53 protein-coding genes and 4 tRNA genes (1 of these 57 cut by a window edge) are annotated in these 56896 nt (G+C 69.6%); 44 read left to right on the forward strand and 13 right to left on the reverse strand.

Features of this window, described 5'->3' with window-relative positions; translation table 11 throughout:
* Positions 1-451: 451 nt before the first annotated feature.
* From NQO67_RS27365 to NQO67_RS27385, 4 genes are all read left to right on the forward strand, one after another.
* Positions 452-955, forward strand: a complete 504-nt coding sequence (locus tag NQO67_RS27365) for a hypothetical protein (protein WP_255952957.1) — start codon at positions 452-454, stop codon at positions 953-955.
* A 386-nt stretch (positions 956-1341) separates the two neighbouring features.
* The gene (locus NQO67_RS27370) at positions 1342-2058 is read left to right on the forward strand and encodes a M24 family metallopeptidase (protein WP_255952958.1); all 717 of its coding nucleotides are present in this window, start codon (positions 1342-1344) and stop codon (positions 2056-2058) included.
* Positions 2059-2278: 220 nt separating this feature from the next.
* Positions 2279-3880, forward strand: a complete 1602-nt coding sequence (locus NQO67_RS43925; protein WP_308295703.1) for an Nramp family divalent metal transporter — start codon at positions 2279-2281, stop codon at positions 3878-3880.
* A gap of 183 nt (positions 3881-4063) precedes the next feature.
* Complete coding sequence (locus NQO67_RS27385; RefSeq protein WP_255952959.1) at positions 4064-4756, forward strand: YczE/YyaS/YitT family protein; 693 nt, start codon at positions 4064-4066, stop codon at positions 4754-4756.
* 335 nt (positions 4757-5091) lie between these two features.
* Here NQO67_RS27385 and NQO67_RS27390 read toward each other — a convergent pair whose 3' ends face one another.
* Positions 5092-5580: a YajQ family cyclic di-GMP-binding protein gene (locus tag NQO67_RS27390; protein WP_255952960.1), complete on the reverse strand. Its 489-nt coding sequence runs from the start codon at positions 5578-5580 to the stop codon at positions 5092-5094.
* 235 nt (positions 5581-5815) lie between these two features.
* On the opposite strand from NQO67_RS27390, the gene NQO67_RS27395 reads away from it, so the two are divergent.
* Positions 5816-5897, forward strand: a tRNA-Tyr gene (locus tag NQO67_RS27395).
* 276 nt (positions 5898-6173) lie between these two features.
* Here the strand turns inward: NQO67_RS27395 and NQO67_RS27400 are convergent.
* Positions 6174-6620 carry an ArsI/CadI family heavy metal resistance metalloenzyme gene (locus NQO67_RS27400; protein WP_255952961.1) on the reverse strand — a complete coding sequence of 149 codons (447 nt, stop codon included), beginning with the start codon at positions 6618-6620 and terminating at the stop codon, positions 6174-6176.
* A gap of 79 nt (positions 6621-6699) precedes the next feature.
* Here NQO67_RS27400 and NQO67_RS27405 point away from each other — a divergent pair, with 79 nt between their 5' ends.
* The 13 genes from NQO67_RS27405 to NQO67_RS27465 all read left to right on the forward strand — a co-directional run bounded on the left by NQO67_RS27405 (position 6700) and on the right by NQO67_RS27465 (position 16292).
* On the forward strand, positions 6700-7107 hold the full coding sequence (locus NQO67_RS27405) for an ArsR/SmtB family transcription factor (protein WP_255952962.1): 408 nt from the start codon (positions 6700-6702) through the stop codon (positions 7105-7107).
* Positions 7104-8189 (forward strand): ACR3 family arsenite efflux transporter, encoded by a 1086-nt coding sequence (gene arsB / locus NQO67_RS27410; protein WP_255952963.1) that lies wholly within the window; start codon positions 7104-7106, stop codon positions 8187-8189. Before NQO67_RS27405 ends, arsB begins: the two co-directional genes overlap by 4 nt.
* On the forward strand, positions 8182-8613 hold the full coding sequence (locus tag NQO67_RS27415; RefSeq protein ID WP_255952964.1) for an arsenate reductase ArsC: 432 nt from the start codon (positions 8182-8184) through the stop codon (positions 8611-8613). The genes arsB and NQO67_RS27415 overlap by 8 nt, the downstream gene beginning before the upstream one ends.
* Before the next feature lie 73 nt (positions 8614-8686).
* Positions 8687-9268 (forward strand): VOC family protein, encoded by a 582-nt coding sequence (locus tag NQO67_RS27420; protein WP_255952965.1) that lies wholly within the window; start codon positions 8687-8689, stop codon positions 9266-9268.
* The gene (locus tag NQO67_RS27425) at positions 9261-10064 is read left to right on the forward strand and encodes a MerR family transcriptional regulator (RefSeq protein ID WP_255953156.1); all 804 of its coding nucleotides are present in this window, start codon (positions 9261-9263) and stop codon (positions 10062-10064) included. Before NQO67_RS27420 ends, NQO67_RS27425 begins: the two co-directional genes overlap by 8 nt.
* A gap of 69 nt (positions 10065-10133) precedes the next feature.
* A complete protein-coding gene (locus NQO67_RS27430) occupies positions 10134-10568 on the forward strand; it encodes a VOC family protein (RefSeq protein WP_255952966.1) in 435 nt (144 codons plus the stop codon).
* Between the two features lie 219 nt (positions 10569-10787).
* A complete protein-coding gene (locus NQO67_RS27435; RefSeq protein ID WP_255952967.1) occupies positions 10788-11396 on the forward strand; it encodes a hypothetical protein in 609 nt (202 codons plus the stop codon).
* A 30-nt stretch (positions 11397-11426) separates the two neighbouring features.
* Entirely contained in the window at positions 11427-11915 is a 489-nt protein-coding gene (locus tag NQO67_RS27440; protein ID WP_255952968.1) for a hypothetical protein, read from the forward strand.
* 149 nt (positions 11916-12064) lie between these two features.
* Entirely contained in the window at positions 12065-12898 is an 834-nt protein-coding gene (locus NQO67_RS27445) for a multinuclear nonheme iron-dependent oxidase (RefSeq protein WP_255952969.1), read from the forward strand.
* Positions 12899-13080: 182 nt separating this feature from the next.
* Positions 13081-13551: an NUDIX hydrolase gene (locus NQO67_RS27450; RefSeq protein WP_255952970.1), complete on the forward strand. Its 471-nt coding sequence runs from the start codon at positions 13081-13083 to the stop codon at positions 13549-13551.
* Positions 13552-13820: 269 nt separating this feature from the next.
* A complete protein-coding gene (locus NQO67_RS27455; RefSeq protein ID WP_255952971.1) occupies positions 13821-14411 on the forward strand; it encodes an RNA polymerase sigma factor in 591 nt (196 codons plus the stop codon).
* Complete coding sequence (locus NQO67_RS27460) at positions 14408-15088, forward strand: hypothetical protein (protein ID WP_255952972.1); 681 nt, start codon at positions 14408-14410, stop codon at positions 15086-15088. The genes NQO67_RS27455 and NQO67_RS27460 overlap by 4 nt, the downstream gene beginning before the upstream one ends.
* Positions 15089-15242: 154 nt before the next feature.
* Positions 15243-16292, forward strand: coding sequence for an exonuclease/endonuclease/phosphatase family protein (locus NQO67_RS27465; RefSeq protein ID WP_255952973.1), 1050 nt, complete (start codon positions 15243-15245; stop codon positions 16290-16292).
* A 104-nt stretch (positions 16293-16396) separates the two neighbouring features.
* Here NQO67_RS27465 and NQO67_RS27470 read toward each other — a convergent pair whose 3' ends face one another.
* From NQO67_RS27470 to NQO67_RS27485, 4 genes are all read right to left on the reverse strand, one after another.
* Positions 16397-17218, reverse strand: coding sequence for an FHA domain-containing protein (locus NQO67_RS27470; protein ID WP_255952974.1), 822 nt, complete (start codon positions 17216-17218; stop codon positions 16397-16399).
* Positions 17219-17367: 149 nt separating this feature from the next.
* Positions 17368-19224 (reverse strand): serine/threonine-protein kinase, encoded by a 1857-nt coding sequence (locus tag NQO67_RS27475; protein ID WP_255952975.1) that lies wholly within the window; start codon positions 19222-19224, stop codon positions 17368-17370.
* Positions 19225-19448: 224 nt separating this feature from the next.
* Positions 19449-20897, reverse strand: a complete 1449-nt coding sequence (locus tag NQO67_RS27480) for a sulfatase family protein (protein WP_255952976.1) — start codon at positions 20895-20897, stop codon at positions 19449-19451.
* A 180-nt stretch (positions 20898-21077) separates the two neighbouring features.
* On the reverse strand, positions 21078-22097 hold the full coding sequence (locus NQO67_RS27485) for a LacI family DNA-binding transcriptional regulator (RefSeq protein WP_255952977.1): 1020 nt from the start codon (positions 22095-22097) through the stop codon (positions 21078-21080).
* Between the two features lie 239 nt (positions 22098-22336).
* On the opposite strand from NQO67_RS27485, the gene NQO67_RS27490 reads away from it, so the two are divergent.
* The 4 genes from NQO67_RS27490 to NQO67_RS27505 are packed head-to-tail and all read left to right on the forward strand — an operon-like array spanning position 22337 to position 28123.
* Positions 22337-23995, forward strand: a complete 1659-nt coding sequence (locus NQO67_RS27490; protein ID WP_255952978.1) for an ABC transporter substrate-binding protein — start codon at positions 22337-22339, stop codon at positions 23993-23995.
* A 5-nt stretch (positions 23996-24000) separates the two neighbouring features.
* Positions 24001-24948: an ABC transporter permease gene (locus NQO67_RS27495; protein WP_255952979.1), complete on the forward strand. Its 948-nt coding sequence runs from the start codon at positions 24001-24003 to the stop codon at positions 24946-24948.
* Positions 24945-25871 carry an ABC transporter permease gene (locus NQO67_RS27500; RefSeq protein ID WP_255952980.1) on the forward strand — a complete coding sequence of 309 codons (927 nt, stop codon included), beginning with the start codon at positions 24945-24947 and terminating at the stop codon, positions 25869-25871. The genes NQO67_RS27495 and NQO67_RS27500 overlap by 4 nt, the downstream gene beginning before the upstream one ends.
* Positions 25872-25903: 32 nt before the next feature.
* Positions 25904-28123: a dipeptide ABC transporter ATP-binding protein gene (locus tag NQO67_RS27505; protein WP_255952981.1), complete on the forward strand. Its 2220-nt coding sequence runs from the start codon at positions 25904-25906 to the stop codon at positions 28121-28123.
* An 18-nt stretch (positions 28124-28141) separates the two neighbouring features.
* Here the strand turns inward: NQO67_RS27505 and NQO67_RS27510 are convergent, their stop codons facing one another.
* Together NQO67_RS27510 and NQO67_RS27515 are read right to left on the reverse strand one after the other, a co-directional pair.
* Positions 28142-28798 carry an SDR family oxidoreductase gene (locus NQO67_RS27510; protein ID WP_255952982.1) on the reverse strand — a complete coding sequence of 219 codons (657 nt, stop codon included), beginning with the start codon at positions 28796-28798 and terminating at the stop codon, positions 28142-28144.
* Between the two features lie 87 nt (positions 28799-28885).
* Positions 28886-30277 (reverse strand): amidohydrolase family protein, encoded by a 1392-nt coding sequence (locus NQO67_RS27515; protein WP_255952983.1) that lies wholly within the window; start codon positions 30275-30277, stop codon positions 28886-28888.
* Between the two features lie 500 nt (positions 30278-30777).
* Between NQO67_RS27515 and NQO67_RS27520 the strand changes: the two genes are divergently transcribed.
* The 8 genes from NQO67_RS27520 to NQO67_RS27555 all read left to right on the forward strand — a co-directional run bounded on the left by NQO67_RS27520 (position 30778) and on the right by NQO67_RS27555 (position 35958).
* Positions 30778-30850 (forward strand) — tRNA-Thr (locus tag NQO67_RS27520).
* Between the two features lie 74 nt (positions 30851-30924).
* Positions 30925-30997 (forward strand) — tRNA-Met (locus tag NQO67_RS27525).
* A 104-nt stretch (positions 30998-31101) separates the two neighbouring features.
* On the forward strand, positions 31102-31266 hold the full coding sequence (gene rpmG / locus NQO67_RS27530; RefSeq protein WP_255952984.1) for a 50S ribosomal protein L33: 165 nt from the start codon (positions 31102-31104) through the stop codon (positions 31264-31266).
* Between the two features lie 240 nt (positions 31267-31506).
* Positions 31507-31959, forward strand: a complete 453-nt coding sequence (locus NQO67_RS27535; protein ID WP_255952985.1) for a MaoC family dehydratase N-terminal domain-containing protein — start codon at positions 31507-31509, stop codon at positions 31957-31959.
* A 5-nt stretch (positions 31960-31964) separates the two neighbouring features.
* Complete coding sequence (locus NQO67_RS27540; protein WP_255952986.1) at positions 31965-32405, forward strand: MaoC family dehydratase; 441 nt, start codon at positions 31965-31967, stop codon at positions 32403-32405.
* A 180-nt stretch (positions 32406-32585) separates the two neighbouring features.
* Positions 32586-33182: a TetR/AcrR family transcriptional regulator gene (locus tag NQO67_RS27545; protein ID WP_255952987.1), complete on the forward strand. Its 597-nt coding sequence runs from the start codon at positions 32586-32588 to the stop codon at positions 33180-33182.
* A gap of 133 nt (positions 33183-33315) precedes the next feature.
* Positions 33316-34809, forward strand: a complete 1494-nt coding sequence (locus NQO67_RS27550) for a DHA2 family efflux MFS transporter permease subunit (protein ID WP_255952988.1) — start codon at positions 33316-33318, stop codon at positions 34807-34809.
* Positions 34810-34896: 87 nt separating this feature from the next.
* On the forward strand, positions 34897-35958 hold the full coding sequence (locus tag NQO67_RS27555; protein ID WP_255952989.1) for a UDP-N-acetylmuramate dehydrogenase: 1062 nt from the start codon (positions 34897-34899) through the stop codon (positions 35956-35958).
* Positions 35959-36033: 75 nt separating this feature from the next.
* On the opposite strand, the gene NQO67_RS27560 is transcribed toward NQO67_RS27555, so the two are convergent.
* A complete protein-coding gene (locus tag NQO67_RS27560) occupies positions 36034-36696 on the reverse strand; it encodes an NAD(P)-dependent oxidoreductase (protein ID WP_255952990.1) in 663 nt (220 codons plus the stop codon).
* 161 nt (positions 36697-36857) lie between these two features.
* On the opposite strand from NQO67_RS27560, the gene NQO67_RS27565 reads away from it, so the two are divergent.
* The gene (locus NQO67_RS27565) at positions 36858-37460 is read left to right on the forward strand and encodes a TetR/AcrR family transcriptional regulator (protein ID WP_255952991.1); all 603 of its coding nucleotides are present in this window, start codon (positions 36858-36860) and stop codon (positions 37458-37460) included.
* Between the two features lie 93 nt (positions 37461-37553).
* On the opposite strand, the gene NQO67_RS27570 is transcribed toward NQO67_RS27565, so the two are convergent.
* On the reverse strand, positions 37554-38582 hold the full coding sequence (locus NQO67_RS27570; protein ID WP_255952992.1) for an adenosine deaminase: 1029 nt from the start codon (positions 38580-38582) through the stop codon (positions 37554-37556).
* A 147-nt stretch (positions 38583-38729) separates the two neighbouring features.
* Positions 38730-39965, reverse strand: a complete 1236-nt coding sequence (locus tag NQO67_RS27575; RefSeq protein WP_255952993.1) for a pyridoxal phosphate-dependent aminotransferase — start codon at positions 39963-39965, stop codon at positions 38730-38732.
* 243 nt (positions 39966-40208) lie between these two features.
* On the opposite strand from NQO67_RS27575, the gene NQO67_RS27580 reads away from it, so the two are divergent.
* From NQO67_RS27580 to nusG, 3 genes are all read left to right on the forward strand, one after another.
* Positions 40209-40281, forward strand: a tRNA-Trp gene (locus NQO67_RS27580).
* A 111-nt stretch (positions 40282-40392) separates the two neighbouring features.
* The gene (gene secE / locus NQO67_RS27585; RefSeq protein ID WP_255952994.1) at positions 40393-40680 is read left to right on the forward strand and encodes a preprotein translocase subunit SecE; all 288 of its coding nucleotides are present in this window, start codon (positions 40393-40395) and stop codon (positions 40678-40680) included.
* Between the two features lie 86 nt (positions 40681-40766).
* Positions 40767-41660: a transcription termination/antitermination protein NusG gene (nusG, locus tag NQO67_RS27590; protein ID WP_255952995.1), complete on the forward strand. Its 894-nt coding sequence runs from the start codon at positions 40767-40769 to the stop codon at positions 41658-41660.
* Positions 41661-41808: 148 nt separating this feature from the next.
* Here the strand turns inward: nusG and NQO67_RS27595 are convergent, their stop codons facing one another.
* Together NQO67_RS27595 and NQO67_RS27600 are read right to left on the reverse strand one after the other, a co-directional pair.
* The gene (locus tag NQO67_RS27595; RefSeq protein ID WP_255952996.1) at positions 41809-42996 is read right to left on the reverse strand and encodes an FAD-dependent monooxygenase; all 1188 of its coding nucleotides are present in this window, start codon (positions 42994-42996) and stop codon (positions 41809-41811) included.
* A gap of 76 nt (positions 42997-43072) precedes the next feature.
* Complete coding sequence (locus NQO67_RS27600) at positions 43073-44335, reverse strand: serine hydrolase domain-containing protein (RefSeq protein ID WP_255952997.1); 1263 nt, start codon at positions 44333-44335, stop codon at positions 43073-43075.
* Positions 44336-44422: 87 nt separating this feature from the next.
* Between NQO67_RS27600 and NQO67_RS27605 the strand changes: the two genes are divergently transcribed.
* The 10 genes from NQO67_RS27605 to NQO67_RS27650 form a co-directional block, all read left to right on the forward strand.
* Positions 44423-45112, forward strand: coding sequence for a helix-turn-helix domain-containing protein (locus tag NQO67_RS27605; RefSeq protein WP_255952998.1), 690 nt, complete (start codon positions 44423-44425; stop codon positions 45110-45112).
* 184 nt (positions 45113-45296) lie between these two features.
* On the forward strand, positions 45297-45821 hold the full coding sequence (locus tag NQO67_RS27610; RefSeq protein WP_255952999.1) for a hypothetical protein: 525 nt from the start codon (positions 45297-45299) through the stop codon (positions 45819-45821).
* Between the two features lie 276 nt (positions 45822-46097).
* On the forward strand, positions 46098-46622 hold the full coding sequence (locus NQO67_RS27615) for a hypothetical protein (protein WP_255953000.1): 525 nt from the start codon (positions 46098-46100) through the stop codon (positions 46620-46622).
* 276 nt (positions 46623-46898) lie between these two features.
* Positions 46899-47333 carry a 50S ribosomal protein L11 gene (gene rplK / locus NQO67_RS27620; protein ID WP_255953001.1) on the forward strand — a complete coding sequence of 145 codons (435 nt, stop codon included), beginning with the start codon at positions 46899-46901 and terminating at the stop codon, positions 47331-47333.
* Positions 47334-47447: 114 nt separating this feature from the next.
* On the forward strand, positions 47448-48173 hold the full coding sequence (gene rplA / locus NQO67_RS27625; protein ID WP_255953002.1) for a 50S ribosomal protein L1: 726 nt from the start codon (positions 47448-47450) through the stop codon (positions 48171-48173).
* Between the two features lie 429 nt (positions 48174-48602).
* The gene (locus NQO67_RS27630) at positions 48603-49478 is read left to right on the forward strand and encodes an SCO4651 family lipoprotein (RefSeq protein WP_255953003.1); all 876 of its coding nucleotides are present in this window, start codon (positions 48603-48605) and stop codon (positions 49476-49478) included.
* 399 nt (positions 49479-49877) lie between these two features.
* Positions 49878-50408 (forward strand): 50S ribosomal protein L10, encoded by a 531-nt coding sequence (gene rplJ, locus NQO67_RS27635; protein WP_255953004.1) that lies wholly within the window; start codon positions 49878-49880, stop codon positions 50406-50408.
* A 157-nt stretch (positions 50409-50565) separates the two neighbouring features.
* Entirely contained in the window at positions 50566-50952 is a 387-nt protein-coding gene (rplL, locus tag NQO67_RS27640) for a 50S ribosomal protein L7/L12 (RefSeq protein WP_255953005.1), read from the forward strand.
* Positions 50953-51549: 597 nt separating this feature from the next.
* A complete protein-coding gene (gene rpoB, locus NQO67_RS27645; RefSeq protein WP_255953006.1) occupies positions 51550-55035 on the forward strand; it encodes a DNA-directed RNA polymerase subunit beta in 3486 nt (1161 codons plus the stop codon).
* A 118-nt stretch (positions 55036-55153) separates the two neighbouring features.
* A protein-coding gene (locus NQO67_RS27650; RefSeq protein ID WP_255953007.1) for a DNA-directed RNA polymerase subunit beta' crosses the window boundary here: on the forward strand, positions 55154-56896 show its 5' end (the start). The gene runs 2178 nt beyond the window's last position; 1743 of the gene's 3921 nt are visible here — the first part of the coding sequence; its start codon is at positions 55154-55156; its stop codon lies beyond the right edge, outside the window.

Below are 56896 nucleotides of genomic sequence, written 5' to 3' on the forward strand. Positions count from 1 at the left end.
AATCATTTTTTTTTTTTTTTAAAGCCTACAGCCCCCCCCAAGTCCACACCCGGTCCCTCCCTCATTCCCCACCACGCCCCTCCCCCGATTTTAAAACCCCCCCGCCGGATCCTTTGCCGTTCCCTTCCTTCGCCTTCCTTCGCCTTCCTTCTCTCTCCCTCACCCTCTGCCGCCTGCACCGCCACACCTTGGCGTTCCCCGTCTCCGCCTTCGCTGTCTCCACCTTCTCCTTCTCGGCCCTCTCCTTCTCGGCCTTCTTCGTCTTCGCCGGTCCCGCCTTTCCCGTCCCCACCCATTCCCTGCCGCCGCCTTCTCGTCTTCACGTCCCCCGGATTCCGCGTTACGCTTTTCCGACCGGGTCGCGAAGGCGTTGAATTCCGATGGAGCTCCATTGGGATTCTATTGACAGGGTCACCGCGGCTCTGGTGTTCTGTCAGGTATGCGAATCTTTGTGGCCAAGCGGCTGTGCGTGAGTGTGGAAGGTATCGATTTCCTCAATCCGAACCGTCTGCAGGACGGCAGAGAGTGCGGGGCGCGCCTGGAGCTGCGGATCGCGGAAGAGGACACCCTGCCCGGGTCGATCTACGCATCACGTGGTCTTGCGATCACCCGCGGAGTCTGCCGGTTCGACCTCCTGGAGTCCGCTCCAGGGGCGAGCGACCGGATGCACTGGCACCCGGTGATGCCCAACGGCGAGGGGCGCAAGCGCCTGTACGACGACGAGTTGAGCACCGACCCGTTGTGGTGGCTGGGCCGCCGGCTGCGCGACGCTGTGGATCTGCTCAAGGAAGGCGGAGTGGAGGACCCCGATCGCTTCGCCGAAGATGCCAAGGTCCTGGCCGGGATGGCGGACGACATCGTGGCCGACGCGGCGACGACGCTCGACCGGTTCCGCCGGGAGCCCTGGCCCCCGGTCGAGGCGCGGGACGAGCGCGGCATGGCCCTGACCGGCTGACGTTCGGCTCCGGGCGGCTGGATGGACCCGCGTCACCCAACTGCGGTGCGCACGGGGACACTTGTCGAGGAGGCGGTTCCCTGCGCACCGCCACCAGCCGTCCGGCCGCCGATGTGATGGAGGCGGACTCCGGACACCGTCATCCGACCGGGACCGACCGCCGCGCCTCTCGCCCTGCCCGGCAGGGCGATCGGCAGGGCAACCGGTGGAGGCGCCGACAGCCTCGGTGACCCGGCCCGCAGGGCCGGCGCCCGGGGATGTCGACGTTCCACCGTCCGGCCGGCCTGCTCCGCTCCCGGCGTCGACCACCGTCGTCGGGCCGGATCGGGCCGGATCGGGCAGGTCCTGGTCTCACCTTTGTTCCATGTCTCGGAGGTTCAGCAATCTTGAGTAAGACCACAAACGGTACGGACATCGACGAGGAAGCCAGAGCGCACAACCTCATCGAGGCCGAGCGCAAAGCGGTGGTCCTGTTCGACGAGATCACCGCGCGCGGGCTGGTCAAGGCGGGCAAGACGGAGATCCAGGTCAGCAATGAGGTACGGGACCTGGCAGCCGACATGTTCGACACCAGCCGGCACTGGCACAAGCGTATTGTGCGCGCCGGCCTGAACACCCTCCAGCCGTACCGGGAGAACCCTCCGGACCGGGAGATCGAGGAGGGCGACATCGTCTTCCTGGACTTCGGCCCGGTGTTCGCCGAGTGGGAGGCCGACTTCGGTCGTACGTACGTGCTCGGCGACGACCCGGAGAAACTGCGCCTGCGGGACGACCTGCCCGGAGTGTGGCAGGCGGGCCGCGACTACTACGACAGCCACCCCGACGTCACCGGGGCGGAGCTGTACGCGCACATGTGCAAGCTCGCCGAAGCCGCCGGGTGGGAGTTCGGCGGTCCGCACAGCGGCCACCTGGTCGGTGAGTTCCCTCACGAGCTCATCGAAGCGGACCTGGTCAACAGCTACATCGCGCCGTCCAACCCCAATCGCCTGCGCGGTCTGGACGACGCCGGCCGCCAGGCCCACTGGATCCTCGAGGTCCACCTGGTGAACAAGGAGCGGACGTGGGGCGGGTTCTACGAGCAGCTGCTCTCGTTGAGCCGCTGAACACCACACTCCCGTACTCCCGCACCGCTGCACCACCGAACGCCGGCCGCTCAGCCGTGAGCTGCTGAGCCGCTGAGCACAGCCATTGAGGTCAGGCCCCCCGGGGGCGGTTCACGTCGAGCCGCCCTCGGGCGGGCACGGCTGCCCGCGCGCGTCGGGTCGCCGAGGAAGGCGCACGTCAAGTCGCTGGAATCGAGTCGCTGGATACGGAGGGCAGCCGGTGAATTCCCGTACCGCCACCAGAGTGCTGCACGATGCGCAGCCCCGATCCCGCAAGCGCTCCCGCGGGCCACGCAGCGCACTCGTCAGACGCGCACAGGGCCTGGTCATGGTGGGCCCCGCGTTCGCCGCCGCGATCGCCTACGTCGACCCCGGCAACTTCGCCACGAACTTCGCAGCCGGCTCCCACTTCGGCTACCGCCTGCTCTGGGTCGTGGTGGCCGCGAACCTGGTGGGCATGCTCGTCCAGACCCTCTCGGCCAAGCTGGGCCTGGCGACCGGGCGCAACCTGGCGGAGGTGTGCCGGGAGCGCTACCCCCGGCCGGTGGTGTGGGCCATGTGGGTCCAGGCGGAACTCGTCGCCATGGCCACGGACCTGGCCGAGGTGATCGGCGGCGCCGTCGCACTGTCCCTGATCTTCGGCCTGCCACTGGCGGCGGGCGGCGTCCTGGTCACCGCCCTCTCCTTCGTCCTCCTCGCCGTCGACGCCCGCGGCAGAAGGAAGTTCGAAGCGGTCGTCGCCGGCGCCCTGGCCTGCATCCTCGTCAGCTTCGGATGGAACCTGATGCAGGCGGGCGTCCCGTTCGGCGACGTGGCGTCCGGAATGCTCCCCGGCCTGCCGAACATCGACAGCGTCCTCCTCGCCGGCGGTCTCGTCGGGGCGACGGTGATGCCGCACGTCGTCTACGTCCACTCCGACCTGACGAGCAGCCATGTGACGGGTGCGGCACCGGGAGCACGCGAGCCGCAGCTACGCCGAGAAGAGACGTTTCTTCCGGGGCGGGGCAAGGAACGGACGTCTGAACTGGGACGGCGGCGGGGGGTGGGTCGGGAACAACTGCGGGAGGTGGGTCGAGAACACCTGCGGGAGGTGGACGAGACGCAACCGCGGGCGATGGGTCAGGAGCAGCGCCGGGAGGGGGAGCAGGAACAGTCGCGAGCGACGGGTCAGGAGCAGCGGAGGGAGGGGGACCAGGAGCAGCCGCGGGCGATGGATCAGGAGCAGCGGCGGGCGATGGATCAGGAGCAGCGGAGGGCGATGGATCAGGAGCAGCGGAGGCGGCTTGCGTGGCAGGTTCGGCTGGACGTGTTCGTCGCCTTGGCCATCGCCGGCCTTGCCAACGCGGTGATGTTGATCGTGGCGGCCAGGCTGTTCCACTCCGGCCCGTTCGCGCCTGACACGCTCGAGGGCATCCACGCGGGCCTCGGCGCCCTGCTCGGCGGCGGGGCGGCCCTGGCCTTCGCCCTCGCACTGCTCGCCTCCGGACTTGCCTCGGCCTCGGTCGGCACCTATGCGGGCCAGGTCGTCATGGCCGGCTTCATCCGCAGGTCCCTCCCCACGGTGCTACGCCGGCTGCTCACCGTGCTCCCCGCACTCGCCGTGCTGGTCGCCGGCGTCGACCCGACGCAGGCCCTGATCTGGTCGCAGCTCACGCTCTCTTTCGGCATCCCGTTCGTGCTCATCCCGCTCATCGGCTTCACCCGTGACCGGAAGCTGATGGGCCCGTTGGTGAACTCCCGCGTCACCACGGCCGTCGCCGGCTCCGTCGCCGGCATCGTCGTCGCGCTCAACGTGGTGCTTGCGGCGACGGTCGTGTCCTGACAGCGATTGACAGCTGCCCGCCCCGACTGCTCGGTTCTTGACGGCTCACTCCTGACCGCTTTGTTCGCATATGCCTAGCTCTTGGCTGCCCGTCGGCAACGCCTCGTTTTCAACTGCCTGTTCTCGACCAGCTCGTTCGCTCACCTGCTTGATTCTCGACTGCTTGGCTCAACGGAGGCTCTCGTGTCCCAAGAGATCGACCCGCGTGCACTGTGGTCACGCGGACGTGTCCTGTGGTCCGGCTTATCTGCCGGACGCATCGCCACCTACCTGACCGGTTGTGTGGTCTTCTCGCTCGGTGCCTACTTCTTCATCTTCTCCGACCTCGGCACCGACCCCCTGGACGTCTTCTCCCTGGGCCTGCTCAAGCACGCTCCACTGACCGTGGGCATCGCGCAGGCCGGCATCGCGGCGCTGTGCATCCTCATCTGGGCGGCCTGGTACCGCCGCCGCCCGGTGATCATGCCCTTCGTCACCTTCTTCTTCTGCGGCAGCCTCATCGACCTGCTGATGCTGTGGGATCCCGGGCGGTACATCCCCCTGCCGGACTACGGGATCATGCTGCTCGCCACGGTGCTGTGCGCCTACGCCTCGTCGCTGATCATCATGAGCGGCCTCGGCATCCGGGCCATGGACCTCGTGGCCATCGCCATGGTGGACAAGTGGGGCTGGCAGTTCTGGATCGCCAAGATGTCCCTCGAGGGCATGCTGCTCCTCTCCGGCTACCTGATGGGCGGCCCCGTCGGAGTCGGCACGCTGTGCTTCCTCGCCATCGTGGACACCCTCATCCAGCCCTTCATGTACGCGAACACCCGTGTGCTGGGGATGCGGAATCTCGGCATGCCGATGTTGGAGAAGGTGCCGGATGTGGGGTGACCTGGGTGAGCTGACCCCCGGATGGGGACTTCCGGGGTGAGCTGACCTGGGCGGTATGAGCTGGCCTGGCCCGACCAGGGGTGGTGGCCAGGCCAGGCCCCGGGCGGTCGGTGGGGCTGGCCCGGTGGTCCGGGGTGGGGGCAGAGTGGCCTTGGGGAGGCCACTCTGCCTCGCGGATCGGTTACCGGTTACCAGATCCAACGGGCCGGACCGGACCGGCCGCGAACGTTCCGGAACCGAAGGAACGCCGAACGGTGCCAGCGACGGCGCGGGTAATGCCGGTGCACTGCACGGACACTGCAACGGGCTACTCGGAACGAACAGGCTACTCGGAACTACCGATAGTTAACGAACTGAAGTGCGAAGTCGAAGTCCTGGCCCTTCAGCAGGGAGATGACCGCCTGGAGGTCGTCCCGACTCTTCGAGCTGACCCGCAGTTCCTCGCCCTGCACCTGCGCCTTCACTCCCTTGGGCCCCTCGTCACGAATGATCTTCGCGACCTTCTTCGCGTTCTCCTGGGAGATGCCCTCCTGGATCGACGCGAAGATCTTGTACTCCTTGCCGGAGAGCTGCGGGTCACCCGCATCCAGCGCCTTCAGGGAGATGCCCCGCTTGACCAGCTTGGACTGGAAGACGTCCAGGATCGCCTTCGCCCGCTCCTCGGAGTTGGCCTGCATCAGGATCTTCTCGCCGGACCAGGCGATCGAGGCGCCGACGTTCTTGAAGTCGTAGCGCTGCGAGATCTCCTTCGCGGCCTGGTTGAGGGCGTTGTCGACCTCCTGCCGCTCGACCTTCGAGACGATGTCGAAACTGGAGTCGGCCATGTCCTGTGGCTCCTTGTATCCGGGTGCAGGTCTAGGTACAGACGGCACGGCCGACCGTCCCGCCGACCGCACCGGCCCAGCCTAGTCACCCCGGGTACGCCGAGCGGCGATCATGCCCTCCGACCAGTCGATCACGCCCGCCGATCAATCGGGTGGCGAAGCACCCCGACCCATCGGGTATCGTTTACGTCGTTGCCACGGGGCACCGCTCACGCGGGATCCAGGCAGCATCCCAGGCGGTGTGCCCGAGCGGCCAAAGGGAGCAGACTGTAAATCTGCCGGCTCAGCCTTCCTAGGTTCGAATCCTAGCGCCGCCACGCTGAGGGAAACGGCCCCTGATCTGCGGGAACGCGGTCGGGGGTCGTTTTGTGTTTGGTCTGTGGGTGGCCGCTGTTGGCCGTGGTTGACCGACCTGTCTGGCGCGGGAGTGGCATGCAACCCCAAGCGCCGTGGGGCTGCATGGAGGCCGCTCGGGATGTCGATAGCGATCCTGTAACGGCTGCCCCGTCGGTCCGAACGGGAAGGCTCCAAAGGCTCCAAGCCGTGGACCGCTTCGCGAGCCGCCGTCCACCCGCTGGTCTGAACTGGGCTCTCTACCGCGCGGGGGTGCAGCAGGTGCTCTCCGTGCTACAGCACCCCTCTGAAGCGGTGGTGGCGCTCTTGCCGAGGGTGTCGGCGTCGGCCTTGACGACATAGACCTCCCACGGCTCCTGGCCGGGGCCATGGACCCAGACCTTGTCCTGGAGGGCGTAGCAGCACGAGGTGTCGTTCTCCTCGGAGGTGGCCAGGTCGGCCTTCCTCAGTCGGTCGGTGGCTGCGTCGACCTGGGCGGTGGAGTCGACCTCGACACCAAGGTGGTCCAGGCGGGTTTCCTGTCCGGGCTCGCCTTCGATGAGCACGAGCTTGAGTGGGGGCTCCGCGATGGCGAAATTGGCGTAGCCCTCGCGCCGCTTGGCCGGTTCGGTGTCGAAGAGCTTCGAGTAGAAGGTGATCGACGCCTCAAGGTCGCTGACGCGCAGGGCAAGCTGGGCGCGGGACATGGCACGGCTCCTATCGGGTTGGATTGACATCCTTCTATTCAAGATTGCGCGCTGAATCGAAGGATGTCAATATAGAACCATGTCGAATCAAGAGCTGGTAATGCTGGGGCAGAGTGAGGGGGTCGCCGCCTGTTGCCCGGGGCTTCTGACCGCGCCCCTGGACGAGCGCCAGGCCGCGGAGCTGGCCACGGTCTTCAAGGCGCTCGGAGATCCGGTGCGGCTGCGCCTGCTGTCGATGATCGCATCGCGGGCGGGCGGCGAGGTGTGCGTCTGTGAACTGACTCCGGCCTTCGACCTGTCGCAGCCGACCATCTCGCACCACCTCAAGTTGCTGAAGAAGGCCGGCCTCATCGACAGCGAACGGCGCGGCACCTGGGTCCACTACCGGCTCGTCTCGGAGATGACAGATCGGCTCGCCGGCATGCTCACCCGTCCTGCGGGCGAGCCCCTGCCCGAAAGCACGACCCCGGCGGGTGTCGAGTCGTGAGCGCGCCTGCCGCTGGCGGGAGCGTGGCGGGGCGGCTGTCGTTCCTCGATCGCTACCTGGCCGCCTGGATCCTGGCCGCCATGGTTGTCGGCCTGGGCCTGGGCCGTGTGGTGCCGGGGCTGGGGGACACCCTGGCCAAGGTCACCGTTGCAGGGGTGTCCCTGCCGATCGCGCTGGGCCTGCTGGTGATGATGTACCCGGTGTTGGCCAAGGTCCGTTACGACCGCCTCGACACCGTCACTCGGGACCGGCGCCTGCTGCTGCCGTCCCTGCTGCTCAACTGGATCATCGGCCCGGCCCTCATGTTCGCCCTGGCCTGGCTGTTCCTGCCGGACCTGCCCGCCTACCGCACCGGGTTGATCATCGTCGGTCTGGCCCGCTGCATCGCCATGGTCATCATCTGGAACGACCTGGCATGCGGAAGCCGCGAAGCCGCCGCCGTCCTGGTCGCCCTGAACTCCGCCTTCCAGGTGATCGCTTTCTCCCTGCTGGGCTGGTTCTACCTCTCCGCCCTGCCGGGCTGGCTCGGTCTGCCACAAACCGACCTCGACGTCTCGGTGTGGTCGATCGCCCGCAGCGTGCTGATCTTCCTGGGCATCCCGCTCGTGGCCGGCTACCTCACCCGCCGCATCGGTGAGAAGACCAGGGGCCGGGCCTGGTACGAGGCCGCCTTCATCCCGCGCATCGGCCCCTTCGCCCTGTACGGGCTGCTGTTCACCGTCGTCATCCTCTTCGCGCTCCAAGGCCGTGCCATCACCTCCCAGCCCCTCGACGTAGCCCGCATCGCCCTGCCGCTGCTGGCGTACTTCGCGCTGATGTGGGCCGGATCCATGGCCCTGGGCCGGGGCGTCGGACTCGACTACTCGCGCGCCACCACACTGGCCTTCACCGCTGCCGGCAACAACTTCGAGCTGGCCATCGCGGTCGCCATCGCCACCTTCGGCGCCTCATCCGGACAGGCTCTCGCCGGCGTCGTCGGGCCCCTCATCGAGGTTCCCGCCCTCATCGGGCTGGTCTACGTCGCCCTCCACACCCGCCGCCACTTCACCGCCACGCCCCAAGAAGACCCCGCCCATGTCTGAACACGTCAGGCCCTCGGTCCTGTTCGTCTGCGTGCACAACGCCGGACGCTCCCAGATGGCTGCCGCCTTCCTCACCCACCTCGCAGGTGACCGCATTGAGGTGCGCTCGGCCGGCTCCACACCCGTCGACGCTGTGAATCCGGTCGTGGTTGAGGCCATGCAGGAGAAGGGCATCGACATCTCCACCGAGGTCCCCAAGGCCCTCACCACCGACGCGGTCCAGTCCTCCGACGTCGTGATCACCATGGGCTGCGGCGACACCTGCCCCGTCTTCCCCGCCAAGCGCTACCTCGACTGGGACCTCCCCGACCCGGCCGGGCAGAGCGTGGAAGCGATCCGGCCGATCCGCGACGAGATCGAGCGACGCGTCCGCGGCCTTCTCGAAGGTCTCGACGGTGGGTTCGACGTAGCGGCCTGCGAGTGAGCGCCACTGCGACCGCCGCGGGCCATTTGCTCGCCTTGACCCTCACGCAACGTGAGGCTGGAGGGTAGGGCGCATGAGCGACGACTATTACGACGCGTTTGAGATGAGTCCCGTGCCTGCTCCCGGGCCGGATGCCGTTCCGCCGGAGCCGTTTCGTGGCATCTACGGGATGCCCGCGTTCGTGACGATCGCCACGAGCGATCTCGCGGCGTCGGTGGACTTCTGGACGCGTGGGCTCGGGTTCTTCGAGTTGTTCAGGATTCCCGGGCAGGTTGTGCATCTGCGTCGGTGGGCGTTCCAGGACGTACTTCTCGTCCCGGCGGCGAGCGTTCCGGAGCAGGCACCGGTGCCGGCGATCAGCTTCAGTTTTGCGTGCGTGCTCAGCCAGGTCGACTCTCTTGTAGAGGCCTGTCGTGCGGTGCGCCCGAATTCCGTCGAGGGGCCACGGGACACTCCCTGGAACACGCGCGACGTGACGGTGACCACTCCCGAGAAGGCACGGATCGTCTTCACCGCGGCGAAGCCCTTTGATCCGGCGAGTGAGGAGGCGCGGAACCTTGCCGCCGTCGGGATCACCGCACCGGGCGTCGGCCGCGGCGGCAATGACGACCATGGCGGCAATGACGACCACGGCGACAATGGCGGGCATGCATGATGCCACTGACGCTGATGGCCTGACCGTCGGTCAGGTCTCGGCGCGGCTGGGCGTGACCGTCCGCGCGTTGCACCACTGGGATGAGATCGGGCTGGCGCGGCCGTCGCTGCGCACGGCTGGCGGATACCGGCTCTACACCGCCAGCGATCTGGAACGGCTGCATCGCATCGTCGTCTACCGTGAGATCGACCTCGGGCTGGACAGGGTTCGGGCCATCCTGGATGACTCGACCGCAGACGCGGTCGGTGCCTTGCGCGCGCAGCGCGCCCAGGTCGCCGAGCGGATCGAGCGCCTCCAGCAGCTCAGCGCCGGACTGGACCGGATGATCGACGCCCACGAGCGTGGCCTGCTGCTGACCGTCGAGCAGCAGGCCACGATCTTCGGCCCCGAGTGGAACCCGGACTGGCCCGCCCAAGCCCGTCAGCGTTACGGAGACACGACGCAATGGCGGCAGTACGCCGAACGCTCGGCCTCCCGCGGTCCGGAGGAATGGCAGGCCATCGCCGACGCCGTCGCCGGCCTCGAACGCGCCCTCGGGGATGCGATGGACGCCGGCGTCACACCCGGTGGTCCAGAGGCGAATCAACTCGTCGAGAAACACCGCGAAGTCTTTGCCTCGTACTTTCCCCTCACCCGGCAGATGCAGGTCTGTCTCGGCCGCATGTACGAGGCGGATCCTGGATTTGCCGCCCACTACGACGGCGTCCGCGCCGGCCTTGCCACGTGGTTCCGTCGCATCATCGACGCCAGCGCGCGCGCCCACGGCATCGACCCCGACACCGCGACGTGGCAGTAGGGGGCGGGCGGGTCGGAAGCCTGCTCCCGTGGGGCAATTGAGCAGGCCAGCCCCTGCTATGGTGCGCCGATGTCATCGATCAGACAGGTCCAAATCACCTTCGACTGCGCAGAACCTGAGCGCGTCGCCCGTTTCTGGTGCGAGGTGTTGGGGTACGTCGTACCGCCGCCACCGGACGGGTTCGCCACCTGGGACGATTACGACCGCTCCTTGCCGCCCGAGCGGCAGGGAGCAGCGTTCGCCTGCTGTGATCCCTCGGGCGTGGGCCCGCGGCTGTTCTTTCAGCGCGTTCCCGAAGGCAAGGTCGTCAAGAATCGGGTGCACCTCGACGTGCGGGTCGGCACCGGACTCGTGGGTGAAGAGCGCCTCGCCGCGCTCGAAGCCGAGTGCGCGCGACTGATCGCGCTCGGTGCGGTACGCGAGCGCGTGCTGCTTGCCGATGAGTACAACGAGTCGTGCATCGGGATGAAGGACATCGAGGGCAACGAGTTCTGTCTCGACTGAGCGTCCTTCGGGACGGCGAGGCCCGTCGCGTTCGGCGCGGTCACAAGCCTTGGAAACTCCCCTTGAATTCGGTGGCTTCACTCCTCTTGCGAAGGTATTCGTAACCTCCCTCGCAGCCTTTGGAGCCGGAAAGTTCCGGTGCTACGTTCTGGGCGCCGGGATTTCCCGGGTTCGTTCCCGGGCCATCAATTGCCCTTTGCCCGGCAGATCGGAGTTCCCATGACCGTGCCACGTCGACGGGGCCTTGTGGCTGCTGCCGTCGGGCTGGCGGTACTGAGCATGGCCGCGTCGGGCTGTAGCTCCTCGTCGAAGCCTGACTCGGCGCCGACGGCGGATGCCCACTCGACGGCGGACGCGCACTCGACGGCGCGGGATTCCGGCAAGGCACCAAGCACGCCCGCCGACAAGGGGATCACCTGTACCGCCGAGCCGTCGTCGGCGGCCGGGCCGGACCAGGTGGCGCAGTGTTTCTACGCCGCGTCGTTGAAGGGGAACTTCAAGCGAGCCAACCTGTACGCGTTCGACCCCGAAGTGTCGGACAACTACCCGGCGCTGGCCGCACTACAGACCGCACCCCCCTCCTCCCGGCAAGCCCGCTTCGCCGGCTGCACACCGGTGAGCAAGGTTCCCGGCCTGGTCACGACCGCGGACAGCGCCCCGCACCGGTGCGACTTCCCCTACCCCGGCAAGACCGGCCATGATCGGGTCGACGTCTACACCTTCAGACGCCTCGGTGGCGGGAACCTGGTGTGCGCGACCGGCTTCGACGGCAAGCCCGTGCCCGGCCGGGAGACGCTGCCCGACGTGGACAACGACCAGACCGGATGAGCTACCGGACCGGATGAGCTACCGGACCGGATGAGATACCAGGACCGCGTCCGCGCACATGTCGCCGAACTCCGTTCCACGCCTGAGGTCGTCATGCCCACCTGCGAGGTCGGATCGGGCCCGCCCAAGGGGCTCTCGGCCGACGACGCCGTGCTGATCGGCTCTGCCTGGGGGAGTGACGCCGTCGAAGGTGTCCGGGACTACCTGCTCGGCACCGAGCGCATTCACGTCGCATGGCACAGCGATGACCATTATCTCTACGGGGAGTTCGCGCTCAACGATCTTCGGAAGTGTATATCCGACTTCGGTCTGCCTTATGCAGATGAACGGCTGTCCGCAGCGAAACAGGAGATTATGGAGTGGGAGTTGAAGACGTTGGAGGAGGCACCCGGATCCGGGCGTCTCACCGCGTTGCGCGTGCCTTTCGGTGCGCAGCGGAGCGACCTGCAAGAACGTTATGAGGCTCGCTGTTCCGGGTTCCCGGGGTTTCGTCGCCATAAGGGTCCGTGGTCGGTATAAGGGTCCGTGGTCGGTTCGGTCGTAGCCGCGAAGGGGTTGCCGTACGTGATGTCATCGTCGCGTCACGTTGATCCGGCAGGTCCGGACGTCCGAGTTGCGGTGTTCGACGGACCGTGCGTCCATGGGCGGAGGGAGACGGAAGGGCGGCCATGGTGTCCGGTGCTGCACTGCCGAAACTCGGTTCCGGGTTCGGCTACCGACCGCAGTGGGCACCCGAGCTTCGCCGTCGGCCCGAAGCGAGCGACTGGGTCGAGTGGATCATCGAGAGCTGTCTCGACATCCCCGACGACCTGCTGCGCGATGTCCGGTCCCTGCGACGCGGCGTCCAGGTGGTTCCGCACAGCGTGGAACCACCCATCGCCGAGCCGGGGAGCGTGGACCGCACCCAGTTGCGGGCCTGCGCGGGGTTGGTGTCCGACATGGCGGCGCCCTGGTTGAGCGGCCATCTGCACTTCACCGACGACGCCAGGGCGGCCGCCGCTGACCCGGAGCGGATGCGGAGCCTCGCCTGCGGCCTGGGACGGCGGGCGGCCCAGGTCCAGCGCGCGGTCGGGGTGCCCTTCCTTCTCGAGAATCTCACCTACGCGGTCGGGGCCGTGCCGCAGTTCGTCACCGAGGTGCTGGAGCACTGCGACTGCGGCCTGATGGTGAACCTCGGCCTGCTGTCGCGCGCCGCGGACGAGAGCGGATTCGAGCCGATGGAGTTCCTCGCCGCCGTTCCCCTGGAGCGGATGGCCGAGGTGCATCTGAGTGCGGGCGTGGCGCAGCCCGGTACCGCGATCCACCGTCACCCGGGGTCCGTCACCGATCATGTGTGGGAGCTGCTCGAAGAGCTGACGTCGCTGGTCAGCCTGCCCGCGACGGTGGTGGAACGTGACCCCCACCGGCCCGGCGATCTGTCCGAGGCACTGTCCGACGTCTCCCGTGCCCGCCGCGTGCTGGCAGCTGCGGGTGACGATCGCGAAAGTCGCATGAGGGCGTGATGAGTGCGCGACGGCGTGATGAGTGCATGAGTGCATGAGTGCATGAGGGCGTGATGAGCGCGCGACGGCGTGATGAGTGCATGAGTGCATGAGTGCATGAGGGCGTGATGAGCGCGCGACGGCGTGATGAGTGCATGAGGGGGCATGAACTGGGCGGGTTAGGGTCTGCCGGGAGGTGGGGGATGAGTTTTCGCCTGGCGGCCTACGCCGTGTGCATCGAGGACGGGCGGGTGCTGCTCGCCCGTCACGTGTCACCGCAGTCCGTGTCCACCTGGACTCTTCCGGGTGGCAAGGTCGAGCATGCGGAGGATCCGTTCGACGCGGTGATCCGGGAGGTCGCCGAGGAGACCGGCTGCGATGCGCAGGTCGAACGCCTGCTGGGCGTGGATTCGAGGCTGATCCCTGCGGCGGACCGGCTGCCCGGCCTGCCCGACCACCAGAACGTCGGCATCTTCTACCGGGTCCGCATCACCGGCGGCCGACTCCGGCCCGAGCCGAACGGCGAGACCGCCGAGTCGGTCTGGACCCCGATCCCCGAGGTCACCTGCGTGCGCCGGTCGTCCCTGGTCGACATCGGGCTCGCCCTGGCGCAGACCGTTCCACCGACCGGGCACGTCGCTCCCGTCCCGGTCGGCGGCCTGATCCAGCACTGAGGCCGCCCGTCACCGAGCCACCCGTCACCGAGCCACCCGTAACCGAGAGGCCGGCCCACCGGCTGACCCGCCCACCGGCTCACCGGCTGACCCGCTCACCGGCCCACAAGCTGACCTGCTCATGTAACGCCCGCCCCATCCCGTGCCAAGTACCGGTGAACGGCAGGTGCAGCGGCGGCGCCGCGCGGGGACGCATGGCTCTCCGGACGAAGCCGGTGCGCGCACCCGATGGCGCGGAGATGTAGGGAGAAGGAAGTGAAGGGGACTCGATGACACCCAAGCCAAGAGGTCGTGGCGGGCCGGCCGAGGCGGCGCGGGACCCGCACGTCTTCGAGGAGTTCTACCGGCGCCATCTGGACGGCGTCACCCGGTTCGTGGCGCGACGCGTCAGCGATCCGCACACCGTGGCCGACATCACCGCCGAGATATTCCTCGCGGTGATCGACTCGGCGCACACCTACCGCCCGGGGCGCGGCAGCGAGACCGCCTGGCTGTACGGCATCGCTCGCAACCTCGTCTCGGCGGAGTACCGCCGTACCACCCGCCACGCCGAACTGGGGGCACGGATCGCCGGTCGTCGGCTGCTCGACGAGGACGACATCACCCGGCTCGAGGAGAAGCTGGACGCGGAGCGCACGAGCCGGGACGCCCTGGCGGCGCTCGCCGCACTGCCGGCGGGGGAGCGGGCGGTGTTCGAACTCGTGGCCGTCGACCAGTTGACGGTGGCGGAGGCCGCCGCTGCCCTGAAGATCCGGCAGGTGACAGCCCGGGTGCGACTGCACCGGGCCCGCAAGGCGCTGCGCGCCGCAACCCAGGAACCGGAGTCGGCTCAGTTCACTTACGCAGGAGGCAAGGCATGAAGACCACGTTCGAGGACCGGCTGCTGGATGCCCTCAAGCACGAGGTCGAACGGTCGGCGGCCGAGCGTCCGGAGCCCGTGCGCCGGCGGGTCGTCACCCCCCGCCGGGCGGCGTTCGGCCTGGCGGCCTGCGCCGCTGCCGCAACGGTCGGCATCGTGGTGCCGGGCGCCCAGGGCGGCTCGACGGCGTACGCGGTGGAGAAGCACGGGGACGGCACCGTCACCGTCACCGTCAACGACCTGACGCTGGATCGGGCACAGCAGCAGGCACTGGCCGCGAAGCTGCGTACGGAAGGGGCGCGGGCCAGTATCCAGAATCCGGCGAAGGGCCATATGTGCGTGGAGCCGGATACGGAGGATCTCATCGGCAACAGCATCTATTCCGTCGACCCGGAAGTGGCCGCCTATCAGAAGGCGTCGAAGGAAGCGCACAAGGGAGACCCGGAAAGCATGCATCCGTGGAGCGTCACCCTTCGTCCTGGCGACACCATGGTCATACGGAACGTGCAGGGGTTCAAGGGTTACTCTCCGGTGACGTACTTCTACGGCACCCATGGAAAGGCCGATCCGTGCAAGCCGCTGGCCATGCACCCGTTCAACCCACCGACCGAGACGGTCAAGCCGCATGCCAAGGGGGCCACGACGGACAAGCTGCGGCCGGAAGACGTAGACCGGTAGACCGGTGGACCGGTAGGCCAGTAGAACGGTAGGCCAGCTGAGGTGACCCGCGACCGGGGTGGTGCCTGTACTCACCCCGGTCGTACTCACCCCCGGTGAGTTGACATGTATGCGACTACAGTTGACAAGAGGTCCTTCCGTGAAGAAGCGCATCATGGGTACGTTGTCCGGCACGGCGCTCGTCCTGACCGGGCTGACGCTTTCGCCGCAGGCGGTCGCCGGGTCTGCCGTGCCGGCGGTGTCCGCCGCATCCACCGTCGCGGCACCCAATGACAACCCCGGCTTTCTCCAGGTCTACGACGACAATGTGGAGAACCTGCCGACGGTCGACCTCCAGTGCCCGGGGGACTGGCAGGACCTCGTCTACTACATGCAGTTACAGGAATACCGGCCCGATGTGTACGTGGTCCAGCAGATCAGCAACCAGACACAACTCGACGCGCTCACGAAGAGACTGTCGGACGATTTCGGCGAGAAGTACTCCGGGGTGATCGCGGAGGCGAACCCCGCCATAGGGCCGAAGGAGTGCGGAGCGCCCAAGTACTACCAGACCAATGCGATCATCTATCGCGCCAGCCGCCTGGAGCTGACGCTCTCGACGAACCGCACCTGGCAGGCGCAGGCCCAGGACAGCAGTGGTGGCTGCCCGAACAACACGCAGGCGCGCACCAAGGCCGTCAAGGCGATGTTCCACGACAAGGTCGCGAACAAGGACCTGACCGTCGCCTCGGTGCACTGGCCCACCGCGGCCAGCGACGGTCCTCCGTGCGCCACCCAGAACGCGGCGGAGGTCAGCGCCGAGATGACCGAGGACGGTTACGGCGGGACGTTGCAGATCGCGGCCGGCGACCTCAACTACACCGACACCGCCACCTCCGGCGGTACCGACTTCCGGACCTGGTACAAGTCGATGAACGGCGATCTCGGCGGCACGTACGGCTTCCGCGACGCCATCTACGCGAAGTGTGCGGCCTCCGGGGACCCGTTGGGCGGCTGCCTGGGTGACAACTGGACGATCAGCAGCACCCGCCGCATCGACTTCGTCTTCGCGAGGAACGCGGACGGCAGCATGCCCGCGATCAGCGCCCAGCACACCGTCACCTTCGACGAGGGTGACGCGGCGGACGTGACCCAGACCGGGGACGACCGCACGGACCGTAACTACTCCGATCACCGTGCCGTCATGGCCCAGGTGCATTACTGAGCGGCACATCGGCCCCACCTGAGCCCCCAGCCGAGCCCCACCTGGGCCCCACCTCAGTCCCGTCTGCGCCCCCACCGGGCCCCAGCCGGGCCTGAAGGTGGGGCTCAGTCGGGCTCCTCGCCGATGAGCGCCAGGTCCGGTGGGACGAGGGTGGTCGACTCGACCAGGCCCTTGAGGAGGTTGCGCAGGTAACGGTTGTCCATGGGATAGGTGCCGGAGTGCTTGTCGTGCAGCAGCGGAAGGTAGGGGAACGCCTTGGAGTTGAACCGCTTCCTGACCGCCGCGATCTTGTCCTCGATCCTGCGGGCGGTCCAGCCGCCCTTGGGCCAGAGGTCGGACGTCAGCAGCCCCTCCCGCTGGAGGCCGTTGAGCAAGTCGGCCGCCTCGCGGTAGGCACGCGGGTGCGGGTTCTCCTCGTAGCGCAGGTAGTCCTGGCCCAGAGCGACCAGGAGCAGGCGTTCGTCGTCTTCGAGCGGCCATACGTGCGGCCGCATCGTGCTGGCCCTGCGGACGGGTACGAAACCGGGTGAGTCGTACCCCGTCACATACAACTCGGCCAGGTGCTCCCGGCCGCTCGCCCCCTTGATCACCAGGGCGGTGTAGCCCTCGGCGAGCGGGATGGGACGGGTGGTGGTGTGCATCAGCCGCCCGGGTGGCAGGCAGATGAGCAGCTGGCCGGTGTTGCGCAGCCGCCACTTCCCCCTCTGGTACGCCAGCTCGCCGTGCTGCCGGCTCACACTCAGGTCGTCCACGCCGATCGGGAGGTCGACCTCCGGTGACTCGCCCCGCCCGAACCGGATGATGCGCCCCCGCTCGGGTGCGACCCGCAGGTAGCCGTTGACGGACCGCACGTGGAGTGTCCCGGGTGGGGCCGGCACGGCGTACCGGTCAGGGTCCCGTGCGAGGCTGTAGGGACGGTTGGTCATCGGTCTCGGTCCTCCTTGCCTGGGTGGAACATGCCGGGTGGGCTGCCCCTGCGTGGCGCGGTGGGCTGCCCCTGCGTGGCGCTCCGCACCTCGTCTGCCCGTGTCTCCACTCTGGCGCGGCCGGTACGGGACCCCACCCGGTGCCGTGATCAGGAGGAGGGCAGGCCGGGGGCGGCCGAGCGGGCGAGGTCCGTCGCCAGGTCGCAGGCATGGTCGGTGTCGGGGGCGTTCTGCACCGTGATGCGCATCGTCTCGATGGCGCTCCCGCCGTCCTGGTCCGCGTAGGAGCGGCCTGCCACATCGACCGCGCAGGTGCGCGCGCCGTCCAGCTCCGGGGCGATGACCGCCGCGTGGCCGCTGAGCGTGGTGCTCTTGTTCTCCTCGTCCTGGTCCATTTCGGGCCGGTTGAAGCGCAGCTTCACCTCCATCTTGCTGGTGGTGCTCTCCCACTCGCAGCCCCAGCCACCGAACGTGCTGAAAGGGTGTTTGGCATCGACGCCGGGGATCTTGTTCAACGCGTCGTTGCCGAGCATGGCGCAGGCGTCCCGGTGCCACAGGGAGTCGGATGGCGGAGTCGGTGAACGCTTCGCCAGCGGGCCCCGGTTGATCCGCTTGGCGACGACGTCGACGGCCGCGTCGGCGATGTCGCAGTAGGGCTTGTCCGGTCCGTCGGCCGTGCCCGCCTGCACGACGAGCGTGGTGTCCGTGGTGCCGTCCAACCTGACGAACCGCACGCACGCGTCGCTCGACGGCGGCCGTTCGGCCACGTGCACCCGCCCGATGGTGCGCCGCTGCAAGCCCGCCATGTCGGACGCGTCCACGTCGTTGGCGAGGTCCACCTGGATGTCCACGGCCTGTTGGGAGTTGGGCGTCAGGTAGACGTCGCAGCGGTCGAAGTTCCCGTAGTCCCACTCCAGTTGCGCATCCCCGAACCGGGCGAAATCGGGCGCGGTGAGCAGGGAGCACGGGTCGGCCATGCGCGGGTCCCCGTCGATGAGCGGGTGTGGCTTGCTCTCCGGGGCCGCAGCTGGCTTGCCGTCCGAGTGCGCGGGTGGCCTGCCGTCCGAGTCCGTACCGATCCGGATGCCCCAGGCGACCAGGGCACCCACCGCGACCGTGGCGGCCGCGCCCACCAGCAGGCTCCGTCGCCTCCGCGACGTCTTCTCGGGAGCGGGGTCCGACCTCCCGTCCCCCGGAGCGGCGGGCTTCTTCGGCGGGAAATCGGGCAACCGCTCCGGCGGGCCCGCGATCGCCGTGAGCCGTTTCTGCACCTCGGCGACGTCGGGTCGGTCACCCGACTCGGGCCGCAGCATGGCCGTCAGCAGATCGTGTAACGGCCCCTCGGCGATCTCCAGGTCGGTCCCGGGCTCCGGCGGCCGGCCGGTGATGAGCGCGTACACCGTGGCCGCGAGTGCGTACACGTCCGAACGCGGCTGTGGTGGCCGTCCGTTCTCCACTTCGGGCGCCGTGAAGCCATGGGTGCCGCCGCCGGTGGCGTTGAACGTGATCGTCTCCGTGCCGCCGATCCGGTACGCGAGGCCGAAGTCGGTGAGTTTGACGGAGTTCCGGCCGCTGGCCAGCACGTTGCTGGGTTTGATGTCGCAGTGCACGAGGCCCGCTGAGTGCAGTGCGCCCAGCGCACTGGCGAGCTGTGCGCCGACGTGCGCGGCGAGTTCCGGTCGGAAGGGGAGCCGGTGGTCGAGGTTTCCCCCGGGGACGTACTCCAACACGAGCCACTGCGTGACCCGCAACAGCCTTCTGTCCTGCACGGTGGTGTACAGGGCGACCACATGGGGGTGGCGGATGCGCGCCAGTGCCCGCCCCTCCGCGCGCGGCGTGCCCATCGCGACGGTGCCGCGTCTTTCACGCTCCTGCGTCTTGGCTCGCTTGAGGGCCACGTCCAGACCCAGTTCCTCGTCACGGGCCGGCCAGACCTCGCCCATGCCGCCCTCGATGGGGCCCTGGGTCAGCCGGTAGCGTCCCCCGACCCTCGCGCCCTTGCGCATTGCGTCTCCCTCATCCGCGACGGGACCGTGCCGCAAAGCTATCGAGTACGGGCGGAGGGTGTGAGGCAAAGCCGTCGAGTGCACGGGAACGAGGCGCTGCGGCGCACGTGCGCCGGCGGGACGGCGGTCGTGCCGAATGACGCCCGCACCGCCGCGGAGCCGGCAGGGGGCGGGCGGAGGGCCGCCCCCTGCCGGCCGTCTCGTTGGCCGTCCTGCCCGTCCCGCTACCCGCGCCGCGGCTGGTGCCCGAACCGGGCGCCCTCCAGGGGGAGGGAGTGGACGAGGGGGTCCACACGTCGCTGCGGATGGGTGTGGGACGGCGCCGGGGTGATCGTCGCGGGGGGCTCGCCCGCCTCGGACATCCGGGCCAGCAGCCTCTCGCACAGGGCGTCGGCCAGTTCCCGGTGCGAGGCGAGGCCGATCAGGTTGTCCAGCTCGTACGGGTCGTGCCGCAGGTCGTACAGCGCCGTCTCCACGTACTGGTCCGACGTCGGGTGGTTCCACGGGTCGGCGGCCGGCGCGGTGACGTGGTACTTCCAGCGCGACGTGCGGATGGTGCGACCGCACTCCGCCTCGCTGACCTGCACATACGCCTCCCCGGGCCAGGTGGCCGCCGGATCGCGCACCAGCGGCAGGAAGGAGCGGCCCTGCATTTCGGCGGGCACCTCGATGCCTGCCGCGTCCAGCAGGGTCGGCGGCAGGTCGAGGGTGCTGACCGGGGTGTCGATGCGCCGGCCGCCGTCGAAACCGGGCCCGCACAGGGCCAACGGCACCCGCAGGGAACCGTCGTGGCAGGACCGCTTGTACTCGGTGTTGCGGGTCTTGAAGTGATTGCCGTGGTCGGAGGTGTAGGCCACGATCGTGTCGTCCAGCAGGTCCATGCTGCGCAGCGCGTCGAAGAACCGGCCGAGGCCCTCGTCGACGCGGCGTATCTGGCCCAGGTAGCCGCCCATGTGCCGGTGGGCCGAGCCGCCGTCGCCCGGCAACGCGGCCAGGTCAGGCGGCATCCAGCGGCCCTGGTAGCGCTCGGCGTAGCCGTCCGGTGCCGGGTAGGCGTCCACTTCGTTCTGGTGGTGCGGCTCGATGAGGGACAGGAACAGGAAGAACGGCTCCCGGTGGTGGTCGGCGGTGTACCGGATCGCCGCGTCGAACAGTGCGTCGGACCGGTAGCCGGGCAGCAGGACCGGCTCTTCCGCGTCGTCGTAGAGCACGGTGCGGTAGGCGTCCGAGGTGAATTCGAGGGTGTTGGCGCCCAGCCAGGTGTCGTAGCCGCCGCGCTGGCCGGCCGGGACGGGGTCGTGGTCGGCGAGGTGCCACTTGCCGATGTAGCCGGTCGTGTAGCCGGCGGCGGAGAAGTGCCGGGCGAGCGTGGGGGCGTCGGACGGCAGCGGTATGCCGTTGCGGAAGCAGCCGGTGGCCGTCGGGTACCGGCCGGTCTGGAGGGCCGCGCGGGCCGGCGCGCAGACCGGCTGGGAGGTGATCGCCTGCACGGCGTGCGTGCCCGTGAGCGCCATCCGGTCGTAGTGCGGCGTCAGGCCCAGCGGATTGCCGTGCGCCCCCGCGGTGTCCCAGCGCTGCTGGTCGGTGAGGACCACCACGACGTTCGGGGGACGGTCGGCTGGGCGGCGCGGTGCGGGGCGGTCGGTCAGCGGGTCCGGCAGCGGGTCCGTCATACGGTTCGTGGCCCTCTCGTTGTCGTGCTCGTTGTCGTGCGCTGGGGCGCGGTGCAGGTCGTGGCGGCGCCGTACGGGGTGGTGGACGCGTGCACGCGTGGTACGGGGTGGTGGGCGCCGTGTGAGGGGCGCACCGGGTGGTGGGCGCCGTGCGCGCGGTGTCGTGTCATGTCGAGGCGCTCATGTCGAGCCGCGCCGGATGAACGTCCACGGGATGACCACCTCGCGGTCCTCCGGCGGCACGGCGCCGGAGAGCCGGTCGAAGAGCAGCCGCACCACCTCGGTGTAGTCCAGGTGCGGTTGCCCGACGGTGCTCAGCGCCGGCCGGGTGATCTCGCCCTCGCGCAGGTTCCCGGTGCCGAGCACGGCGACGTCGAGCGGCACGGACAGGCCGGCGTCCCGCACCGCCCAGATGGCGCTGACCGCGGCACGGTCCGAAGCGCAGTACACCGCGTCCGGCCGGTCCTCCAGCTGGAGCAGGCCGGTGACGGCCCAGTAGCTGTCGGCGCGGTCGTCGGCGCCGGGCACCACCAGCCGCTGGTCCACGGCGATGCCGTGCCGCTCCAGCGCGTCGTGGTACGCGGCGAGCCGCTGCGACTCGCTGGACCTGCCGGACAGGTCGCTCTCCTGGCCGACGAACGCCAGCCTGCGGCGCCCCTGGGACAGCAGCGCGTCCAGCGCCTGCCCGCAGGCCTCCCGCTCGGGGGCGCGGACGACGTCGAAACCGTGCGGTGTCACCGCGTTGTCCAACACCACCAGCGACAGCCCGTTGCGGGCCAGCTGGGCCAGCCGCTCCTGGCCGAGGCAGTCGAACGGGTCGGAGATCACGGCGCCGTCCGCGATGCCCGTCAGGAGCAGGTCGCACGCGCGGTGCGCACGGGACTCGGAGTCCACGAGCAGCGTGATCACGCCGTATCCGGCCTGGTCGGCGGCCTGGTGCAGCTGACGGGCGAGCAGATCGTTGGAGGGCACCCCGAGCGAGCCGACGACCAGGCAGACCTGGTCGGTACGGCGCCGGCGCAGGCCGCGCGCCGCGCTGTTCGGGGCATAGCCCAACTCCCGCACGGCGGCCTCGACACGCTCGCGCGTGCCCGTGCCGTAGCGGCCCTCGCGCCCGTTGAGGACGTACGACACGGTCGCCACCGAGACCCCGGCGAGCTCGGCGACGTCCCGTGCGGTCGGGCGGGCTCTCTCAGGCATGTTATTCGTTTAACGAAAAAGTGGGGTTCTGGTCAAGTCCGCCGTTGGGATCGGTTGTTCCCGTGACCCTGTTGAGCTGCGGAAACAGCCGGGAAACGAGTGTGGCATGGCTGCGGCCCGTGACGTGGGCGGCCGGTGACTCCAATCGATTCACCGCACGACCATTGCCTTCCGGGCGGCCCGCTGATTTGGTGATTCCTGCCTCCTCGTGCACCGATCGGCCCAGGAAGGGGAGAGGGATGCCGGCCCACGACTACCCGCCGAACCGGCCGCGACCGGGCAGGCCCGGCGCCGGGACACCACCCGGAACCGGTGCGCACGCTCCCGCCCTGCCGCGCCGGACCCTGCTCGCCGGCATCGGCGGCGGACTCGGCCTGGGCGCCGCGCTGTCGGCCACCGGATGCACCCCGGTCGCCCGGCAGGTGGGCCGCACCGGCGGCGACGGCGGCCGGCGCGGCGGCTCGCTCGTCATGGCCCAGGCGACCGAGCCCAACCTGCCGACGCTGCGGCAGCAGAACACCCCCAACATCAGCTGGCCCCGGCTGGTCTTCAACACCCTCACCTCCTACGACCGCGCGACCTCGCGCCCCAAGCCGCAACTGGCCACGAGCTGGACGGTCTCCGACGACCAGCGCACGGTGGTGCTGCGGCTCCGCGACGACGTGCGGTTCCACTCGGGGCGGCCGTTCGGGCCCGAGGACGTCATCGCGAACATCCGCTACCAGGCCAGCACGAAGGGCGCGCCCGGCCAGCTCCGTTCGGCCGCTGCGACCGTCACGGACGCCACCGCATCGGGGCCGCACGAAGTCACCCTGCGCCTCGCGCACCGCATCAGCAACTTCTTCGACCTGTGCGAGATCATGCTGATCTTCGACCACGAGTCGATCCCGGAGATGGAGGCGGGCCGGCAGCTGAACGGCACCGGCGCGTTCACCTTCGCCGGCTACCAGCCGGGCGTGGCCATGCACTTCCGCCGCAACCCGCACTACTGGATCCCGGGCCGCCCCTACCTCGACGACGTCGAACTGCGCATCATCACCCAGCAGCAGGCCGTCGTGGCGTCCCTCCAGAGCGGCCAGACGCACCTCGCCTTCGGCCTCTCCCCGGGCAACGCGCGCAACATACGCGCCGACGAGCGGCTCACCCTGACCGAGATATCCACCCGCGACTCCGGCCAGTACATCGGCTGCAACGTGCGGCGCCGGCCGCTGCACGACAAGCGGGTGCGGCAGGCCATCGCCTGGGCCGTGGACCGGGTCAGGGTCCGCGACATGGCCATGTTCGGCGCCGCCGTGCTCACCTCGGTGCCCTGGACGCCCGGCTCACCCGCGTACGACGCGAAGGCCGCCGCCCACTACCACCAGGACCTCGACCGGGCCCGCGGACTCGTCCACGAGGCCGGGGCGCACGGCGAGCGGATCGAGCTGACGATCATGGCGAACGACCCGCAGCCGCGCGCCATCGCGGAGATCGTGCAGGACGGCATGCGCGCCATCGGCCTGGACACCGCGATCAACCCGCTCCAGCCCGCCGCCTTCCAGGAGCGCCTCACCACCGCCACCTTCCCCGGCCTGTGGGTGAGCGGCCACGGCTTCGGCCAGCTCACCCCGGCCACCCTGCTGAACGGGGCCTATCCCTTCAACGCCCAGAAGAACGCGTCGAACTTCGTCGACGCCGAGTACCGGGGCCTCGCCGACCGCGCCTGGCGCACCGCGGGCGACCCGGCCGCCGCACGCCGGGTCTACAGCGACGTCACCGACCTGCTGCTGGACCGGCAGTTCGTGATCGACCTGGTGAGCAGCTCCGGCACCTACGCCACCAGCGACGCGCTACGCGGCTTCGACTACAACATGTTCAACGATCTCGTCCTCGACGACGCCCACCTGGCAGGGAGCTGATCGACGTGCTCCGATACGTGCTGCGCAGGCTGCCGTCGGCGGCGGTCGTCCTGCTGCTGTCCACCGTCCCGGTCTTCGGGATCCTGCGGCTCGCCCCGGGCGACCCGGCGGCCAGCCTGGCCGGCGCGGACGCCGGGCCCGACGCCATCGCGGCGCTGCGCCACCAGATGGGCCTGGACCGGCCGCTGGTCAACCAGTACCTGTCCTGGCTGGGCGACGCCCTGCACGGCGACTTCGCGACCTCGTTCACCACCCGGGCGCCGGTCTCCGAGCTGGTGCTGCGCGGCCTCGGCAACACCGGCACGCTGGCGCTCGGCGCGCTGCTGCTGGCCGTCGTGCTGGCGCTGCCGCTGGGCACCCTCGCCGCGCTGGCCCGCGGTGGCGCGGCCCGCACCCTGCTGGCCGGCCTGAACGTGCTGATGCTCTGCGTGCCGCCGTACGTGACCGGCGTGCTGCTGGTGCTGCTGTTCTCGGTGGGACTGCGGCTGCTGCCGCCCGGCGGGTACGTGTCGGTGTTCGACGACCCCGTCGCCGGCCTCCAGTTCCTGCTGCTGCCGAGCCTGTGCCTGGCGCTGCCGGCCGCTGCGGTGCTGGCCCGTTTCCTCACCGCCGCACTGCAACGCGTCTTCCACGAGGAGCACTACACCGCCGCCCGGCTGCGCGGCCTGTCCGGGCGTCGCCTGCTGCTGCGGCACGGCCTGCCCAACGCCGTCGGACCGCTGGTCACCGTGCTCGGCATCCAGATCGGCAACCTGCTCGGCGGCGCCGTCATCGTGGAGTCCGTGTTCGCCTGGCCCGGTATCGGACAGGCCATGGTCACCGCGGCCAGCGCCCGTGACTACCCGGTGATGCAGGCGCTGCTGCTGCTCGCGGTGACCGTCTTCATCACCCTGCAACTCCTCAGCGACGTCATCCACGCCCTCATCGACCCACGCGTACGGGAGGCCTCATGAGCCTGGACCCGGTCCACGCCGTGCCGCCCGCCGGGACCCCGTCCGGGGCGGCCCCGGACGGGACGTCCACCGAGACCGCGACCGAGACCGGGACGGCGTCCGCCGGCCCCCGGCACGCCTCCGCCGTGCTGCGCACCCCGGCCGTCGCCATCAGCCTCACCGTGCTCGTCCTCCTGGTGCTCGCCGCCCTCGTCGGGCCCGAGCTGCTGCCGTACGGGCCGAACGAACTGGCCGCCCGCAAGGCGCTCGCCCCGCCCTCCTGGTCGCATCCGCTCGGCACCGACGAACTCGGCCGTGACCTGCTGGCCCGGGTGTTCGCCGGGATCCGGGTGAGCCTGCTGGTGATCGTGGCTGCCGTGCCGGTGGCGCTGGTCGCCGGCGGCCTGCTGGGCCTGTTCGCCTCGGCAGGACGCTGGACCGACACCCCCGTCCAACGGGTCTTCGACGTGGTGCTGGCCTTCCCCGCGCTCATCCTCGGGCTCGCCTTCGCCGCGCTGCTCGGCGCCGGGCTGCCCGCGGTGATCACGACGGTGGCGGTCACCGCGACGCCGGTGATCGGGCGGGTGCTGCGGGGCGCGGTGCGCACCCAGACCGCGCAGGGGTACGTGCTGTCCGCCCGGGTGCTGGGGGTGTCCACGTCCCGCCTGTACCTGCGCCACATCCTGCCCAACTGCTTCGACGTGCTGCTGGTCCAGACGGCCCTGGCCTGCTCCACCGCCGTCTTCGTCGAGGGCGGCCTGAGCTTCCTCGGTCTCGGCGTGCCGCCGCCGGACGCCTCGCTCGGCAGCCTGCTCAGCGCCAGCCTGACCTTCCTGACCTCCTCGCCGTTCTACGCGATCGGCCCGCTCGTCGTCATCAGCGTCCTGGTGCTCTGCTTCACGCTGCTGGCCGACGCCCTGAACCGCACCCTGGCCGCCCGATGACCGCGGCCGGAACGCCACCCACGGGAGGCCCGATGCCGGACGCCACACCCGCGACAGGTCCCGACCCCGAGGACGGTGCCGGGCCGGGCCACCGCTCCACCGGAAACCCCCCGCCCGAACCCGTGCTCCAGGTACGCGACCTGCACATCGGCTTCCGCACCCCCACGGGGCGGTTGCAGGCCGTGCGGGGCGTGGACCTCGACGTGGCGGCGGGCCGGACGCTGGCGGTGGTCGGCGAGTCGGGATCCGGCAAGTCGGTGACCGCGTCCGCCCTGCTGGGCGAGGTGCGCGAGCCGGGCCGGGTGGAGTCCGGCACCGTCACCTTCCACGGCCGGGACGTCTTCGCGATGTCACCGGCCGAGCGCACCGCGCTGCGCGGCGGCAGCATCGCGATGGTCTTCCAGGACCCGATGAACTCCCTCGACCCGGTGATGCGGGTCGGCGCCCAGCTCGAAGAGGCGGTACGCGTCCACCGGCCGGAGCTGACCCGACGCCAGGTGCGCGAGCGCGCTCTGGAGCTGATGGGGCTCGTCGGCATCCCCGCACCGCGACAGCGCTTCGACGACTACCCCTTCGCGTTCTCCGGGGGCATGCGCCAGCGCATCATGATCGCACTGGCGATGGCCGGCGACCCCGAGGTCCTGGTCGCCGACGAGCCCACCACGGCGCTCGACGTCACCGTGCAGGCCCAGATCCTCCAGCTGTTCGCCCGGCTCAACGACGAGTTCGGCACCGCGGTCGTGCTGGTCACGCACAACTTCGGCGTGGTGGCCGAACTCTGCGACGCGGTGGCCGTCATGTACGCCGGGCGCATCGTGGAGCGCGCCACGGTCCCCGAGGTCTTCGCACGCCCCCGGCACCCGTACACCCGTGCCCTGATCAACTCCGTGCCCAGCATGACGTCCCGGCTCGACCGGCGCCTGCCGGTGATCGAGGGCGCCCCGCCCGACCCGGCCCACCCCGCCCCGGGCTGTGCCTTCCGCGCCCGGTGCCCGCGTGCCGTCGCCCGGTGCGCGACGGAGGACCCGGCCCTGGAGTCGCAGGGTTCGGAGGGGGCCACCCAGGACACCGCTGCGGCCTGCTGGAACCCCGTACCGCCCCGCCCCGAACCGGGCGAGCCGTCCGCCGCCGAACTGCCGCCCCGCGCGCCGCGCCCCGCACACCTCCCGGAGCCCGGCGCGGCACCCGAGGCCCGGACGCCCGCGCTCGCCGGCACCGCGCTCACCCGGCACCACCGGGTGCGTGCCGGCTTCGGCCTGTTCGGCACGGGCGAAGTGGTGCACGCCGTGGACGGTGTCGACCTGCGGCTCGAGCCCGGCGAGACGCTGGGCATCGTGGGGGAGAGCGGCTGCGGCAAGTCGTCGCTGGCCCGGCTGCTGGTGCGGGCCGACACGCCGACGTCCGGGCGCGTCGAGGCGGCCGGCACCGACGTCACCGCGCTGCACGGCCGGCGGCTCGGCGACTTCCGGCGCCGGGTACAGATGATCTTCCAGGACCCGCGGGCCTCGCTGAACCCGCGGATGACCATCGGCGCGCTGCTGGAAGAGCCGATGATCGTGCACGGCCTGGAGCCGGACCGCGCCGCGCGCCGCAAGCGCTGCACCGAGGTGCTCAAGGCGGTCGGCCTGGGCCCGGACGTCCTGGACCGCCGGCCCGGCCAGTTCTCCGGCGGGCAGCTGCAACGCATCTGCATCGCCCGTGCGCTGGTCGTCGACCCGGAGGTGCTGGTCTGCGACGAGCCCGTCTCGGCCCTGGACGTCTCCCTCCAGTCCCAGGTCGTGAACCTGCTCGACGAACTCCAGGCAGAACGCGGCCTGTCCTACGTCTTCATCTCGCACGACGTGTCGCTGGTGCGGTACTTCAGCGACCGGGTGACCGTGATGTACCTGGGCACCGCCGTGGAGACCGGCCCGGCCCGCACGGTCGTCGACCGGCCGCTCCACCCGTACACGCGCAGCCTCACCGAGTCCGTGCCCGAACCCGGCACCCGCACCGACGACGGGACCGGTGGGCAGCGCGCCCGGCGCACCCCGGCGCTCACCGGCGATCTGCCGAGCCCGTTGAACCCGCCGAGCGGGTGCCGGTTCCACCCCCGCTGCCCGATCGGCCCGAGCCATGTGGCCGGCCGGGAGCGCTGCGTGTCGGAGGCACCGGCCCTGCGCGAGATCACCCCCGGCCGCACCGCGGCCTGCCACTTCGCGGAGGAACTCCTCGCCCCCACCCCCGACGCCGACCTGCCGCACCCGAAGTGAGCGCGGCCCGGGCGGGCGTCAGTTCCCGGCGACCGCCTTGACCGCCACCGAGACCGGTACCGAGCCGCCGACCAGTTCGAGGGTGAGGCCCGTCGTCGCCGACGAGTCGACCAGCTCCGCGAGGACCGCCGCCACGTCGTCGCGCGGCACGGGCCCGCGGCCGGTGGACGCCTCCAGACGGACGAGACCGGTGCCGGCGTCGTCGATGAGCTGGCCGGGCCGCAGGATCGTCCAGTCCAGCCCTGAACGGCCGCGTACGTACTCCTCAGCCTCGCCCTTGGCCCGCAGGTAGACGTCGAAGACCTGGTCCCCGGAGTGCCGCGGGTCCGCGCCCAGCGAGGAGACGAGGACGTAGCGGCGCACGCCGGCGCGTTCGGCGGCGTCCGCGAGCAGCACCGCGCCGGCACGGTCCACGGTGTCCTTGCGCTCCGCCCCGCTGCCCGGTCCCGCGCCGGCCGCGAAGACCACCGCGTCCGCGCCGTCGAGATGCCCGGCCACCTCCTCGACGGAAGCCGACTCCAGGTCGCACTCCACCGGCTCGGCACCCGCTGCGCGCAGCTCGTCGGCGTGCCCCGGACTGCGGATCAGCCCGACGACGTCGTCTCCGCGCGCGGCGAGCAGCTTCTCCAGCCGCATCGCGATCTGACCATGACCACCAGCGATGACAGTACGCATGCTTCGACCGTACGCCGCTCACGGTGGCCAGGCCGAATGCTCGGGCCACATTCCGGCAGCACACCACCACCGCGCCGGCCGGCCCCGTCACGCCTTGCCCCAGCCGGGTCCCCGGACCCAACCACCCTGTCGCGGCAGATCCAACGCGTCCGCGGCGGCCGAATCGCAGTACTCCCGAACCGCGCTGGTGCGCGCCACCACGCGCCCCTGGTGCACCACGATCCGGCTGTACGCGAGCGAGAGCACGCCCGCAAGACGCCGGCCGCGCACCGCCAACAGCTCCGCGGGGAACCCCGCCTCCACGCGCACCTCCGGCAGCCCGAGCACCGCACGCGCGGCCGTGCTCACGGCGCCGTACGCCTCCGAGGGGCCCAGCCCCTCCCGCGACGCCAGCAGGTAGGCGGCCTCCAACGGATCGCCCCGGCCGACCGGGTTCGCCACGTCGCGCAGGGCACCGCTGCCCGCTGCGACCCTGACCCCGGCGGCCTGCAACAGCCGCACAGGCGCCGCACTGCGCCGCTCGCTCCCGATCGCCCTGACCGGCATGCCACCGGCGTGCACACCGGCGGCGTGCGCCCCGCCGTGCGCACCGTGCGGACCCTGCGCCCCGTGCTGCGTCGCTTCCACGTCCGAGCAGCCGCCCTGCGGCAGGCAGACGACGGTCACGCCCGCCGCCGCCAGCCGCTCCGCGGCCCGCAGCGCCACCTTCACCGGCAGCCGCGCCAGACCTCCGCACGGCCCGATCGTCACCCCAGGACGCAGCCCGCCGACCGCCGCGGCCAGCCGGGCGAGCCGCGCCGGATCGTCGCCGTCGGTGTGCAGGTCCACCCCACAGCCGTGCTCGGCGGCGACCGCCAGCACCGCCTCCACATGGCCGCCCGGGTCCGGATCCGCGTCGGGGCAGCCGCCCACCACCGCCGCACCCATCTTCACGGCGTCCCGCAGCATCGCGAGGCCCTCGGCGCCCGCGGTCCCGGTCAGCACCCGCGGCACCGGCACCACCGTCAGCTCGGCGAACCCGCGCAGGGCACGCCCCGCCTGGAGCACCGCCTCCACCGCCGTCAGGCCCTCGAGATCCCCGATCCGCACATGCGAGCGCACCGCCGTGGCCCCGTGCCCGAGCTGGAGCAGGGCGGCCTGCGTGCTGCGCCGCTGGATGTCTCCCCGCTCGTATCCGGGCGGCCCCGCCGACTCCGCAGAGAGGGCGGTGGCGCCGTGCGCGTGCGGCTCCGCCGGCGCGGGCAGCAGCAGGTAGCCGTCCAGGTCGACCCGTGTGGTGCCCGGCGCCGCGCTGAGGCTGCCCACCGTCCCGACCGCCTCGATACGGGGTCCCGCGAGCCGTACGTCCACCCGGCGGCCGTCGGCCAACCGCGCCCCGCCGAGCAGTAGCCCGGTGCCGTCGCCCCCGGTCGGGCCCCGCCCCTCGGGGCCGTGGGCGGCACCGGACGACTCGGGCCCCTGCGGCTGGCTGTCGGGCATCGCGCTCCTCGCGGTCGGGGGCGGCTGCGGCGCGCGGCACGGCTCAGGCGGGGGCACACCGCGCGGGCCTGGACGGGACGAACGTGCCCTGACGGCCCTTCGGCCCTTGACGTGAGGGGATCGAGCCTAGGACGACCAGGACCGCGCGTCAGGGAGGAGCGCAATAGTCGTACTTGCGTGGTGCGCCACCCCGGCGCACGCCTCCCCGACCCGCCGGGAGGCGTCCGTCCGAGCGGAGTCGCACAGGGTGCCGCGCGGCGGGCGTGAGCGGCTCCGCCCGACGGGGGGCGGGAACCTGGGGAACGTGCGGCGGGCAGGGCCCCGCCCCGGTCCTGCCAAGGCCGTCACCGGAACGCCGCTGGTCGAGCACGCAGCGGTGCCGGCTCGTCGGCGCGGCCAGTGGTGTGACGCCGGCTCCGCCGGCCGGACGGCACCCAGGGCGGGGACGGCGAAACGGATTTGGGCGAACGGCCGGCGACCGTGTAATGTCTTCATCGCTCGCCCCAATAGCTCAGTCGGCAGAGCGTCTCCATGGTAAGGAGAAGGTCAACGGTTCGATTCCGTTTTGGGGCTCTGATGTGTGAGAGACTTGATCCGTTCCGGGACTGGTTCCCGGGCGGATCGGATCAAGGTCCACAGCACATCGCAGCGGTGTAGCTCAGTCGGTAGAGCAAGCGGCTCATAATCGCTGTGTCACCGGTTCAAGTCCGGTCACCGCTACTCCTAGTAGCCGATTGTGGGGTCGGTCCTTCGGTCGGCTACTCTTTCTGTGTCTAGACACTTATCCATTTTCATAGCCGATCCGTTCGTCAAGGAGCACTCACGTGGCTGCCACCGACGTCCGCCCGAAGATCACGCTGGCCTGCGTGGAGTGCAAGGAGCGGAACTACATCACCAAGAAGAACCGGCGTAACAACCCGGATCGTCTTGAGATGAAGAAGTACTGCCCGCGCTGCAACTCTCACACGGCGCACCGCGAAACGCGCTGACCAGCTCTACACCGACGCGAGGCCGTCCCCTGACGGGGGCGGCCTCGCGGCGTTTCCGCGCCGGGGAGACCGATCAAATTCGGACGGCGACGGATAAGTATCCGACCAAGTGCCCCACCAGGTCGGCCGTGATCGACCAGGATCAGGCAGCATCGGGCAGGCCGGCGGCCCGGCGGGCCCGGATCCGGCGGCGCGGGTCCGGACGTAAGCGACAGCAGCAGAGCAGGAGGTGCCGAGCCCATGGCGCTCGACCAGTCCTTCGTCGGGCGGTCGTACCCGCCCACCGAGCCGTACGAGGTCGGCAGGGAGAAGATCCGCGAGTTCGCCGAGGCCGTGGGGGACGACAACCCCGCGTACACCGACCCGGAGGCCGCCAAGGCGCACGGCCACCCGGACGTGATCGCCCCTCCGACCTTCGTCTTCGCGATCACCTACGCGGCGGCCGGCCAGGTCATCGAGGACCCCAAGCTGGGACTCGACTACAGCCGCGTGGTCCACGGCGACCAGCGGTTCGCCTACCAGCGCCCGGTACGCGCCGGCGACCGGCTCACGGTCACCTCCACCATCGAAGCCATCAAGTCCCTGGCGGGCAACGAGATCCTGGACATCCGCGGCGACGTCCACGACGAGGCCGGCGAGCATGTGGTGAGCGCCTGGACGAAGCTCGTGGCACGCAAGCCCGAGGAGGCGTGACGGCCATGACGGCACTCCCGACGAAGAAGATCGCCTTCGACGACGTCGAGGTCGGCACCGAGCTGCCCGCCCAGACCTTTCCGGTGACCCGAGCCACCCTCGTGCGCTACGCCGGTGCCTCCGGCGACTTCAACCCGATCCACTGGAGCGAGCGGATCGCCAAGGAGGTCGGCCTGGAGAACGTCATCGCACACGGCATGTTCACCATGGCCGAGGCCGCCCGGGTGGTCACCGACTGGCTGGGCGACCCCGGCGCCATACTCGAGTACAACGTGCGCTTCACCCGCCCCGTCCTGGTCCCCGACGATGACGAGGGCGCCCGTATCGACGTCGCCGGCAAGGTGGCAGCCAAGCTCGACGACCACAAGGTGCGCGTCGACCTGACCGTCACCTCCGACGGCAAGAAGGTCCTCGGCATGGCACGGGCGGTCGTACGCCTGGCCTGAGGCCACCGCAGCCGCGAGAGAAGCGAGAAGCGGACGAAGCGCTGACGGGGTAGGCAGAGGTAAGGGGCGTCCTCCTTGCGGGACGCCCCTTACCTGTCTCCTGAGACGCTTGCTTGTCTCCTGGCCTGGGCCGCTTGGATCGATTGACCAAGTTAGTGATTGAGTACTAACTTACTTCCCATGCCGAGGATGAGCGCGGAGGACCGTCGCGACAGCGTCATCCATGCCGCCATGGCCGAGTTCGCACGCGGCGGGTACAACGGCACGTCGACCGAGGCGATCGCCAAGCGTGTCGGGGTGTCGCAGCCGTACCTCTTCCGGCTCTTCCCCGACAAGAGAGCCATCTTCCTGGCCGCTGCCGACCGCTGCGTACAGGACTTCCGGCAGCTGCTCCAGGACGCCGCCGAGGGCCTGGAGGGCGAGGCGGCCCGGCGTGCGATGGGGGATGCGTACACCCGGGTCATCGCCGAGCAGCCGGAGCGGCTGCTCATGCAGATGCAGGTGTACGTCGCCGCCGCCGCTGCCGAGGCGGCCGGCGACCGCGAGTTCGGCGAGGCGGTTCGGGCCGGCTGGCTCGAACTGTGGGAGGCCGTGCATCTCGTCGCGGGTGCCGACGTCGAAGAGACCAGCCACTTCCTGGCGCAAGGGATGCTCGTCAACTGCCTCGTGTCCCTGGGCTTCCCGCCGGACCACCGCGTCTGGTCGGGAATCGGCCTCTGCCGGGACGGGGACGGGGACGGGGACGAGGAGGGGGCGGCGCCCGCCGCGAAACCGTAGGCGCATCCGAATCCGGCGGCCCTCGCGGAGGCGGCGCAGCAGCCTGGCCGTTTCCTGTCCGCAAAAGTTAGTAATCAATAACTAATCACCTGCTCGACATGACCCACGACCCACCACCTCCTGGGGGAGAGAAATGAACGCGACAGACCGAAACGCGACAGGCAGACCCGCGGTCCCGCGCTCGCGCGCCGTGTGGGCCCTCGTCATCACCAGCGTCGCCGGCTTCATGGCAGCGCTCGACAACCTCGTCGTCACCACGGCACTGCCGTCCATCCGCCAGGACCTCGGTGGGGCACTGGAAGACCTCGAATGGACCGTGAGCGCCTACACGCTGACGTTCGCCGTGCTGCTCATGCTCGGCGCGGCGCTCGGTGACCGCTTCGGGCGCCGCAGGGTGTTCCTCGTCGGTCTCGCGGTCTTCACCGGCGCCTCGGCGACCGCGGCCATGGCCCACGGCATCGGAGCGCTGATCGCCGCACGCGCGGTCCAGGGCTTCGGCGCGGCCCTCATGATGCCGGTCGCCCTCACCCTGCTCACGGCCGCCGTGCCGGCCGCGCGGCGCGGCATGGCGCTCGGCATCTGGAGCGCCAGCCAGGGGCTCGCGGTGGCGGGCGGGCCGCTCATCGGCGGCGGGCTGACCGAGCACATCTCCTGGCACTGGATCTTCTGGCTGAACGTCCCCATAGGCGCTGCCCTGCTGATACCGGCCCGGCTGCGGCTCGCCGAGTCCACCGCGCCCGACCCCCGCCTCGACGTACCGGGCACCCTGCTCGCCAGTGCCGGGCTCTTCGGCATCGTCTACGGCCTGGTCAACGCCAACAGCGACGGTTGGACCGATTCCTGGGTGCTCGGGGGGCTGATCGCCGGGGCCGTGCTCCTCGTCGTCTTCGTGGCCTACGAACAGCGCGCGAAGCGGCCCATGCTGCCCATGCGGCTGTTCCGCAGCCGGGCCTTCTCGGGCATCAACGCCGCCGGCCTGCTGATGTACCTCGGCATGTTCGGCTCGATCTTCCTGCTCAGCCAGTTCCTGCAAGGCGTGTCGGGCTACTCGCCGACCGAGGCCGGCCTGCGGATGTTGCCCTGGACCGGCATGCCGCTGATCGTCTCGCCCATCGCCGGCTACCTCTCCGACCGGATCAGCGGCCGCTCGGTCGTCGCCGTCGGTCTCTTCCTGCAAGCCGTGGGGCTCGCGTACTTCGCGCTGACCGCCGCCCCCGACATGACGTTCGCCACCCAGTTGCCCGCGCTGGTCATCAGCGGCGTCGGCATGTCCCTGTACTTCGCGCCCGCCGTCCATCTGGTCATGTCCAGCGTCCGCCCCGGGGAGCAGGGCATCGCTTCCGGCGCCAACAACGCGATACGCGAACTGGGCGGGGCGCTCGGTGTCGCGCTGCTCTCCACGGTCTTCTCCTCGCACGGCGGTTACGCGAGCGGCCAGGACTTCGTCGACGGTCTGGTGCCGGCGCTGTGGCTGGGTTCCGTCGGCGTGGTGCTCGGGGCGGCGGCTGCCCTGCTGATACCCCGCCGTGGCGCGCCGGAGCAGGCCGGGCCGGCCGGCCCGGGCGAGTCGAACGCGCTTCCGGCCGGGCGGGAGCAGGCGGAGAAGGCCGCTCCAGCGGGCGTGTGAGGACCGACGGGGCTGCGCGCCCTGCGCGCCCTGCGCGCCGCCCGGCGGGGCGCGCCGCTCATCAGCGCGCCCCGTACGCTTGCGTGCGTGCACGAAAACCACGACGCGCCGCTCGCCCCGCTCACCACCTTCCGGCTCGGTGGGCCGGCCCGGCGGCTGGTCACCGCGACCACCGACGCCGAGCTGATCACCGCGGTACGCGCGGCGGACGCCGACGGGACGCCACTGCTGCTCATCGGCGGCGGCAGCAACCTCGTCATCGGCGATCAGGGCTTCGACGGCACGGCGGTGCGCATCGCGACCACCGGGTTCGAGCTGGACGGCACGACGCTGGAGATCGCCGCGGGCGAGACCTGGACGGACGCGGTGGCCCGCACCGTCGACAAGGGCCTCGCGGGCATCGAATGCCTGGCCGGCATCCCCGGCTCCGCCGGCGCCACGCCCATCCAGAACGTGGGTGCATACGGTCAGGAGGTCTCGTCGACGATCACCGAAGTGATCGCCTACGACCGCAAGGCGGGCGAGACGGTGACGATTCCCCATGCCGAGTGCGCGTTCTCGTATCGGAACAGTCGTTTCAAGGCCGAACTGGATCGTTTCGTGGTGCTGCGGGTCCGCTTCGAGCTGGCCGACGCGGGCGGTCTCTCGGCGCCGATCCGGTATGCCGAGACGGCCCGGGCGCTCGGTGTGCAGGTCGGCGAGCGGGTGCCGTTGGCACAGGCACGCGAGACGGTGCTCAAGCTGCGCTCCGGCAAGGGCATGGTGCTCGACCCGGAGGACCACGACACCTGGTCGGCCGGGTCGTTCTTCACCAATCCGGTGCTCACCGAGGAGGCGTTCGCGGCGTTCTCCGCGCGGGTGCGCGAGCGGCTGGGCGACGGTGTCGAGCCGCCCGCCTACCCGGCGGAGGAGGGGCACATCAAGACCTCCGCCGCCTGGCTGATCGACAAGGCCGGTTTCCGCAAGGGCTACCCCGGTGGCGCCGCCCGGGTGTCGATCTCCACCAAGCACACCCTGGCGCTCACCAACCGGGGCGACGCGACCACCGAGGAGCTGCTGACGCTGGCGCGCGAGGTCGTGGCGGGCGTGCACGAAGCGTTCGGCGTCCGGCTGGTGAACGAGCCGGTGACGGTGGGCTGCGCACTGTGACCACGGGCGACGGCCGCCGGTGACCGGCCGCGGGCGCCCCGGGGAGCGGGGAAGCGGGCACCCGTCCGGCCGGCGTCAGTACGCCACCCCCACCCCCTGCTTCACCGTCGCCGGGTCGGTGACCGCGGTGAGCATGGCGTGGGCGACGTCGGGGCGCCCGATAGTGCGGCCCTTTCCGGGGGTGCCGCCGACGACGGTGCGGTAGACGCCGGTGAGCGGTGCGTCGGTCAGCCTGGGCGGGCGTACGGACGTCCAGTCCGTGGCGCTCTCGGCGAGGGCGTGCTCCATCGCGCGCAGGTCCGCGTAGACGTCCTTCAGCACCGCTTTCACGACCGCGATCATCGCCCGGTCCATTGGCGGCTGGTGCTCCGGCGACGGGCCCACGGGTGCCGCGGAGACCACCACGAGACGGCGCACGCCCTCCGCCGCCATGGCCGCCAGCACCGTACGCGTCAGCTCGGTCGCGATTCCGGCGTCCGCGCGCCGCCGGGCCCCGAGCCCCGAAAGCACCGCCTCGCGCCCGGCGACCGCGGGCCGTACCGCTTCCGGATCCCGCAGGTCCGCCCGGACGATCTGGAGCCGGGCGCCGTCCCCCTGCGCCGGACCTGCCGGAGAGAGGTCCTCAGGCAGCCGTGCCGGATCCCGGACCACCGCCGTCACCTCGTGACCCGCCGTCAGCGCCTGCCGGACGATCTCCCGCCCGATGCCGCCCGTCGCGCCGAACACCGTGAGCTTCATGGCACCCTCCTAGAGGGGTGGGTAAGTATTCACTCACCCCTAGGATGGGTAAGCACTCACTCACCCGTCAAGCGCGACCCCGGCCAAGCCACCTCACCGGCACGGGACACCCTCCCCTTCCCGTGCCCTGCCGTGCCCTCCCGTGGTCCCCAAGGAGCCCCATGCCGCCGCAGCAGCAGCCCGCCCGGCCGCGCATTCTGGACGCCGCGCACCAGCTCATGCTGACCGTCGGCCTCGCGCGCACCACCACGAAGGAGATCGCACGGGCGGCCGGCTGCTCGGAGGCGGCGCTCTACAAGTACTTCCGCAGCAAGGAAGAGCTGTTCATCAGCGTCCTCAAGGAGCGGCTTCCGCAGCTGACGCCGCTCCTTGAGCAACTCGTCGCCGAGCCGGGCCGGGGCAGCCTGGAGGCCAACCTCACGGAGATCGCCCGGGTGGCCGCCCTCTTCTACGAGCAGAGCTTCCCGATCGCCGCCTCGCTCTACGCCGAGATGCAGCTCAAGCGCCGGCACGACGCCGCCCTGCGGGAGCTGGGCAGCGGGCCGCACCGGCCGATCGAGGGCCTGTCCGCCTATCTGCGGGCCGAGCAGCAGATCGGCCGGGTCCGGGCCGACGCCGACCCCTTCGCCGCCGCCTCGCTCCTCCTGGGCGCCTGCTCCCAACGGGCCTACGCCTACGAGATGACCGAGGACGGGCGCCCGCCCCAGCTGCTCGACCGGTTCGCCGAGAGCATCGCCCGGACCCTGCTGCTGGGGCTCTCCTGAAAGCTCAGGGCTTCCAGCGAGCCGGCGCCGGCGCCGGAGCCGGAGCCGGCGCCTGGGGCTGGGCCTGAGCCGGCATCCGGTTCCCGGGGAGTGTCAGCTGGTCAGCCAGTCGTCCACACCCGTCAGCAGCTTCTCGCGCAGGTCGGTAGGCGCCGCCGAGGCGCGGATCGACTGGCGGGCCAGCTCGGCCAGCTCGGCGTCGCTGAACCCGTGGTGGCGCCGGGCGATCCCGTACTGGGCGGCCAGCCGGGTCCCGAACAGCAGCGGGTCGTCCGCGCCCAACGCCATGGACACCCCGGCGTCGTAGAGCTGCCGCAGCGGCACGTCCTCCGGCTTCTCGTAGACCCCCAGGGCGACGTTCGAGGACGGGCACACCTCGCAGGTCACGCCGCGCTGGGCGAGCCGTGTGACCAGTCGGGGGTCCTCGGCCGCCCGCACCCCGTGGCCGACCCGGACGGCCCTCAGGTCGTCCAGGCAGTCCCGCACCGACTCGGGCCCGGTCAGCTCGCCACCGTGCGGTACGGACATCAACCCGCCGCGCCGCGCGATCTCGAAGGCCCGGTCGAAGTCCCTGGCCATGCCGCGCCGCTCGTCGTTCGACAGCCCGAAGCCGACGATGCCGCGATCCGCGTAGCGCACCGCGAGGCGCGCCAGGGTGCGGGCCTCCAAAGGGTGCTTCATGCGGTTCGCCGCGACCAGGACCCGCATGGGCAGGCCGGTGTCACGCGACGCCATGTGCACCGCGTCCAAGATGATCTCCAACGCGGGCGTGAGCCCACCCAGCCGGGGCGCGTACGAGGTGGGGTCCACCTGGATCTCCAGCCACCCGGAGCCGTCCTGTAGATCCTCCTCGGCCGCCTCGCGCACCAGCCGCTGGATGTCCTCCGGCGCGCGCAGGCAGGACCGCGCGGCGTCGTAGAGGCGCTGGAAGCGGAACCAGCCGCGTTCATCGGTCGCCCGCAGTTTCGGCGGGTGCTCGGATGTCAGCGCGTCCGGCAGTCTGACCCCGTACTTGTCGGCGAGCTCCAGCAACGTCGTGGGCCGCATCGAACCGGTGAAGTGCAGATGCAGATGGGCCTTCGGAAGCGCGCTGACGTCTCGTACTCCTTTTCCGTGCTCCATTGCAAGATCTTGCAGGATGCGGCCCCGGTCCCGGTAGCCGGATTGCCTGTTCGGGTCCGTGCACGGACATGTGTGCGAGACGGTCCCGTACGTGCAACGGGCCGCCTCCCGGAGCGGGAGACGGCCCGTGCGCGGCGCTGGGGACGCTCAGTCCTTGGCCTCGGCCAGCAGCTTCTGGATCCGCGAGACGCCCTCGACGAGGTCCTCGTCGCCGAGCGCGTACGACAGGCGCAGGTAGCCCGGTGTGCCGAAGGCCTCACCCGGGACGACCGCAACCTCGGCCTCCTCCAGGATCAGCGCGGCCAGCTCCAGGCTGCTCTGCGACCGCTTGCCGCGGATCTCCTTGCCGAGCACGCCCTTCACCGAGGGGTACGCGTAGAAGGCGCCCTCGGGCTCGGGGCAGATCACGCCGTCGATCTCGTTCAGCATCCGCACGATGGTCTTGCGGCGCCGGTCGAAGGCCTCCCGCATGGCGGCCACGGCCTCCAGGTCACCCGAGACGGCGGCGAGCGCGGCGGCCTGGGAGACGTTCGCCACGTTCGACGTGGCGTGCGACTGGAGGTTGGTCGCCGCCTTGACCACGTCCTTGGGGCCGATGACCCAGCCCACCCGCCAGCCGGTCATCGCGTACGTCTTGGCGACGCCGTTCACGACGATGCACTTCTCGCGCAGCTCGGGCAGGACGGCCGGGATCGAGGTGAAGGTGGCGTCCCCGTAGACGAGGTGCTCGTAGATCTCGTCGGTGAGCACCCACAGGCCGTGCTCGAGGGCCCAGCGGCCGATCGCCTCGGTGTCGGCGGGGGAGTAGACCGCACCGGTCGGGTTGGACGGGGAGACGAAGAGCACCACCTTCGTGCGCTCCGTGCGGGCCGCCTCCAGCTGCTCGATCGAGACCCGGTACCCGGTCGACTCGTCCGCGACGACCTCCACCGGCACACCGCCCGCCAGGCGGATCGACTCCGGGTAGGTGGTCCAGTACGGGGCGGGCACGATGACCTCGTCACCCGGGTCGAGGAGGGCGGCGAAGGCCTCGTAGAGGGCCTGCTTGCCGCCGTTGGTGACCAGCACCTGGGAGGCGTCCACCTCGTAGCCCGAGTCGCGCAGCGTCTTCGCGGCGATGGCGGCCTTGAGCTCGGGCAGCCCCCCGGCCGGGGTGTAGCGGTGGTACTTGGGGTTCCGGCAGGCTTCCACGGCCGCGTCGACGATGTAGTCCGGGGTCGGGAAGTCGGGTTCGCCGGCGCCGAAGCCGATCACCGGGCGCCCGGCCGCCTTGAGGGCCTTGGCCTTGGCGTCGACGGCGAGGGTCGCGGACTCGGAGATCGCGCCGACTCGGGCGGAGACCCGGCGCGCGGTGGGCTCAGGGGAAGGAGTTGCAGCGCTCATGAACCCCATCGTTCCAGACCCGAAACGTCCTGGGCACACTGGTTTCACTTCGGGAACTTCCGGGCGTGCCGGACCCGGGGGGCCGTCCTCGGCCGCTCTTTGATCGTCCAGGTCTGTCTTTCTGTTCGACGTCGGCTCCGGGAGCACGTACACTCACACCTCGTTGGCCTTCTGTGCCGCCCTCGCGATACGTGCACTCGGTGCACTCAGGCGGATGCGGTACGTTGGGTCGACACAGCTCAAAGGGTCGTAGCTCAATTGGTAGAGCACTGGTCTCCAAAACCAGCGGTTGCGGGTTCGAGTCCCTCCGGCCCTGCTAGACGTCCGCCCTCTCCGGAGAGCGGGTGGGCAGTACGTACCGCAATGAAACGCCGTGCGGCTCCACCGGGCGCGGCACGGCCACGACCCGGGAATCAGGTGAGGAAGAGTGGCGGACGCCGTGGGCTCCATCGACATGCCTGATGCTCAGGACGAAGAGGTAGAAGAGCCCAAGAAGAAGCCTCGCAAGGGCAAGCGTGGCAAGAAGGGCCCGTTCGGTCGTCTTGCACTCTTCTACCGCCAGGTGGTTGCGGAGCTCCGCAAGGTCGTCTGGCCGTCGCGTAATCAGCTGACGACATACACCACAGTGGTGATTATCTTCGTCCTCATCCTGATCGGCTTGGTGACCCTGATTGACTATGGGCTCGATCATGTGACCAAGTACGTCTTCGGCTGAGCTTAGAAAGCCTAGAGTGGAAGGGCGCCCTCTTCGGCGCCCCTTTCGCGTGTTCCACCCCAAGTAACCAGGAAGAAGCAGTCACCGTGTCCGACCCGAACGTGAACGACGTCGTGCACTCCGCGAGCGCGGGCGAGTCTGCCGAGGACGAGCTCGAGATCGTGGAGGCGGCAGACCCGGACCAGACGCCGGAAGGTGCCGAGGAACCGGGGGGGCAGGACCAGACGGAGGCTGCCGAGGCCGCAGCGGGCGAGGCCGCCGAGGAGGCGGCCGTACAGCCCGAGGGGGAGGCTGCTGCTGAGGCCGCCGAGGAAGCCGTCGACGAGGCCGATGAGGCGGTGGAGGGCGAGGTGCCCGAGCCGGTCGACCCCGTTGCCGCCCTCCGTGACGAGCTGCGCAGCCTGCCCGGTGAGTGGTACGTGATCCACACCTACGCCGGCTACGAGAACCGCGTGAAGACCAACCTGGAGCAGCGCGCCGTCTCGCTGAACGTGGAGGACTTCATCTTCCAGGCCGAAGTGCCCCAGGAAGAGGTCGCCCAGATCAAGAACGGCGAGCGCAAGACCATCCGGCAGAACAAGCTCCCCGGATACGTCCTGGTCCGCATGGACCTGACGAACGAGTCGTGGGGTGTCGTCCGTAACACCCCGGGCGTCACCGGCTTCGTCGGCAACGCCTACGACCCGTACCCGCTGACGCTGGACGAGATCGTCAAGATGCTCGCCCCGGAGGCCGAGGAGAAGGCCGCTCGCGAGGCCGCCGAGGCCGAGGGCAAGCCGGTGCCGCAGCGCAAGGTCGAGGTCCAGGTGCTGGACTTCGAGGTCGGCGACTCGGTCACCGTCACCGACGGCCCCTTCGCCACCCTCCAGGCCACGATCAACGAGATCAACCCCGACTCGAAGAAGGTCAAGGGCCTGGTGGAGATCTTCGGCCGCGAGACCCCGGTCGAGCTGAGCTTCGACCAGATCCAGAAGAACTAACCGAGCTGGCTCACAAAAGAGCCCCTACCCAGCGGTTTCCCGTTGGGCAGGGGCTCTTTTGCGTACTCGTAAAGGTGCGTGCACCGTAAGGGTGCGTACCCCGGACAGGCGCGTGCACCGGTAGGCGCCCGCGGGCTTGACGCCCGGCCTACCGGGACTCGGGCGCCGGCCATGCCGGGTCCGGGCTCCAGGACAGGGTCTCGCTCACCGTGCGCAGATACCTCGACGGTGAGGTCAGCCGGACCAGGGAGTTACGGATCGCCGCGGCGACGGGATGGCTCCACTGGGCGATCCGCCCGTGCTGTGCCGAGGCTCGCACCAGGCGCTGGGTGCGCTCGCGCCGTGCTCGGTCGTAGGCGTCCACGACCGACTCCACGTCACCGTGTTGAGCGGCGAGTCCACCCAGCGTGGCGGCGTCTTCCAGAGCCTGGCAGGCTCCCTGTCCCAGATCCGGGGTGAGCGCGTGCGCGGCGTCACCGAGGAGTACGACGCGACCGGAGACATAGCTGGGTAGTGGCGTTTCCAGCGAGTAGATGTCGTGGCGTAGCAATGCCTCGGGCGGGGTGGCGGCGAGTAGGCGCGGAATGGGGTCGTGCCACTGCCGGAACCGCCGCGCGACCCCCTCGATGCCCTCGGTGGTGTGGGAGCCCGGGGGCGCCGACAGCGTGGCGAACCAGTACACCCGTCCGTCGAGCAGCGGCACGATCCCGAACCGTTGGCCTCGTCCCCAGCTCTCGGTCACCGTATCGCCCAACCCGATCGCGGCCCTGGCGTCGGCCGGTACCACGCCGCGCCAGGTGAGATAGCCGGCGTAGGCGGGCCCCGGGTGCTGCGGGAAGAGTTGTGTCCGCAAGGGACTGTGCAGACCGTCCGCGGCGATCACCAGGTCTGCTGCCATCGTTCGGCTACCACCCGTGGCCGGCTGGCACGTCACGGTCGCGGTCTTCGGGTCCACTCTGGTGACCTGGTGACCGGCGTGGACGTCGTCGAGGTGGAGCGAGTCGGTGAGCAGGGCGTGCACGTCCGCCCGGTGCAGCAGGTACCCGGAGGCACCGAACCGGCTGTGGAGTTCCCCGAGGTCCACCCGCAGAAGCCACCGCCCCGATGCCGCACGGAGCCCCGCGGCACCCTGCGACATGCCACGGGACCGCAACCGCGCACCCACGCCGAGCCAGTCCAGCGCCCGTACCGCGTTGGGCGCCAGCGTCAAGCCCGCACCGGCCGGACGGGACTCCTCGGACCGCTCCAGCACGGTCACCTGCCATCCGGCGCGCTTCAGGCCGATGGCGGCGCTCAGACCGCCGATCCCGCCGCCGACCACGATCGCCGTGCTCATCCTGTTTCACCTCGTGCTGAATCGTCCTGAATCATCCAGAATCGCGCTGGGTCGCGCTGGGTCGCATAGAAGAAATTCACCCAGGTAGGGTTTTGGAAAGAGATGAAAGGCAGCCGTAGGTGGTGTCCACGAGGGTGCGGGTGCGCGGGTCGCCCTGAAGGGAGTCGGCCGGCCAGCGCAGGAGGTTCGTGGCATAGGCCATCGACAGGCGCGCTTCCGGATCGGCGAAGCCGAATGATCCGCCATAGCCGGTGAATCCGAACGCACGTCGGTTGGGCCCGTAGTGGCCGCCGATGTTGAGCGTGTAGCCGAGTCCCCATTCCATGGGGAAATCGGGTGCGGCCATATTGATGAACAGATCGTGCATTCGCCCCTGGCCTTCGCGGCAGCGGTCCACGGCTGGCCGGCCGGAGAGGATCCTGATTCCGTCGACTTCTCCGTCACACGCCAGCACGGCATACACGCGGGCCAACGAACGGGCGGTGCCGTGCCCGTTGACGGCGGGAATCTCAGCGGCTTGCCATGCGGGCCTGCTCGCGTACGGCAGTCCCCACGGGCCGGCGAGCATGGCCGCCACCACGTCCGGGATGTTTTCGGTCCGCTGCATGTCGGCAACCGCGGGATGTTCCTCGTCGAGTTCGGCTGCACGTGTTCGTTCGGCCGGGGGCAGACCGATGAAGAAGTCCAGACCGAGCGGTCCTGCGAGTTCCCGCTGGACGAACTCACTCACCGGAAGTCCGGAGATCCGCCGTATCACCTCACCGACCAGCCAGCCGAAGGTGTTGGCGTGGTAGCAGCTCAGGGTTCCCGGCTCCCACCAGGGGTGCATCGCCGCGAGCATGGTGGTCATGCGTTCCCAGTCGCAGACGTCCTCCAGCGTCACGGGACGTGGCGTGGCGGCCAGCCCGGCCTGGTGCGCCAGCACGGAGCGTACCGAGATCCATTCCTTGCCGGCGGCGGCGAACTCGGGCCAGTACCGCGCCACCGGCGCGTCGAAATCGAGCTCCCCGCGGTCGGCGAGCAGGTGGGCGCAGAGCGCGGTGACGCCCTTGGTGGCGGAGAAGACGCAGACCGGAGTGTCCCGCTCCCAGGGGCGGGTACGGCCGGGATCTGCGTGACCTGCCCAGACGTCGACGACGGGTGTGCCATCGTGGTACACAGTCAGGCACGCGCCGATCTCGCCCCGCCGGGCGAAATTCTGTCGAAACTCGTCGACGACCGGCGTAAACCGCGGGTTCCACGTGCCGTGTACCGCCGTGCTGGCTCGTTGGCTCAACTCATTGACTTCCTTTCCTTGATTTCCTTGCCTTGGCCGAACGGTGGTACCCGTCCGTTTCATCGAGGATGAGAAGTGACTATGGCAGCAGGCCGATCATGGTTTCTTGAACAAAGCGATTGCAGGGCGCTGTTCGCCAGCTCATCGGACGTGACGCTGTTCGGCGAGTACGGCCCCGCCCATGTGGCCCGGCACCGGCATCCCGCATGGAAGGTCCTGTTGCCCCTCGACGGGTACGTCCGCGTCGTCCCTGATGGAAGGCCCCCGGTGTACGGGCGGGGAATGCTGGTACCACCACAGCTCGCACACCGCCCCGCCACGTCGTCCGGCTATGTCGCACTGTTCCTGCCGCCGTGGCAGGCAGGCCGCACCGGTGAACCCACCCCGGTCCCGCCGCAGAAGGTCCGGCGCCTCCTCGCGGCACTGTGCGTGCACGACCTCCGGGAGACTCCGGATCTCGACGCCGCACGAGCGGAACTCTCCGACCTGTTCGGCACACGTCGAGCGATCGACCCGCGGATCGGACAGGTGCTCAACGAGCTTGAACACGCCCGGCGGATCGACCACCTCGCCGCCGGCGTCGGGTTGTCCCCAGCACGGTTGCGCGCTTTGGTGAACGAAGAGGTCGGTGTCCCGCTCGTGCAGCTTCGTCAGTGGCGCCGGCTGGGCACTGCCATCGCGCACTTTCGAGAGTCCTCGATCGGCACGGCAGCCGCACGTGCCGGGTTTGCCGACCAGGCACACCTCACGCGCGTCACCCGTCGCTTCACCGGACGCACCCCGACCACCATCGCCTCCTCCTCGGAGCCTTGCCGTCGGGTGCCGGGCATGCAGCTGTGACCGGTTATGACTACGGCCGCTTCGGTTCTTCGTCGATTGATTCGTCAAATGAGCGGAACCGGCATTTACGCATCACCCCCACAACCCCCGTACGCCCGGGCGAGTCTGACCGGGCGACTGATGATCGTCGACCGTGCCGTAGGGCCGGTCGGCGCACCGCTTCATGCCTACTGGGGGTCTCCTCGTGCACGCTCGACATGCCATCCTCGCCACGGCCGCCTGCGTCCTCGCACTCCTGCCCGCGGCCAACGCGACAGCCGCCTCCGGACCGACGGCCGACCCGGCCGGCGCACGGGCGAGCGCCGTCGGCACGGCACCGTCCGCCGCGGGGAACCCGCGCAGCGCCAGGGCCCAGGCGGCCGACGTGTGCGGTGACGCGACCCAGGTCGGCAGCACCGCCTACATCGACAAGAACGGGGCGCACATCGCCTCCGTCAAGCAGTTCTACTCGCCGTCCTGCCAGGCGACCTTCGGCTACCTGTGGATCTGGCAGAGCCACCGCGACGCCGTCCCGAGCGACGACCTCAGCGTGGGGGTCTACGACTCCACCACGCAGGAGATCGTCGGCCAGCACGACTGGATCGACACCAAGGAGCAGGAGTTCTGGTCGTTCGGCGAGCAGACCGGGACGGACTGCACCGCGGGCATCGGCTGGCTGGAGCAGAGCTCCGGTGGCCCGCTGACGGCGCAGACCGACGAGCACTGCTGATCCGGCGGCTCGGGCGCGCATAGCCCCACCCACCCCGCTCACACCCCGGCGCATGGCATCTCATTGCCATGCGCCGGGGGCGTACGCCAGTGCAGAGGAAAACGGTGGCTGGGAGGCCACAACCATCCGTCGGCGACGCGGGTCTCACTTGATACCGATACGCACAGGGACGATGTTCTTCGTGGCGTTTCACGAAGTACCGACCGACATCGAGTGGAATGTGCCTGTCGGAACGGAAGAGCTCAACGACGAGCCCGAATCCATTGGGGGATTCCCATGCGCGTTCGCACGACCGCCATCGCCGCCGCCACCTGCGCCCTCGTACTCCTCCCGGCCGCCTCCGCAATGGCCGGCACCGGACCGGCGCCCGCCCCGGGCAAGAAGGCCGCCGCCAGCTCGACCGCGCCGTCCGCCGCAGGCAACCCCCGCAGCGCCCGCGCCCAGGCGGCCGACGTCTGTGCGGACGCCTACCAGATCGGCACCACCGCCTACATCGACCGCGGCGGCGTCCACGTGGCCTCGGTCAAGCAGTTCTACTCCCCGTCCTGCAACGAGAACTACGGCTACCTGTGGGTGTGGGACAGCTACCGCGACAAGACCAAGTCCTACGACACCACCATCGGCGTCTACAGCTACAACCAGGACGCCACCCTCGGCCTGCGCTCCTGGAAGGCGACGCACCTCCAGGAGTTCTGGTCCAACCCGGCGGACACGGTGAAGGAGTGCACCTCGGCCGTCGGCTCGCTGCGGCAGCCCGGCGACCCGGCCGCCGGCACCGCATCGAGCAGCAAGCGCTGCTGAGCACGCGCCCGGCGCCCCCGCGCGCCTGATCCACCCCACCAGGTCGGACCGGTCCCGTGACCGGTCCGACCTGGTCGATTTACGGCACCGAGCGGCGACCCGTTATCGTGGGTCGGTATGCGTGCACTCGGTGCGCAGCTTTCCACCGCGCACTTTCCGAGGCATCCGAGGCGACGGACCGAAGAAAAGGATTCGAAGCAACGGCCTGCCACGCGATATGCCTGCCACCGTACGACTGCACGCGTACGCAACTCTCACTAGGACCCGGAAGAGAACATGCCTCCCAAGAAGAAGAAGGTCACGGGGCTGATCAAGCTCCAGATCCAGGCCGGCGCAGCCAACCCGGCCCCGCCGGTCGGCCCTGCCCTGGGTCAGCACGGCGTCAACATCATGGAGTTCTGCAAGGCCTACAACGCCGCGACCGAGTCGCAGCGCGGCTGGGTCATCCCGGTGGAGATCACGGTCTACGAGGACCGGTCCTTCACCTTCATCACCAAGACCCCGCCGGCCGCCAAGATGATCCTCAAGGCCGCGGGCGTGGAGAAGGGCTCCGGCGAGCCGCACAAGACCAAGGTCGCCAAGATCACCCAGGCGCAGGTCCGCGAGATCGCCGAGACCAAGATGCCCGACCTCAACGCCAACGACCTGGACGCCGCCGCGAAGATCATCGCCGGCACCGCCCGCTCCATGGGCGTCACGGTCGAGGGCTGACGTCGTAAGCCCCCGCAAGAACCCCGTGGCCCCGTGGCCGCACCCGGGGAACCGCGTGGCAGGGCCTGCTCGGCCCGTACCACGACTCCTTTTTTTGAACACACAGGAGCAGTAGTGAGCAAGCGCAGCAAGTCTCTCCGCGCTGCGGACGCCAAGATCGACCGGGAGAAGCTCTACGCCCCGCTCGAGGCCGTCCGTCTCGCCAAGGAGACCTCCACGACCAAGTTCGCCGGCACCGTCGAGGTCGCCTTCCGGCTGGGTGTCGACCCCCGCAAGGCCGACCAGATGGTCCGTGGCACCGTGAACCTCCCGCACGGCACCGGCAAGACCGCCCGGGTCCTGGTCTTCGCGACCGGTGACCGTGCTGCGGCCGCGGAAGCCGCAGGCGCCGACATCGTCGGTGCCGACGAGCTGATCGACGAGGTGTCGAAGGGCCGCCTGGACTTCGACGCCGTCGTCGCCACCCCGGACATGATGGGCAAGGTCGGTCGCCTCGGCCGTGTCCTCGGCCCCCGTGGCCTCATGCCCAACCCGAAGACCGGCACCGTGACGCCGGACGTCGCCAAGGCCGTCACCGACATCAAGGGCGGCAAGATCGAGTTCCGCGTCGACAAGCACTCGAACCTGCACTTCATCATCGGCAAGACGTCCTTCGAGGACGACAAGCTGGTGGAGAACTACGGTGCGGCGCTGGAGGAGATCCTCCGGCTGAAGCCGTCCGCGGCCAAGGGCCGGTACATCAAGAAGGCCGCCATCAGCACGACGATCGGCCCCGGCGTCCCCGTCGACCCGAACCGCACGCGGAACCTCCTCGTCGAGGAGGACCCGGCGGCGGTCTGAGCCCTGCGCTCACACAGCCAGCCCTGAGCGCACGCGCTTCGCAGAGCGGGCCCCGCACCCACCGAGCCTTCGGGCACGACGGGCGCGGGGCCCGCTCGCTTTCCATCGCTTACGTGCTGCTGCTTCTGCTTCTGCTTCTGTTGTTCGCTTTCTGCCGGCCGCTTTCACGGAACGCGGAGGTGCCCGCCCCGTCCGGTCTCTCAGGCCCTTTGAGAGGCATTCAGGCCCTTTCGCGAGGCCCCCGGAGGCCCCGGAGTCCCGCGAAGATCCCAGAGGCCGCCCCCAGCAGGTCGGAAGGCCTCCCCGCCTCGCCGTTTCGTGATGTGCACCACACGGAATCGTATGGTCGTTCGACATCGCGCGGGCTACTCTTATCGCCTTATTGTGCACTTTCCGTGAATTCCTTGGGGGGAATGAATGGGCTCTGTCATGCGTGATTCCGTGCGGCGAAGAGCGGCGTGCGTGGGGGTCGCCGTGGCGCTCCTGGCCGTGGGTGCGGTCGGCTGTTCCCAGGGGGACAAGGACGCCAAGGGGGGCACCGGGCGGCCGCAGGCCCAGTCGCCCGCGATGGAACCGGCCGCGGCCGTCGCCAAGGCCGCGAAGAACACGGAGGACATCACGTCCCTGCGCTACCGCATGTCCGGCAGGGTGCCGGACGAGGGCAAGGTGAGCGGTGAGGCGGCGATGAGCCTCAAGCCGCTGGCCATCAGCATGAAGATGGCGTCGGGCAAGGCCGGGGAGGACCCGGTGGAGATCCGGCTCGTCGACAAGGCCATGTACATCAACGGCGGCGACGACAGCGCCGAGGAGATGGACGGCAAGAGCTGGATCAAGTTCGACATGTCCGCCGCCGGTGCCGACGACGCGCTGGACCCGGACCAGCTCGGCGCAGGCCAGGCCGACCAGAACCCGGCGACCGAGTCCACCTTCCTCACCGGCTCCAAGGACGTGAAGAAGGTCGGCACGGAGACCGTCGACGGGGTGCGTACCACCCACTACAAGGGCACCGTCTCCGTCGCCGATCTGAAGGCCGACCTCAAGGGCGAGGGCAAGGGCGTACGCGAGCAGCGCGAGAAGAGCCTCAAGCAGTACGAGGACATGGGCGTCGACTCGATCGCCATGGACATGTGGATCGACGGTGACCAGCACACCAAGCAGTTCCGCATGCGCGGCGACGCCGACAAGGGCCCGCTCGACATGACCGTCACCTTCCTCGACCTCAACGAGCCGGTGACCATCAAGGCCCCGCCCGCCAAGGACACCGTCGACCTCGCGGAGATGATGAAGGAACTCGACGAGGCCTGAGTGCCGTACGGGCGATTTGCCTGACGGCGATCGGTTCCCGTACGCTCCTACCGAAGCCGAAGACCGCTGGTCGTCGCCGTGCGCCCTGAGAGGGGTGCGGTGGCCGAAGGATCCGTCGAAGGACGGACGACCTGCGTAGGTGACAGTGGATGTGCTCCCGGAGGGTCTGACGTCCGGGCCGGCCTCGAATGCCGGCTCGACCAAGCCCGCCCCGGTCGAGCTCACGCCCCGTGCGCCTGCGCCGGGGCGTTTCGTTTTGGATCAGCTCCGCTCCCCAGGGAGCGCAGCGCACGTCTCCTCGCCACGCGCCCGACTCCTGGCGTCTTCGGTCGACCACGACTGACCGGCCGGCCACGCGGCCAGCCGGTAGATCACCACCCCGGAAGGAGGCCGAGGCTCATGGCGACGGCCGACAAGGTCGCAGCCGTGGAGGAGATCGCGGGCAAGCTCCGCGACTCCAACGCTGCTGTGGTCACCTCGTACACCGGACTGAGCGTGGCGCAGCTCAAGACGCTGCGTCGTTCTCTCGGCGAGAACGCCCAGTACCGTGTGGTGAAGAACACGCTGACCAAGATCGCGGCCAAGCAGGCCGGGGTCGAGCTGGACGAGTACCTGAAGGGCTCGACGGCCGTCGCCTTCGTGACCGGTGACCCGGTCGAGGCGGCGAAGGGGCTGCGTGACTTCGCCAAGGAAAACCCCGCGCTCGTCATCAAGGGCGGTGTCCTCGACGGCAAGGGCCTTTCCGCCGACGAGATCAACCGCCTCGCGGACCTCGAGTCCCGCGAGGTTCTGCTCGCCAAGCTGGCGGGCGCCATGAAGGGCAAGCAGTCCCAGGCTGCCGCGCTCTTCCAGGCGCTTCCGTCGAAGTTCGTCCGCACCGCGGAGGCGCTTCGCGTCAAGAAGGCCGAGCAGGAAGGCGGTGCCGAGTAACTCGGCTCGCACCCGGCCGCTGCCGGCCTCGGCGGCGACCACCGCGGGCCGAACGTGCCGCAAGGCATACTCCCCCGCTGCCTCAAGGGTGTGGGAGGTACTCCCACCCCTCACCCGTACATCCGGCACCTGCCGATCAAGTGGAAGGACCGCCACCATGGCGAAGCTCAGCCAGGACGACCTGCTTGCCCAGTTCGAGGAAATGACCCTCCTGGAGCTCTCCGAGTTCGTGAAGGCGTTCGAGGACAAGTTCGACGTCACCGCTGCCGCCCCGGCCGCCGTCGCCGTCGCCCCGGGCGCCCCCGGTGCCGCCGCCCCGGCCGAGGAGGAGAAGGACGAGTTCGACGTCATCCTCACCGGCGCCGGCGACAAGAAGATCCAGGTCATCAAGGTCGTGCGCGAGCTGACCTCGCTGGGTCTGAAGGAGGCCAAGGACCTCGTGGACGGCGCCCCGAAGCCGGTCCTCGAGAAGGTCGCCAAGGACGCCGCCGAGAAGGCCGCCGAGTCCCTCAAGGGCGCCGGCGCCTCCGTCGAGGTCAAGTAAGTTCCAGGCCCCGAGCGCGGTCGCCGTACCGCGCCCGGAGTCGGCCGCTGTAACGCGGACACACCGAAGGGCGATCATCCATCCGGGTGGTCGCCCTTCGGCGTTCGAGGGCGCAGGCGCGGCGGCGGCCTTGCGGCCTGGGACACGGCGAGTATGGTCAACACGTCGCGACTCCGACGGCGGGTTGACGGCCCGCGGTGACGGACGGATCGGGGCGCCCGTAGCAGCAGGAACAGCGGCGGGGCCTTGACGAACCGCACGCAGCGCGCAATTCTCAGGACGCGTCGTCACAACGATCCGGATCCGAGGCATGGATCGGTGGCGAAGAGGGAAGCATCGATATGCGCGAGAGGGCGTGAGTTACCGCAGGCATGAAGAGCAGCGAGGGTTCCAAGAACCCGCACTGGACATCAGTGGGCCATGTGGCTACACTGACCCTTTGCGCTGCCTGTTAGCTGCCTCCTGCCCGTCACCAGGAGCACCCCTCGCTCGGTATTTAGGAAAGCAGACCCCATCTGACCTTGGTTTCTGCTTACTTTTGCCAGCTTGGCGACCGGTCAGCGTGAGATGAGTCCGAGCCCTCGGAAGGACCCCCTCTTGGCCGCCTCGCGCACTGCCTCGACCGCACATACGAACAATGGTGCAAGCACCGCCCCGCTGCGCATCTCCTTTGCAAAGATCAAGGAGCCCCTTGAGGTTCCGAACCTTCTGGCGTTGCAGACCGAGAGCTTTGACTGGCTGCTCGGCAACGACGCCTGGAAGGCTCGTGTCGAGGCGGCTCTCCAGTCCGGTCAGGACGTCCCCACCAAGTCAGGCCTGGAAGAGATCTTCGAGGAGATCTCTCCGATCGAGGACTTCTCCGGGTCGATGTCGCTGACCTTCCGCGACCACCGCTTCGAGCCGCCGAAGAACTCCATCGACGAGTGCAAGGAGCGTGACTTCACCTACGCCGCTCCGCTCTTCGTCACCGCCGAATTCACCAACAACGAAACCGGCGAGATCAAGTCCCAGACGGTCTTCATGGGCGACTTCCCCCTGATGACCAACAAGGGCACCTTCGTGATCAACGGCACCGAGCGTGTCGTCGTGTCGCAGCTGGTCCGCTCGCCGGGTGTCTACTTCGACTCCTCCATCGACAAGACCTCCGACAAGGACATCTTCTCCGCCAAGATCATCCCGTCCCGGGGTGCCTGGCTGGAGATGGAGATCGACAAGCGCGACATGGTCGGTGTCCGCATCGACCGCAAGCGCAAGCAGTCGGTCACCGTGCTCCTCAAGGCGCTCGGCTGGACGAACGACCAGATCCTCGAGGAGTTCGGCGACTACGAGTCCATGCGCGCCACCCTGGAGAAGGACCACACCCAGGGCCAGGACGACGCGCTGCTGGACATCTACCGCAAGCTGCGCCCGGGTGAGCCCCCCACCAAGGAGGCCGCCCAGACGCTGCTGGACAACCTCTACTTCAACCCCAAGCGCTACGACCTGGCCAAGGTCGGCCGCTACAAGGTCAACAAGAAGCTCGGCGCCGACGCCCCCCTGGACGCCGGGATCCTGACCGTCGACGACATCATCGCGACGATCAAGTACCTGGTGAAGCTGCACGCCGGCGAGACCGAGACCACCGGTGACAGCGGCGTCACGATCGTCGTCGAGACCGACGACATCGACCACTTCGGCAACCGCCGTCTGCGTAACGTCGGCGAGCTCATCCAGAACCAGGTCCGTACCGGTCTGGCCCGGATGGAGCGCGTCGTGCGCGAGCGCATGACGACCCAGGACGTCGAGGCGATCACGCCGCAGACCCTGATCAACATCCGGCCGGTCGTCGCCTCCATCAAGGAGTTCTTCGGCACCAGCCAGCTGTCCCAGTTCATGGACCAGAACAACCCGCTGTCGGGTCTGACGCACAAGCGGCGTCTCTCCGCGCTCGGCCCGGGTGGTCTCTCCCGTGAGCGGGCCGGCTTCGAGGTCCGTGACGTGCACCCGTCGCACTACGGCCGCATGTGCCCGATCGAGACCCCCGAAGGCCCGAACATCGGCCTGATCGGCTCGCTCGCCTCCTACGGCCGTGTCAACGCGTTCGGGTTCGTCGAGACCCCGTACCGCAAGGTCACCGACGGCCAGGTCACCGACGACGTCGACTACCTGACCGCCGACGAGGAAGACCGCTTCGTCATCGCCCAGGCCAACGCGCCGCTCACCGACGACCTGCACTTCGCCGAGGCCCGCGTGCTGGTCCGCCGGCGTGGCGGCGAGGTCGACTACGTCGCCGGTGACGACGTGGACTACATGGACGTCTCGCCGCGCCAGATGGTGTCGGTCGCGACCGCCATGATCCCCTTCCTGGAGCACGACGACGCCAACCGCGCGCTCATGGGCGCGAACATGATGCGCCAGGCCGTGCCGCTGATCAAGGCCGAGGCCCCGCTGGTCGGCACCGGCATGGAGTACCGCTGCGCCACCGACGCCGGCGACGTCGTCAAGGCCGAGAAGGACGGCGTGATCCAGGAGGTCTCCGCCGACTACATCACCGTCGGCAACGACGACGGCACGTACACCACCTACCGGCTGGCCAAGTTCTCCCGCTCCAACCAGGGCACCTCGGTCAACCAGAAGGTGGTCGTCTCCGAGGGCGACCGGGTCATCACCGGCCAGGTGCTGGCCGACGGCCCGGCCACCGAAAAGGGCGAGATGGCGCTCGGCAAGAACCTGCTGGTCGCGTTCATGCCGTGGGAGGGCCACAACTACGAGGACGCGATCATCCTGTCGCAGCGCCTCGTCCAGGACGACGTCCTCTCCTCGATCCACATCGAGGAGCACGAGGTCGACGCCCGGGACACCAAGCTCGGCCCCGAGGAGATCACCCGGGACATCCCGAACGTCTCCGAGGAGGTCCTGGCCGACCTCGACGAGCGCGGCATCATCCGCATCGGCGCCGAGGTCATCGCCGGCGACATCCTGGTCGGCAAGGTGACCCCCAAGGGCGAGACCGAGCTGACCCCCGAGGAGCGCCTGCTGCGGGCGATCTTCGGTGAGAAGGCCCGTGAGGTCCGTGACACCTCGCTGAAGGTGCCGCACGGCGAGACCGGCAAGGTCATCGGCGTGCGCGTCTTCGACCGCGAGGAGGGCGACGAGTTGCCGCCCGGTGTGAACCAGCTGGTGCGCGTCTACGTCGCGCAGAAGCGGAAGATCACCGACGGTGACAAGCTCGCCGGCCGGCACGGCAACAAGGGCGTCATCTCCAAGATCCTGCCGATCGAGGACATGCCGTTCATGGAGGACGGCACCCCGGTCGACATCATCCTCAACCCGCTCGGCGTGCCGTCCCGAATGAACCCGGGACAGGTGCTGGAGATCCACCTCGGCTGGCTCGCCAGCCAGGGCTGGGACGTCTCCGGACTCGCCGACGAATGGGCGCAGCGCCTCCAGAACATCGGCGCCGACCGCGTGGAGACCCGTACCAACGTCGCCACCCCGGTCTTCGACGGTGCCCGCGAGGACGAGCTGGCCGGTCTGCTGGAGCACACCATCCCGAACCGCGACGGCGACCGCATGGTCCTGCCCTCCGGTAAGGCCCGGCTGTTCGACGGCCGCTCCGGCGAGCCGTTCCCGGACCCGATCTCGGTCGGCTACATGTACATCCTCAAGCTGCACCACCTGGTGGACGACAAGCTGCACGCACGTTCCACTGGCCCGTACTCGATGATCACCCAGCAGCCGCTCGGTGGTAAGGCGCAGTTCGGTGGCCAGCGGTTCGGCGAGATGGAGGTGTGGGCGCTGGAGGCGTACGGCGCCGCTTACGCCCTCCAGGAGCTGCTGACCATCAAGTCCGACGACGTCACCGGACGTGTGAAGGTCTACGAGGCCATCGTCAAGGGCGAGAACATCCCCGAGCCGGGCATCCCCGAGTCCTTCAAGGTGCTCATCAAGGAGATGCAGTCCCTGTGCCTGAACGTGGAGGTGCTCTCCTCCGACGGCATGTCCATTGAAATGCGCGACACGGACGAGGACGTCTTCCGTGCCGCGGAAGAGCTCGGAATCGACCTGTCCCGGCGCGAGCCGAGCAGCGTCGAAGAGGTCTGAACGGGCCCGCCCGTCGTCCCGGCCAGGGATGACGGGCGGTGACCCACAGCCCCCGCCCCAGGGGTCGGACCCCCGTACAGACCACCAGTGACACAACCCTGAGAGGGATTGACGCATAGTGCTCGACGTCAACTTCTTCGACGAGCTCCGGATCGGCCTGGCCACCGCGGACGACATCCGTCAGTGGAGCCACGGCGAGGTCAAGAAGCCCGAGACCATCAACTACCGCACCCTCAAGCCCGAAAAGGACGGACTCTTCTGCGAGAAGATCTTCGGCCCCACCCGGGACTGGGAGTGCTACTGCGGCAAGTACAAGCGCGTCCGCTTCAAGGGCATCATCTGTGAGCGCTGCGGTGTCGAGGTCACCCGCGCCAAGGTGCGCCGTGAGCGGATGGGCCACATCGAGCTGGCCGCACCCGTCACCCACATCTGGTACTTCAAGGGCGTCCCGTCGCGCCTGGGCTACCTGCTCGACCTGGCCCCGAAGGACCTGGAAAAGGTCATCTACTTCGCCGCGTACATGATCACGTTCGTGGACGAGGAGCGCCGCACCCGCGACCTGCCCTCGCTGGAGGCCCATGTCTCCGTCGAGCGCCAGCAGGTCGAGCAGCGTCGTGACGCGGACCTGGAGGCCCGCGCCAAGAAGCTGGAGACCGACCTCGCCGAGCTGGAGGCCGAGGGCGCCAAGGCCGATGTGCGCCGCAAGGTGCGCGAGGGTGCCGAGCGCGAGATGAAGCAGCTGCGCGACCGTGCGCAGCGCGAGATCGACCGGCTCGACGAGGTGTGGAACCGCTTCAAGAACCTCAAGGTCCAGGACCTGGAGGGCGACGAGCTGCTCTACCGCGAGCTGCGCGACCGCTTCGGCACCTACTTCGACGGCTCGATGGGCGCCGCCGCGCTCCAGAAGCGCCTGGAGTCCTTCGACCTCGAAGAGGAGGCCGAGAAGCTCCGCGAGATCATCCGCACCGGCAAGGGCCAGAAGAAGACCCGCGCCCTGAAGCGGCTGAAGGTCGTCTCCGCGTTCCTCCAGACGTCCAACAGCCCCAAGGGCATGGTGCTGGACTGCGTGCCGGTCATCCCGCCGGACCTGCGTCCGATGGTGCAGCTGGACGGTGGCCGCTTCGCGACCTCCGACCTGAACGACCTGTACCGCCGCGTCATCAACCGCAACAACCGACTGAAGCGCCTTCTCGACCTCGGTGCCCCCGAGATCATCGTGAACAACGAGAAGCGCATGCTCCAGGAGGCCGTCGACGCGCTCTTCGACAACGGCCGTCGTGGTCGCCCGGTCACGGGCCCCGGCAACCGTCCGCTGAAGTCGCTGTCCGACATGCTCAAGGGCAAGCAGGGCCGGTTCCGTCAGAACCTGCTCGGTAAGCGAGTCGACTACTCGGCGCGTTCCGTCATCGTCGTCGGCCCGCAGCTCAAGCTGCACCAGTGCGGTCTCCCGAAGGCCATGGCGCTGGAGCTCTTCAAGCCGTTCGTGATGAAGCGCCTGGTCGACCTGAACCACGCGCAGAACATCAAGTCGGCCAAGCGCATGGTCGAGCGCGGCCGCACGGTCGTGTACGACGTGCTGGAAGAGGTCATCGCCGAGCACCCGGTGCTGCTGAACCGTGCACCGACCCTGCACCGCCTCGGCATCCAGGCCTTCGAGCCGCAGCTGGTCGAGGGCAAGGCCATCCAGATCCACCCGCTCGTGTGCACCGCGTTCAACGCGGACTTCGACGGTGACCAGATGGCCGTGCACCTGCCGCTGTCCGCGGAGGCGCAGGCCGAGGCCCGCATCCTGATGCTGTCCTCGAACAACATCCTCAAGCCGGCCGACGGCCGTCCGGTGACGATGCCGACCCAGGACATG

The sequence above is a fragment of the Streptomyces odontomachi genome (genome assembly GCF_024435355.1).
Lineage (GTDB): Bacteria > Actinomycetota > Actinomycetes > Streptomycetales > Streptomycetaceae > Streptomyces > Streptomyces odontomachi.

Coding starts and splice junctions, on each gene's coding strand:
- NQO67_RS27475 (WP_255952975.1), bottom strand. CDS start 19,224: ATGCGCAAGGGCGCGAGGGTCGGGGGACGCTACCGGCTGACCCAGGGC.
- NQO67_RS27560 (WP_255952990.1), bottom strand. CDS start 36,696: ATGAAGCTCACGGTGTTCGGCGCGACGGGCGGCATCGGGCGGGAGATC.
- NQO67_RS27595 (WP_255952996.1), bottom strand. CDS start 42,996: ATGAGCACGGCGATCGTGGTCGGCGGCGGGATCGGCGGTCTGAGCGCC.
- NQO67_RS27450 (WP_255952970.1), top strand. CDS start 13,081: ATGAGTTTTCGCCTGGCGGCCTACGCCGTGTGCATCGAGGACGGGCGG.
- NQO67_RS27460 (WP_255952972.1), top strand. CDS start 14,408: ATGAAGACCACGTTCGAGGACCGGCTGCTGGATGCCCTCAAGCACGAG.
- NQO67_RS27550 (WP_255952988.1), top strand. CDS start 33,316: ATGAACGCGACAGACCGAAACGCGACAGGCAGACCCGCGGTCCCGCGC.
- NQO67_RS27540 (WP_255952986.1), top strand. CDS start 31,965: ATGACGGCACTCCCGACGAAGAAGATCGCCTTCGACGACGTCGAGGTC.
- NQO67_RS27440 (WP_255952968.1), top strand. CDS start 11,427: ATGAGATACCAGGACCGCGTCCGCGCACATGTCGCCGAACTCCGTTCC.
- NQO67_RS27565 (WP_255952991.1), top strand. CDS start 36,858: ATGCCGCCGCAGCAGCAGCCCGCCCGGCCGCGCATTCTGGACGCCGCG.
- rplJ (WP_255953004.1), top strand. CDS start 49,878: ATGGCGACGGCCGACAAGGTCGCAGCCGTGGAGGAGATCGCGGGCAAG.
- NQO67_RS27600 (WP_255952997.1), bottom strand. CDS start 44,335: ATGAAACGGACGGGTACCACCGTTCGGCCAAGGCAAGGAAATCAAGGA.
- NQO67_RS27405 (WP_255952962.1), top strand. CDS start 6,700: ATGTCGAATCAAGAGCTGGTAATGCTGGGGCAGAGTGAGGGGGTCGCC.
- NQO67_RS27425 (WP_255953156.1), top strand. CDS start 9,261: ATGCATGATGCCACTGACGCTGATGGCCTGACCGTCGGTCAGGTCTCG.
- rplL (WP_255953005.1), top strand. CDS start 50,566: ATGGCGAAGCTCAGCCAGGACGACCTGCTTGCCCAGTTCGAGGAAATG.
- NQO67_RS27490 (WP_255952978.1), top strand. CDS start 22,337: ATGCCGGCCCACGACTACCCGCCGAACCGGCCGCGACCGGGCAGGCCC.
- NQO67_RS27400 (WP_255952961.1), bottom strand. CDS start 6,620: ATGTCCCGCGCCCAGCTTGCCCTGCGCGTCAGCGACCTTGAGGCGTCG.
- NQO67_RS27480 (WP_255952976.1), bottom strand. CDS start 20,897: ATGACGGACCCGCTGCCGGACCCGCTGACCGACCGCCCCGCACCGCGC.
- NQO67_RS27465 (WP_255952973.1), top strand. CDS start 15,243: ATGGGTACGTTGTCCGGCACGGCGCTCGTCCTGACCGGGCTGACGCTT.
- NQO67_RS27515 (WP_255952983.1), bottom strand. CDS start 30,277: ATGCCCGACAGCCAGCCGCAGGGGCCCGAGTCGTCCGGTGCCGCCCAC.
- NQO67_RS27430 (WP_255952966.1), top strand. CDS start 10,134: ATGTCATCGATCAGACAGGTCCAAATCACCTTCGACTGCGCAGAACCT.
- rplK (WP_255953001.1), top strand. CDS start 46,899: ATGCCTCCCAAGAAGAAGAAGGTCACGGGGCTGATCAAGCTCCAGATC.
- NQO67_RS27630 (WP_255953003.1), top strand. CDS start 48,603: ATGCGTGATTCCGTGCGGCGAAGAGCGGCGTGCGTGGGGGTCGCCGTG.
- NQO67_RS27415 (WP_255952964.1), top strand. CDS start 8,182: ATGTCTGAACACGTCAGGCCCTCGGTCCTGTTCGTCTGCGTGCACAAC.
- NQO67_RS27390 (WP_255952960.1), bottom strand. CDS start 5,580: ATGGCCGACTCCAGTTTCGACATCGTCTCGAAGGTCGAGCGGCAGGAG.
- NQO67_RS27545 (WP_255952987.1), top strand. CDS start 32,586: ATGCCGAGGATGAGCGCGGAGGACCGTCGCGACAGCGTCATCCATGCC.
- NQO67_RS27510 (WP_255952982.1), bottom strand. CDS start 28,798: ATGCGTACTGTCATCGCTGGTGGTCATGGTCAGATCGCGATGCGGCTG.
- NQO67_RS27470 (WP_255952974.1), bottom strand. CDS start 17,218: ATGACCAACCGTCCCTACAGCCTCGCACGGGACCCTGACCGGTACGCC.
- NQO67_RS27570 (WP_255952992.1), bottom strand. CDS start 38,582: ATGGAGCACGGAAAAGGAGTACGAGACGTCAGCGCGCTTCCGAAGGCC.
- NQO67_RS27615 (WP_255953000.1), top strand. CDS start 46,098: ATGCGCGTTCGCACGACCGCCATCGCCGCCGCCACCTGCGCCCTCGTA.
- NQO67_RS27505 (WP_255952981.1), top strand. CDS start 25,904: ATGCCGGACGCCACACCCGCGACAGGTCCCGACCCCGAGGACGGTGCC.
- NQO67_RS27455 (WP_255952971.1), top strand. CDS start 13,821: ATGACACCCAAGCCAAGAGGTCGTGGCGGGCCGGCCGAGGCGGCGCGG.
- NQO67_RS27445 (WP_255952969.1), top strand. CDS start 12,065: ATGGTGTCCGGTGCTGCACTGCCGAAACTCGGTTCCGGGTTCGGCTAC.
- NQO67_RS27535 (WP_255952985.1), top strand. CDS start 31,507: ATGGCGCTCGACCAGTCCTTCGTCGGGCGGTCGTACCCGCCCACCGAG.
- NQO67_RS27500 (WP_255952980.1), top strand. CDS start 24,945: ATGAGCCTGGACCCGGTCCACGCCGTGCCGCCCGCCGGGACCCCGTCC.
- NQO67_RS27435 (WP_255952967.1), top strand. CDS start 10,788: ATGACCGTGCCACGTCGACGGGGCCTTGTGGCTGCTGCCGTCGGGCTG.
- NQO67_RS27420 (WP_255952965.1), top strand. CDS start 8,687: ATGAGCGACGACTATTACGACGCGTTTGAGATGAGTCCCGTGCCTGCT.
- NQO67_RS27575 (WP_255952993.1), bottom strand. CDS start 39,965: ATGAGCGCTGCAACTCCTTCCCCTGAGCCCACCGCGCGCCGGGTCTCC.
- NQO67_RS27485 (WP_255952977.1), bottom strand. CDS start 22,097: ATGCCTGAGAGAGCCCGCCCGACCGCACGGGACGTCGCCGAGCTCGCC.